Source organism: Pseudomonas putida (genome assembly GCA_029953615.1).
Taxonomy (GTDB): domain Bacteria; phylum Pseudomonadota; class Gammaproteobacteria; order Pseudomonadales; family Pseudomonadaceae; genus Aquipseudomonas.
This window is the reverse complement of sequence record CP124529.1, coordinates 3542188-3599858: the sequence shown is the minus strand read 5'-3', so window position 1 is coordinate 3599858 and position 57671 is coordinate 3542188. Positions and strand designations below refer to the sequence as shown.

The window sequence follows — 57671 nt, the reverse complement described above, 5'->3', positions numbered from 1 at the left end:
AGATCACTGCGCCCGACCGCCCAGGCCTGCTGGCCCGGCTGGGGCGGATCTTCCTGGAATTCGACCTGTCGCTGCAGAACGCCAAGATCGCCACCCTTGGCGAGCGGGTGGAAGACGTTTTCTTCATCACCGATGCCGACAACCAGCCGCTGTCCGACCCACAGCTGTGCAGCCGCCTGCAGGAGGCCATCGTCCAGCAGCTGCAGGCCGGCCAGGCCAGCGATGCCAGCCCTACCCGCGTAACCTTTTGACGACTAGACGATTGACGAGACCTTGCGCCGATGAACCATGCCTTGACCCAGCTTCAGCCCTATCCGTTCGAGAAGCTCCGCGCCCTGCTGGGCAGCGTGAAGCCTGCGGCAGACAAACGCGCCATCGCCCTTTCGATCGGTGAGCCGAAGCACGAATCGCCGGCGTTCGTCGCCCAGGCCATGGCCGACAACCTCGACAAGCTGGCGGTGTACCCGAGCACCATCGGCCTGCCGGCCCTGCGCCAGGCCATCGGCCAGTGGTGCGAGCGGCGCTTTGGCGTACCGGCCGGCTGGCTGGACGCCGACCGCCACATCCTGCCGGTCAACGGCACCCGTGAGGCGCTGTTCGCCTTCACCCAGGCCGTGGTCAACCGCGCCGATGACGGCCTGGTGGTCAGCCCCAACCCGTTCTACCAGATCTACGAAGGGGCAGCGCTGCTGGCCGGTGCCACCCCGCACTACCTGCCGTGCCTGGAAAGCAACGGCTTCAACCCCGACTTCGACGCCGTGCCGGCTGAAGTGTGGAAGCGTTGCCAGATCCTGTTCCTGTGCTCACCGGGCAACCCCACCGGCGCACTGGTGCCGATGGACACGCTGAAGAAGCTGATTGCCCTGGCCGACGAGCACGACTTCGTGATTGCCGCCGACGAATGCTACAGCGAACTGTACTTCGACGAGGATGCCCCGCCGCCGGGCCTGCTGACGGCCTGTGCGGAACTGGGTCGCAGCGACTTCAAGCGCTGCGTGGTTTTCCATAGCCTGTCCAAGCGCTCCAACCTGCCAGGCCTGCGCTCGGGCTTCGTCGCCGGTGATGCCGAGATCATCAAGCCGTTCCTGCTGTACCGTACCTACCACGGCTGCGCCATGCCGGTGCAAACCCAGCTGGCCAGCATTGCTGCCTGGCAGGACGAGGCACATGTGCGCGAGAACCGCGACCAGTACCGCGCCAAGTACGATGCCGTACTGGATATCCTGCAGCCGGTACTGGACGTGCAGCGCCCGGATGGCAGCTTCTACCTGTGGGCCAAGGTACCCGGCAGCGATGCCGAGTTCACCCGCGACCTGTTCGAGGCCCAGCATGTGACGGTGGTGCCGGGGTCGTACCTGTCGCGTGAAGTGGATGGCCTGAACCCGGGCGCCGGCCGCGTGCGCATGGCGCTGGTTGCACCGCTGGCCGAGTGCATCGAGGCGGCGGAGCGGATTCGCGCATTCCTGCAAACCCGCTGATCGCCCGATTCGCGGGCTTGCCCGCTCCCACAGATACAGCGCAAGCCGAGAAAGCGGCGCAGTACCTGTGGGAGCGGGCAAGCCCGCGAAGGGCTGCAGAGCAGCCCCTGGGACCTACTTGACTGAACCCAGGTTCGCCTCACTCATATCCAGCTCCCCCAGCACCTGCCGCACCACTTCATCACCCACCAGATGCTGGCGATGCAGGTTATACAGTTCCAGCCGCTGCGCCCGCAGCGCCCGCAAGCGCAAACGCCGCTCCAGCAAGTCCATCTGCTCGGCCAGGGCCTTGGCCTCGGCACTGTCGTTATAGCTATCCAGTTCATCCCGATACTCAGCCATCAGCCGCGCCTTCAGCTCGGTCGCCAAGGTTGCCTGCGCGGCGTCCTGCGGCGCATTGCTGTCGATCACTTCCTCCGCCTCCAGCGCATGGATCGCCGCCTCGGCGGTGCGTCGCCACGCTTCCTGCACCTCCTGATGCAACCGCTCGTCCGGGCTTTTGGTAATACCGCGCAGCAAGATCGGCAGCGCGATACAGGCGCTGATCAACGACAGCAGGATCACCCCGGCCGCAATGAAGATCAGCAAGTCACGCTCCGGAAAAGCCTTGCCTGCTCCGATCAGCAACGGGATCGACATCACGCCGGCCAGGGTGACCGCACCGCGCACGCCCCCCAGGGTCAGCAACCAGCAGGAACGCGCCGTCGGCATCAGCACCAGCGCGGGCTTGCCGCGCCAGCGGCGTACCACACCGATCGAGCGCCAGATGCTCTGCACCCATATGAACCGCAACAAGATCAGCGCGGCAAAGATCGCCACTACATCCAGGCAGCGGTAGGCCAGGGTCGGCCACACAGTCGCTTCGTGGCTGACCACCGCCTTGATGATGTCTGGCAGCTGCAGGCCCAGCAGCAGGAAGATCAGGCCGTTGAAAGCGAACTCCAGCAGCGACCACACGCTGCGGTTGAGCAGGCGCGTGCTGGTCTGCCGTGGCAGCAGGTCGAGCCAGCTCTGCATCATGCCGGCCGCCACCGCCGAAAGGATGCCCGACACGCCCAGGCGCTCGGCCAGCACGTAGGCGGCAAACGGTAGCAGCAACATGAATACCACGTGGGTAGCCGGGTCGTCCCAGCCGCGGGCGATCATCCAGGCCCGCAGGCGGCCGATCAGCCAGCTCAGGGCCACGCCCACGGCCAGGCCGCCCAGGGCGACCAGCACGAAGCTGAAGCTGGCGTCGGTCAGCGAGAATACCCCGGTGATCGCCGCTGCCAGGGCGAACTTGAAGGTCACCAGGCCCGAGGCATCGTTCATCAGGGCCTCGCCCTGGAGCATGTGCATCAGCGGGGTGGGCAGGCGGTCCTGGGTAATGGCCGAAACCGCCACGGCGTCGGTCGGCGACAACACGGCAGCCAGGGCGAAGGCCACCGGCAGCGGGATGCTCGGCAGCAGCCAGTGAATGAAGTAACCGGCTCCGACCACGGTAAACAGCACCAGACCCACGGCCAGCGCTACCACCGGCCCACGAATGCGCCACAACTCGCGCTTGGGAATGCGCCAGCCGTCGGCGAACAGCAACGGCGGCAGGAACAGGAACAGGAACAGCTCGGGGTCCAGGGCCACATGCAGGCCCAGTGTCGGCCATGCGAGCAAGGCGCCGGCGGCGATCTGCACCAGCGGCAAGGGCAGCGGAATCATGCGGCCGACCAGCTTCGACACGCTGACCAGGGTCAGCAGGATGAGGACGGTGTAGGCGGACTGCATCCGGTAAGGCTTCCTTTGTGAACCAGAAACGACAACAGGGCGAAACATCGCCATTGAAACAATATGTTAGCGGTGATGGGCGATTCGGGGCCGCTGCACGATAGTCGCAGGTGGCGGATGAATATGTAACATGTTGATACCCAGCACGTGACTGACGTTGGCTTGCGGAACGCAAACTGGCCATGCTCGATGCCGCAACAGAGCTGCGAGACCTTCGGTCGCCACCTGGCAACCGTCTCGAGGCATTGAGCGGCAACCGAGCAGGCGGTGTTTCCGCCGACATGGCGCTGCGCCTGTCCATCTGCCTGGACACCACCCCCGAGTTCTGGCTCAACCTGCAGACCGCCTTCGATCTGCGCACCGCTGAACAGCAACACGGTGACGAGATCATCGGTTCGGTACAGCGCCTGGTCGCTTGAGACATACCTTGATCAGTAAACATGGGCACCAGGGGCGTGGCGCCGCGAGGATCGTTCCCGCATAATCCCGCGACTGAAATCGGAAAACGGAGAGGTTGGGGCCGCCTGTGATCCCCAATGCACACAATGACCTACACGCTCTACGGCATCAAAGCCTGTGACACCATGAAAAAGGCACGTACCTGGCTCGAAGACCAGGCCATTGCCTACGAATTCCACGACTACAAGACCCAAGGCATCGACCGTGACAGCCTGAACCGCTGGTGCGACGAACACGGCTGGGAAGTCATCCTCAACCGTGCCGGCACCACCTTCCGCAAGCTGGACGACGCCAGCAAGGCCGACCTCGACCAGGCCAAGGCCGTCGAGCTGATGCTGGCCCAGCCGTCGATGATCAAGCGCCCGGTGCTCGACCTTGGCGCGCGCACCCTGGTCGGCTTCAAGCCTGACCTGTACGCCGCCGCCCTGGCCTGAGCCCCTCCCCTATTTCGCACGAGGTAATCACATGTCCAATACCCTGTTCAGCCTGGCCTTCGGTGTCGGCTCCCAGAACCGCCAGGGCGCCTGGCTGGAAGTGTTCTACGCACAACCGCTGCTCAACCCGAGCGCCGAACTGGTCGCTGCAGTAGCCCCTGTTCTCGGTTATCAAGGTGGCAACCAGGCCATCGCCTTCAGCAACGCCCAAGCCGCGCAACTGGCCGAAGCCGTGAAAGGTGTGGATGCCGCCCAGGCCGCCCTGCTGACCCGCCTGGCTGAAAGCCACAAGCCGCTGGTCGCTACCCTGCTGGCCGAAGACGCCGCGCTGACCTCGACCCCAGAGGCCTACCTCAAGCTGCACCTGCTGTCGCACCGCCTGGTCAAGCCACACGGCGTGAGCCTGGCCGGCATCTTCCCGCTGCTGCCGAACGTGGCCTGGACCAACCAGGGCGCGGTCGACCTGGCCGAACTCGCTGAGCTGCAACTGGAAGCGCGCCTGAAGGGCGAGCTGCTGGAAGTATTCTCGGTGGACAAGTTCCCGAAAATGACCGACTACGTGGTCCCGGCCGGCGTGCGTATCGCCGACACCGCCCGTGTGCGCCTGGGCGCCTACATTGGCGAAGGCACCACCATCATGCACGAAGGCTTCGTCAACTTTAACGCGGGCACCGAAGGCCCGGGCATGATCGAAGGCCGCGTTTCCGCTGGCGTATTCGTCGGCAAGGGCTCGGACCTGGGCGGCGGCTGCTCGACCATGGGCACCCTGTCCGGTGGCGGCAACATCGTCATCAAGGTTGGTGAAGGCTGCCTGATCGGCGCCAACGCCGGTATCGGCATTCCGCTGGGCGACCGCAACACCGTCGAAGCCGGCCTGTACATCACCGCCGGTACCAAGGTGAACCTGCTGGACGAGAACAACCAGCTGGTCAAAGTGGTCAAGGCTCGCGATCTGGCTGGCCAGACCGACCTGCTGTTCCGCCGCAACTCGCTGAACGGCGCGGTGGAGTGCAAGACCCACAAGTCAGCCATCGAGCTGAACGAGGCGCTGCACGCGCACAACTGAGAACCCCGCAGACGCGAGCTTGCTCGCGAACAGCGGATTCTCAGCGTTTGAAATGTTAAGATCGGGTCTGGCAACACGCCAGACCCGATTTTCATTCCAGGCCCCGCGACCATGTTCCAGCCCTCCCCCTGGCGTGCCGATTTTCCCGCCATCGCCGCCCTGCAACGGCAGCACCAGACCTACCTGGACAGCGCCGCCACCACCCAGAAGCCACAAGCCCTGCTTGATGCCCTGAGCCATTACTATGGCCATGGCGCGGCCAACGTGCACCGCGCCCAGCACTTGCCCGGCGCACTGGCGACCCAGGCCTTCGAAACCAGCCGCGACAAGGTTGCCGCCTGGCTCAATGCGGCAGACGCGCGGCAGATCATCTTCACCCACGGCGCCACTTCGGCGCTGAACCTGCTGGCCTATGGCCTGGAACACCGCTTCGAGGCCGGTGACGAAATTGCCGTCAGCGCCCTGGAGCACCATGCCAACCTGCTGCCCTGGCAGCAGCTGGCACGCCGGCGCAACCTGCGCCTGGTGGTGCTGCCGCTGGATGCCCATGGCCGCATCGACCAGGACCAGGCATTGCAACTGATCGGCCCGCGCACCCGAGTGCTGGCCCTGAGCCAGTTGTCCAACGTACTGGGCACCTGGCAGCCGCTACCGGCGCTGCTGGCCCATGCCCGCGCCCAAGGCGCGCTGACCGTGGTCGACGGTGCCCAGGGCGTGGTGCATGGCCGCCATGATGTGCAGCAGCTTGGCTGCGACTTCTATGTATTCTCCAGCCACAAGCTGTACGGCCCGGAAGGCGTTGGTGTGCTGTACGGCCGCAGCCAGGCGCTGGACCTGCTGCAGCACTGGCAGTTCGGCGGCGAGATGGTGCAACTGGCCGAGTACCACAGCGCCAGCTTCCGCCCGGCGCCGCTGGGCTTCGAGGCAGGTACGCCGCCGATTGCCGGGGTGATCGGCCTGGGTGCGACCCTGGACTATCTGGCCAGCCTCGATGCCCAGGCACTCGAAGCCCATGAAACCAGCCTGCACCAGCAACTGCTGCGTGGCCTGGCGGACCGCGAGGGTGTGCGCATTGTTGGCACACCACAGGCAGCCCTTGCCAGTTTCGTCATCGAAGGCGTGCACAACGCCGACATCGCCCACTTGCTGACCGAACAAGGCATCGCCGTGCGTGCCGGGCACCACTGTGCCATGCCGCTGCTGAAGGGGTTGGGGCTGGAGGGCGCTATTCGCGTGTCGCTGGGGCTGTACAACGACAGCGATGACTTGCAGCGTTTCTTCGCGGCGCTGGATCAGGGCCTGGAGCTGCTGCGATGAACCTGCCGGCACAGGCATGTCAGGCGCTGGAGGCGTTTGAGCAAAGCAAGGGCTGGGAGCAGCGAGCACGGCTACTGATGCAGTGGGGCGACCGCCTGGACCCGCTGACTGACAGCGAAAAGACCGAGGCCAACCGGGTGCATGGCTGCGAAAGCCTGGTCTGGCTTGTGGCCGAGCAGGTCGAGGGCTTGTGGCGGTTCAAGGCCAGCAGCGATGCACGCCTGTTGCGCGGGCTACTGGCGTTGTTGCTGGTGCGGGTACAGGGGTTGGCCAGTGAAGAGCTGGCCGGGCTTGATCTGCGTGAGTGGTTCACTCAGCTGGGGCTGGAGCGCCAGCTGTCGCCGTCGCGCAGCAATGGCCTGCATGCGGTGTTGCAGCGGATGGCGGAGCTGGCGTCCAACCGTTGAATCGGTGCTGGCCTTTTCGCGGGCTTGCCCGCTCCCACAGGGTCCTCATCGTTCTTGAGAGAGATGCAGTACCTGTGGGAGCGGGCAAGCCCGCGAAGAAGCCCATGCGGTCTATTCAGGCTTGACCCGCTCCGAAGGCCGCCGCGCCCCCGCCACCAGTTTTTCCACCGCCTTGCTCGCCGCCACCATGCCAAAGGTCGCAGTCACCATCATCACCGCGCCAAAGCCACCCGAGCAGTCCAGGCGCACGCCCTCGCCGACGAAGCTCTTCTGCAGGCAAACGCTGCCATCGCCCTTGGGATAGCGCAGCTGTTCGCTGGAGAACACGCATGGCACGCCATAGTTGCGGCTGACATTGCGCGAAAAGTTGTAGTCGCGGCGCAGGGTGGAACGCACCCGCGAGGCCAGCGGGTCGTTGAAGGTCTTGTTCAGGTCGGCGATCTGGATCTGGGTCGGGTCGATCTGCCCACCGGCACCACCCGTGGTGACGATGGCGATCTTGCGGCGCCGGCACCAGGCGATCAGGGCGGCCTTGGCCATGACGCTGTCGATGCAGTCGATCACGCAATCGAGGTGCTCGGTGATGTACTCGACCATGGTGTCGCGGGTAACGAAGTCGGCCACCGCATGCACCGTGCACGCCGGGTTGATCGCCCGCAGGCGCTCGGCCATGACCTCGACCTTGGGTCGCCCCACCTGCCCTTCCAGGGCATGGGCCTGGCGGTTGGTGTTGCTGACACAGACGTCGTCAAGGTCGAACAAGGTGATCTCGCCCACGCCACTGCGGGCCAGCGCTTCCGCAGCCCACGAGCCTACCCCGCCAATACCGACCACGGCCACATGGGCCTGGCCCAGGCGGTGCAGCCCCTGGTCGCCATACAGCCGGGCAACGCCGGCGAAGCGTGGATCTTCTGTGCTCATGCTCATACCCCAAAAAACCGGCGCGCATTATATGCCAGCGGGCCCATGGCCTGCATCGTTAGGAAAGACACTACCAACCCTGCTTTAATGTCCTATCACTTCGACACATATGGACGACAATGTCTTCACGTAAATTCGGCCTGAACCTGGTCGTGGTCCTGGCCATCGCCGCGTTGTTCACCGGATTCTGGGCGCTAATCAACCGCCCGGTTTCCGCCCCCGCCTGGCCAGAGCAGATCTCTGGCTTCTCGTACTCACCGTTCCGTCTGGGTGAGAGCCCGCAGAAGGGCCAGTACCCCAGTGACGACGAGATGCGTCAGGACCTGGAGCAGTTGAGCAAACTGACCGACAGTATCCGGATCTACACCGTGGAGGGCACCCAGGCGGATATCCCGCGCCTGGCCGAGGAGTTCGGCCTGCGGGTAACGCTGGGCATCTGGATCAGCCCGGACCTGGAGCGCAACGAGCGCGAAATCGCCACCGCCATCCAGCTGGCCAACACCTCGCGCAGCGTGGTGCGGGTTGTGGTCGGCAACGAAGCGCTGTTCCGTGAAGAAGTCACGCCGGAAAACCTGATCAAATACCTCGACCGGGTACGTGCAGCGGTCAAGGTGCCGGTAACCACCAGCGAGCAATGGCACATCTGGAAGGAAAACCCGCAACTGGCCAAGCACGTCGACCTGATTGCCGCGCACATCCTGCCGTACTGGGAGTTCGTGCCGATGAAGGATTCGGTCGAGTTCGTGCTCGACCGCGCCCGCGAGCTGAAACACCAGTTCCCACGCAAACCCCTGCTGCTATCGGAAGTCGGCTGGCCGAGCAACGGCCGCATGCGCGGTGGTGCCGACGCCACCCAGGCCGACCAGGCCATCTACCTGCGCACCCTGGTCAACACCCTCAACCGCCGCGGCTACAACTACTTCGTCATCGAAGCCTACGACCAACCGTGGAAGGCCAGCGACGAAGGCTCGGTAGGCGCCTACTGGGGCGTGTACAACGCCGAACGCCAGCAAAAATTCAACTTCGACGGCCCGGTGGTGGCTATCCCGCAGTGGCGTGCCCTGGCGGTCGCCTCGGTGGTGCTGGCGATGATTGCCCTGATGGTACTGTTCATCGACGGTTCGGCCTTGCGCCAGCGTGGCCGCACCTTCCTGACCTTCATTACCTTCCTGTGCGGGTCGGTGCTGGTATGGATCGCCTACGACTACAGCCAGCAATACAGCACCTGGTTCAGCCTGACCGTGGGTGTGCTGCTGGCCCTTGGCGCGCTGGGCGTGTTCATCGTGCTGCTGACCGAGGCCCACGAACTGGCCGAGGCGGTATGGATACACAAGCGCCGGCGCGAGTTCCTGCCGGTGCAGGCCGACAGCGCCTACCGGCCCAAGGTGTCGGTGCATGTGCCGTGCTACAACGAGCCGCCAGAGATGGTGAAGCAGACCCTCGACGCCCTGGCTGCACTGGACTACCCCGACTACGAAGTGCTGGTGATCGACAACAACACCAAGGACCCGGCCGTGTGGGAGCCACTGAAGGCCCATTGCGAGAAGCTCGGCGAGCGCTTCAGGTTCTTCCACGTCGCGCCCCTGGCCGGTTTCAAGGGTGGCGCGCTGAACTACCTGATCCCGCACACCGCCAAGGACGCCGAAGTGATCGCGGTGATCGACTCGGACTACTGCGTCGACCGCAACTGGCTCAAGCACATGGTGCCGCACTTCGCCGACCCGAAAATTGCCGTGGTGCAGTCGCCGCAGGACTACCGCGACCAGCACGAAAGCGCCTTCAAGAAGCTGTGCTACAGCGAGTACAAGGGCTTCTTCCACATCGGCATGGTCACCCGCAACGACCGTGACGCGATCATTCAGCACGGCACCATGACCATGACCCGGCGCAGCGTGCTGGAAGAGCTGGGTTGGGCCGAGTGGTGCATCTGCGAGGACGCCGAACTGGGCTTGCGGGTATTCGAGAAGGGCCTGTCGGCCGCCTATGCTCACAACAGCTATGGCAAGGGCCTGCATGCCAGACACCTTCATCGACTTCAAGAAGCAACGCTTCCGCTGGGCCTACGGCGCCATCCAGATCATCAAGCACCACGCCAGCGCCCTGCTACGCGGCAAGGGCAGCGAGCTGACCCGCGGCCAGCGCTACCACTTCCTGGCCGGTTGGCTGCCATGGATCGCCGATGGCATGAACATCTTCTTCACCGTCGGCGCGCTGCTGTGGTCGGCGGCGATGATCATCGTGCCGCACCGGGTCGACCCGCCGCTGATGATCTTTGCCATTCCGCCACTGGCGCTGTTCTTCTTCAAGGTCGGCAAGATCATCTTCCTCTACCGCCGCGCGGTGGGGGTGAACCTGAAGGATGCCTTTGCTGCGGCGCTGGCGGGGCTGGCACTGTCGCATACCATTGCCAAGGCGGTGCTGTACGGGTTCTTCACCAGCAGCATGCCGTTCTTCCGCACGCCGAAGAATGCCGACAGCCATGGGTTGCTGGTGGCGATATCCGAAGCGCGTGAAGAGCTGTTCATCATGTTGCTGCTGTGGGGCGCGGCGCTGGGCATCTACCTGGTACAGGGGCTGCCGAGCTCGGACATGCGCTTCTGGGTGGCGATGTTGCTGGTGCAGTCGTTGCCTTATGTGGCGGCGTTGGTGATGGCCTTCCTGTCTTCGCTGCCCAAGCCTGGGGAGAAGGCCGCTGAGCCGCAGCAGGCCTGAGATTGCCGGGGCTTCTTTGCAGCCTATTCGCGGGCACGCCCGCTCCCACAGGTCTGTCACCGACATTCAGAGCTGTGCAGTACCTGTGGGAGCGGGCGTGCCCGCGAATGGGCCGTGCCGCCTGAAACCATTTGATATAAGATAACGCCCTCAGTTTTCCCCGCCTTGCCTTGCCCCGGAGTCCCCCATGACGGCCCCAGCCGAGCTCTCGCCTACCCTTCAACTGGCCTGCGACCTGATCCGTCGCCCCTCGGTCACCCCCGTCGACGCCGATTGCCAGGCGCAGATGATGAACCGCCTGGGCGCCGTCGGCTTCCAGCTGGAACCCATGCGCATCGAGGACGTCGACAACTTCTGGGCCACCCACGGCAGCCAGGACGGCCCGGTGCTGTGCTTCGCCGGCCATACCGACGTGGTGCCCACCGGCCCGGTGCAGCAATGGCAGCATGAGCCGTTCGAAGCGCTGATCGACGCCGACGGCATGCTGTGCGGCCGTGGTGCCGCCGACATGAAGGGCAGCCTGGCCTCCATGGTGATTGCCAGCGAGCGCTTCGTGCAGGACTACCCGGACCACCGTGGCAAGGTTGCGTTCCTGATCACCAGCGACGAGGAAGGCCCGGCCCACCATGGCACCAAGGCCGTGGTCGAGCGCCTGAAAGCACGCAACGAGCGCCTGGACTGGTGCATCGTCGGCGAACCCTCCAGCACCACCCTGCTGGGTGACGTGGTCAAGAATGGCCGCCGCGGCTCGCTGGGCGCCAAGCTCACCGTGCGCGGCAAGCAGGGGCATGTGGCCTACCCGCACCTGGCGCGCAACCCGATCCACCTGGCCGCGCCGGCCCTGGCGGAACTGGCAGCCGAGCACTGGGACGAAGGCAATGCGTTCTTCCCGCCGACCAGCTTCCAGATTTCCAACCTCAACTCCGGCACCGGCGCCACCAACGTGGTCCCAGGCGAGCTGACTGCACTGTTCAACTTCCGCTTCTCCACCGAGTCCACCGTCGAAGGCCTGCAGGCGCGGGTGTCGTCGATCCTCGACAAGCATGAGCTGGACTGGTCGATCGACTGGGCGCTGTCGGGCCTGCCGTTCCTCACCGAACCGGGCGAGTTGCTGGACGCCGTCTCGGCCAGCATCAAGGGCGTCACCGGCCGCGACACCCAGCCGTCGACCAGCGGCGGCACCTCCGATGGCCGCTTCATCGCCACCATGGGCACCCAGGTGGTCGAGCTCGGCCCGGTCAACGCCACCATCCACCAGGTCGACGAGCGGATCCTGGCCAGCGACCTCGACCTGCTGACCGAAATCTACTACCAGACCCTGGTCCGGTTGCTCGCCTGATGCTCGCCTGCCCTCTTTGCCAGGCGCCGCTGAGCCGGCTCGACAACGGTGTGGTGTGCCCGGCCGGCCACCGCTTCGACCGCGCCCGCCAGGGTTACCTGAACCTGCTGCCGGTGCAGCACAAGAACAGCCGCGACCCGGGTGACAACCAGGCCATGGTCGAGGCCCGCCGCGACTTCCTCGACGCTGGCCACTATGCGCCGGTGGCCCGCCGCTTGGCCGACCTGGCCGCCGAGCGCCAGCCTGACGCCTGGCTGGACATCGGCTGCGGCGAGGGTTACTACACCGCGCAGATCGCCCAGGCCCTGCCAACTGCCGACGGTTATGCCCTGGACATCTCCCGTGAGGCGGTCAAGCGCGCCTGCCGCCGTGCGCCGGAAGTCACCTGGATGGTCGCAAGCATGGCCCGTGTGCCGCTGGCGGACGCCAGCTGCCAGTTCATCGCCAGCGTGTTCAGCCCGCTGGACTGGGCTGAGGCCAAGCGCCTGCTCAGCCCCGGCGGCGGCCTGATGCGGGTCGGCCCCACCAGCGGCCACCTGATGGAACTGCGCGAAGTGCTCTACGATGAAGTACGCCCTTACGCCGACGACAAACACCTGGCCCTGGTCCCCGAAGGCATGGTCCATGCCCACAGCGAAACCCTGGAGTTCCGCCTGAGCCTGGCCGCGCCCAAGGCCCGTGCCGACCTGCTGGCCATGACCCCGCACGGCTGGCGCGCCAGTGCCGAAAAGCGTGCCCGGGTGATCGACCAGCCCGAGCCGTTCGAGGTCACGGTTTCCATGCGTTATGACTATTTCGTGCGCCAAGACTGAGCACACCCGGAGCCCTTATGCGCCAACCTGATATCGAGATCTACCTGAAGGACACCGACGTCGACCACAAGCAGATTGCCGAGTGGCTCGCCCAGGCGATCGGCCCGTGCAGCGAATGGAAGCAGAAAGGCCATACCTTCAAGTGCCAGGCCGGTAACATTCCGGTCACTTGGCTACCCAAGGCTGTAGGGAAATGGAACAGCCTGTACCTGGAAAGCGACCAGACGCCATGGGCCGATGACGTTGCCTGCGCCCGCGCCGCATTTGCCGCACTGGGTGTGGAAGTGCGCTGCGCGCCAGGTGGCTGGGTGGAGGAAGACGGGGAAGAAGATGCCGACCGCTGGGTGCGCATCAGCGCCGACGGTGAAGAGGAAATCACCTGGCGCACCTGAATGCAGTGCATTCATTCTTTGTGGGAGCCCGGCTTGCCGGCGATTCAGGCAACACGGTGCCTGGCACCGGCTTCGCCGGTGATCGCCGGCAAGCCAGCCCCCACAACAAGCCTTACAGCATGAGGCTCAGAGGCCCACTACGTCTTCGGCTTGCAGGCCTTTCTGGCCCTGCACGCAGGCGTATTCCACCCGCTGTCCTTCGACCAGGGTACGATGCCCCTCACCGCGGATCGCCCGATAGTGGACGAATACATCCGCACCACCTTCGCGCTGAATGAAGCCATAACCCTTGGCATCGTTGAACCACTTTACATTCCCAGTCTCACGAGACGACATCTGAACTACTCCGGATTTTTATTGTGAAGATCGCCTTGTAGACACAGGGGTCTGCTCCCTGTGTCGACGCCGCTTGCGCAAATATCTTGCAAGTGGCAGGCCGAGTATATGACACAGAACAAAAAAATTTGATGACCGTCGCGCCGTTCGGCGATTTTTGCTGAACTTGCGCGGATACGGCAGACTAATTGGCTGGATACCCCTCTGAACATCACACCCAGGGCACACACCCCATGACCCGTTCCCCCCTGCGCCGCCTGATCTTCGGCGCCCTGCGTCGCCTGTTGTACCTGTGGGTGCGCTCCGAGACCATCAACCAGTCCTCCCTCACCCTCAAGCTCGACCGCAGCCGCCCGGTGTTCTATGCCCTGCCCACGCCCGCACTTACCGACCTGGCCGTGCTCGACCATGAATGCACCAAGGCGGGCCTGCCGCGCCCGGTGCTGCCGGTGGCGGTTGGCCCGCTGCAGGAACCGGCCGCCTTCTTCTATCTGACCCCGGACCCGGACTGGCTCGGCCGCCATGACAAGCGCGGCGCCCCGCCCACCCTGGAGCGACTGGTCGCCGCCGTCAGCCAACATGCCGAAGAAGATGCGCAGATCATTCCGGTCAGCGTGTTCTGGGGCCAGACCCCGGCCAGTGAGTCCAGCCCGTGGAAGCTGCTGTTTGCCGACAGCTGGGCGGTTACCGGGCGCCTGCGCCGGCTGCTGACCGTGTTGATCCTGGGGCGCAAGACCCGGGTACAGTTCTCCGCGCCCATTCACCTGCGCGAACTGGTCCAGCACAACAAGGGCCACGAGCGCACAGTGCGCATGGCCCAGCGCCTGATGCGCGTGCACTTTCGCAACCTCAAGACCGCCGTCATCGGCCCCGACATCTCGCACCGGCGCAACCTGGTCAAGGGGCTTATCCACGCGCCCCAGGTGCGCCAGGCCATCGTCGAGGAAGCGCAGCGTGGAAACCTGCCGCTGGCCAAGGCCGAAGCCCAGGCTCTGCGCTACGGCAACGAGATTGCCTCGGACTACACCTACACTGCCATCCGCTTCCTCGAAGTGGTGCTGAGCTGGTTCTGGAACAAGATCTACGACGGCATCAAGGTCAACCATATCGAGCAGGTGCAGGGCATCGCCCCCGGCCACGAAGTGATCTACGTACCGTGCCATCGCAGCCACATCGACTACCTGCTGCTGTCGTACCTGCTGTTCCGCAACGGCCTGACCCCGCCGCACGTGGCCGCAGGCATCAACCTCAACATGCCGCTGGTGGGTAACCTGCTGCGCCGTGGCGGTGCGTTCTTCATGCGCCGCACGTTCAAGGGCAACCCGCTGTACACCGCGGTATTCAACGAATACCTGCAAACCCTGTACACCAAGGGCTTCCCGGTCGAGTACTTCGTCGAAGGCGGCCGCTCGCGCACCGGGCGCATGCTGCAGCCGCGCACCGGGATGCTGGCCATTACCCTGCGCAGCTTCCTGCGCTCGTCACGCACGCCGATCGTGTTCGTACCGGTGTACATCGGCTACGAGCGCGTACTCGAAGGCCGCACCTACCTGGGCGAACTGCGCGGTGCCAGCAAAAAGAAAGAGTCGATCTTCGATATCTTCAAGGTGTTCGGCGCGCTCAAGCAGCGCTTTGGCCAGGTGTACGTCAACTTCGGCGAACCGATCCGCCTGGCCGGCTTCCTCGACCAGCAACAGCCCGGCTGGCGTGAACAGGACCACGGCCCGCAGTACCGCCCGGCCTGGCTCAACGCCGCCACCAGCCGCCTGGGCGAAACCGTTGCCCGCCACCTCAACGAGGCAGCCGCGATCAACCCGGTCAACCTGGTAGCCCTGGCGTTGCTGTCCACCAGCCGCCTGGCCCTGGACGAGCGCGCCCTGACCCGCGTGCTCGACCTGTACCTGGCCTTGCTGCGCCAGGTGCCTTACTCGCCGCACACCACCCTGCCCGAAGGCGACGGCCAGTCGCTGATCGAACACGTGCGCGGCATGAACCTGGTGGCCGAGCAGAAGGACGCCCTGGGCCGCATCCTGTACCTGGATGAAGGCAACGCGGTACTGATGACCTATTACCGCAACAACGTGCTGCACATCTTCGCCCTGCCGGCACTGCTGGCCAGCTTCTTCCTCAGCAGCTCGCGCATGAGCCGAGAACTGCTGGGCCAGTATGTGCATGCCATGTACCCTTACCTGCAGGCCGAACTGTTCCTGCGCTGGTCGCCGGAGCAACTGGATGCAGTGATCGACCAGTGGCTGGCCGCGCTGGTCGGGCAAGGGCTGCTGCGCCAGGACAACGACACTTACATTCGTCCGGCGCCCAGCTCGCGGCAGTTCGTGTTGCTGACCCTGCTCGCCCGCACTATCACCCAGACCCTGCAGCGTTTCTACATGGCTACCTCGCTGCTGCTCAACAGCGGGCAGAACAGCCTGAGCGCCGAAGAGCTGGAAGACCTTTGCGTGATGATGGCCCAGCGCCTGTCGATCCTGCACGGCCTGAATGCCCCGGAGTTCTTCGACAAGACCCTGTTCCGCCACTTCATCCAGACCTTGGTCGAGCAGGGTGTGCTGCACGCCGACGCGCAAGGCAAGCTGGGTTATCACGACAAGCTCGGCGAGCTGGCCGAGGGCGTGGCCAAGCGTGTGCTGTCAGCGGAGCTGCGGCTGTCGATCCGTCAGGTGGCGTTGCACCGGGAGGACGGGCTGGAGACCTCTTGCCTCTGATGGGTGTACGTCACAGGCTCTGCAAGGCTGACGACAAGCACTGCCGCTAATGATTGACAAGCCTTCATCAGCCGCGAAAATCCGCAAGACTATCCATCTACAAGGAAAGCTCCATGATCCGCACTTCCCTGCGCTTCACCACCCTGTGCGCCGGCCTGATGCTGTCGGCCAGCGCCCTGGCCCTGTCGCTGGGTGACCTGAGCCAGAAGGACGCCACCGGCGGCCTGAAAGATGCCCTGACCCAAGGCGCACAACTGGCGGTCAAGCAGCTGAGCACCCCGGGCGGTTTCAGCAACAACCCGGACGTGCGCATCGAACTGCCGGGCAATCTTGGCAAGGCGGCCAAAGCGATGAAGATGTTCGGCAAGGGTGAACAGGTCGAAGCACTGGAAACCAGCATGAACAAGGCCGCCGAAGCTGCCGTGCCGCAGGCCCAGGCGATTCTGGTGGATGCCGTGAAGAACATGAGCGTGACCGACGCCAAGGGCATCCTCAGCGGCGGCGACGACTCGGCCACCCAGTACCTGAACAAGAGCAGCCGCGAGCAGATCCGCGCCAGGTTCCTGCCGATCGTCAAGCAGGCTACCGACAAGGTTGGCGTGGCCCAGCAGTACAATGCCTTCGCTGCACAGGCCAAAGGCCTGGGGCTGGTCAAGGATGACGCCAATATCGAGAACTACGTGACCGAGAAGGCACTGGATGGCCTGTTCGAGATGATTGCCAAACAGGAACAGAGCATTCGCCAGAACCCGGCTGAAGCGGCTACCAGCCTGGCCAAGAAGGTCTTCGGCGCCCTCTGATTCCGGTTGTCGCAATTCCCTGTAGGAGCAGCCTTGTGCTGCGAAGAGGCCGGGGCAGCAAATGAAAATTCATGTTGCTGTACCGGCCTCTTCGCAGCACAAGGCTGCTCCTACAGGGCGGTGAAAGCCGCTAGGCTTTCTTCACCCTGAACCACGCCGCATACAACGCCGGCAGGAACAACAGGGTCAGCACCGTGGCGACGATCAAACCACCCATGATCGCCACCGCCATCGGCCCGTAGAATACGCTCCGCGACAACGGAATCATCGCCAGCACCGCCGCCAGCGCAGTCAGCACGATTGGCCGGAAGCGCCGCACCGTAGCTTCGATGATCGCCTGCCAGCGCTCCATCCCCGCCGCGATATCCTGCTCGATCTGGTCCACCAGGATCACCGAGTTGCGCATGATCATTCCCGCCAGGGCAATGGTGCCGAGCATGGCGACAAAGCCGAACGGCTGACGGAACACCAACAGGAACAGGGTCACGCCAATCAATCCCAACGGCGCGGTGAGGAACACCATCACCGTGCGCGAGAAGCTGCGCAGCTGAATCATCAGCAAGCTCAGCACCACCACCACGAACAATGGCATACCGGCATTCACCGACTTCTGCCCACGTTCGGAGTCCTCCACGGTACCACCCACCTCCAGCAGGTAGCCGTCGGGCAGCTTGGCGCGGATCTCCTGCAGGGTCGGCAGAATCTGCTTCACCAACGTCGCCGGTTGCTCCTTGTCGTAGATATCGGCACGCACGGTCACGGTCGGCAAGCGGTTGCGGTGCCAGATGATGCCCTCTTCAAAACCGTACTCCAGGGTCGCCACCTGCGACAGCGCCACGCTCTGGCCGTTGTCGGTCGGCAGTGCCAGGCTGCCGAGGTTGCCCAGCTCGCTGCGCTCCTTCTGCGTGCCACGCAGCAGGATCTCGATCAGCTCGTTGTCCTCACGGTACTGGCTGACCGTGGTACCGGTCAGCGAGCTTTGCAGGAAGCTGGACAGGTGTGCGGTGCTTACGCCCAGGGCGCGGGCACGGTCCTGGTCGATCTCCAGGAACACCGCCTTGCTCGGTTCTTCCCAATCCAGGTGCACGTTTACCACATGCGGGTTCTCACGCACCTTGTCGGCCACTTCACGGGCCAATGCACGGGCCTTCTCGATATGCTCGCCAGTCACCCGGAACTGCACCGGGTAGCCCACGGGCGGGCCGTTTTCCAAACGGGTAACCCGCGCGCGCAGGTCAGGGAACTGCTGGTCCACGGTGCTGATCAGCCAGCTGCGCAGGCGCTCACGGTCTTCCATCGACTTGGCCAGCACCACGAACTGGGCAAAGCTGGCCGCCGGCAGTTGCTGGTCCAGCGGCAGGTAGAAACGCGGCGAACCGGTGCCCACGTAGGCCACGTAGTTGTCGATGCCGTCCTGCTGCTTGAGCAACACCTCCAGTTGCTTGACCCGCTCGGCGGTGTTGGCCAGCGAGGCACCTTCGGCCAGTTTCAGGTCGACCATCAGCTCCGGGCGCCCGGAGGCCGGGAAGAACTGCTGGGGCACAAAACGGAACAGCAGGATGCTGCCGACAAAGGCGGCAATGGTCAGCAGGATCACTGTCTTGCGCCGCCGCACGCACCATTCCACAACGCGTCGTACCCGCTGATAGAACGCTGACGCATAGGGGTCTGGCGCGTAGCCATCCTCGCCGTGGCGCGCCTCACGTATCCTGGCCAGGTCCGGCAACAGGCGCTCGCCCAGGTAAGGCACGAACACCACGGCTGCCACCCAAGAGGTCAGCAAGGCGATAGTGACCACCTGAAAGATCGAGCGGGTGTATTCACCGGTGCTGGAGGCCGCCGTGGCAATCGGCAGAAAGCCCGCCGCGGTGATCAGGGTGCCGGTGAGCATCGGGAAGGCAGTGCTGCTCCAGGCGTAGCTGGCCGCCTTGAGGCGGTCGTAGCCCTGCTCCATCTTGATCGCCATCATCTCCACGGCAATGATCGCATCATCCACCAACAAACCCAGGGCCAGCACCAGTGCGCCAAGGGAGATCTTGTGCAGGCCGATGCCGAAGTAGTGCATGGCGGCGAAGGTCATGGCCAGCACCAGCGGGATGGCCAGCGCCACCACCAGGCCAGTACGCAGGCCCAGGGAGAAGAAGCTCACCAGCAACACGATGACCAACGCTTCGACCAGCACCTGGACGAATTCGCCCACACCAGCCTTGACCGCCGCCGGCTGGTCCGAGACCTTGCGCAACTCCATACCGGCCGGCAGGCTGCGTGCCAGGCGTTCGAACTCGCTTTCCAGGGCCTTGCCCAACACTAGGATGTCACCGCCGTCCTTCATCGACACCGCCAGGCCGATGGCATCCTCGCCCATGAAGCGCATGCGCGGTGCGGGTGGGTCGTTGAAGCCGCGGTGCACCTCCGCCACATCGCTTATGCGGAAAGTGCGGTCACCGACGCGAATGGGGAACTGGCGAATCTGCTCGACGCTGTCGAAGCGCCCGCTAACCCGCAATTGCAGGCGCTCGCTGGGCGTCTCGTAGAAGCCGGCGGTGCTCACCGCATTCTGCTCGCGCAGGGCCTGCTGCACAGCCTCCAGCGGCACGCCGAGGGTGGCCAGCTTGAGGTTGGACAGCTCGATCCAGACTTTTTCGTCCTGCAGGCCGATCAGCTCGACCTTGCCCACGTCCTTGACCCGCTGCAGCTGGATCTGGATACGGTCGGCGTAGTCCTTGAGCACCGCGTAGTCGAAGCCCTCGCCGGTCAGCGCGTAGATGTTGCCAAAGGTGGTGCCGAACTCGTCGTTGAAGAACGGGCCCTGGATTTCCGGCGGCAAGGTGTGGCGGATGTCCGCGACCTTTTTGCGGATCTGGTACCACAGCTCGGGAATGTCCTTGGAATGCAGCGAGTCGCGGGCCATGAAGGTAACCTGCGATTCGCCAGGGCGAGAGAACGAGACGATCCGCTCGTACTCGCCGGTTTCCATCAGCTTCTTCTCGATGCGCTCGGTGACCTGGCGCGACACTTCCTCGGCGGTAGCACCGGGCCATAGGGTACGGATGACCATGGCCTTGAAGGTGAACGGTGGGTCTTCGCTCTGGCCGAGCTTGGTGTAGGACATGGCGCCAATGGCTGCCAGCAGGATCATCAGGAACAGGACGATCTGGCGGTTGCGCAGCGCCCAGGCAGAAAGGTTGAAACCCATCGGGACTTACTCCTTGGCCGTCAGGTTCACTACGCGGTTGGTACGGTCCACGGGGCGTACTTCCTGGCCCTCGCGCAATACATGGCCTCCCGCGGCGACGACCCAGTCGCCGGGGGCGAGGCCTTCGAGCACGGGTACGCTGTCGGCGCCGTAGGCCCCCAGGCGTACCACTGCCCGCTCCAGGCGGCTGTCTTTGTTGACCCGCCAGACGTAGGCCTGGCCGTTTTCCGCAGTGACTGCCGACAGGGGAACCGCCAGCGGGATCACCCCTTCGTGGGCGATGAACACCCGGGCGCTCTGGCCCAACTCCGCCGGTGTAGCGGCCGAGGTAAAGGCAATGCGGGCAGCGAAAGTGCGCGAACGCGGGTCGGCGGCCGGTGACAGCTCGCGGATCCGCCCCTGGAAGCGCTCTTGCGGGTGCGACCATAGCTCAACGCTCACCGGCTGCCCCACGGCAAAGCGGGCGAACTGCTGCTCCGGCAGACCGATGACTACTTCCCGCTCGCCATCGGCGGCCAGGGTGAACACGGTCTGCCCTGCGGCAACCACCTGGCCCACTTCGACCTGGCGCTTGGCTATTACCCCGGCTTGTGGTGCGCGCAGCACAGCATATTCGGCCTGGTTGCCAGCCACGTCGAACTCGGCCTTGGCCTGTTTCAGCCTGGCCAGGCCGGCGCGGTAGAGGTTTTCGGCATTGTCGTACTGGGAATGGCTGACCATCTGCCGGTCAAGCAGCTTCTGGTAGCGGTCGCGCTCGGCGCGCACCAGCGAAAGGTTGGCTTCGGCGGCCGTCAACTGAGCACGGTTGGCTTCCAGTTGCAGGCGCACGTCCTGCGGGTCCAGTTCGGCCAGCGGTTGGTTGGCCTTGACCCGCTGCCCCTCCTCGACCAGGCGTTTGCTGACCTTACCGCCAATGCGGAAAGCCAGTTCCGGCTCGAAGCGCGCACGCACTTCGCCGGGGTAACTGTCGGCAGCGGCTTCGGCCGGCTGCGGCTGCACCACCAGCGCCGGGCGCGGCGCAGCCGGTGGGGCGGTTTCCTGGCCGCACGCTGCCAGCAACAGCGCGGCAGCGGCAGGCAGAGCAATGAACAAGGCATGGCGCAGCATGTTGAATCCTTTCGCGGTGGGCACATTCAATATTTGTACTGGAAAGTATATTAAATCAGGCGACGGATGCCGGGAAGAGGTTGCAGCCGAATACGGCAAGCGCGTGTTGAACGGCATGTGACTATGTGTCTTCGGGCTCTCTGCGCCAGGGCCATATAGTCCGATACTCCCAGTCAGCCTAGGAGTATCAGCCGATGCGCAGCTCATGGCGCTTCGCCATAGTGGAGGTCTATTACAGAGGCCTGTGGTCAGGCCTCGACAACCGGCAGTGCTTGGGAGAGAGCCATGACTATTCGCAAGAAGAATGCCTCGCCAACAGACAAACACGGCAGCCCAACCGGAGATGACCTACCCCCGATCTCCTCACCAACCGTTACCACCGACCAGAGCGACTACAGCCCTGGCAGCACCGCCATCGTCACGACCAGCGGCTTCGCGGCTGGCAGCACGGTCGCATTCGAGGTGGACCATGTCACGGACGCCGGTGCGGACAAGCTGTGGGGCACCCCCGACGATGTCCTCGCTACCAGCTCCGGCGAGGGTCATACCCCTTGGTACGTGACCGACGGCGGCGCTGGCGATCTCGACGGCCAAGTCAACGGCAGCATCACCACCTCGTGGTACGTCAACCCCGACGACTCGGCTGGCGCCACCTTCCTGCTCAGCGCGACAGCTGCGGGCGCCGACCAGGTATTCGGCACCGCCGATGACGTGATGGCCACGGCCTCATTCACAGACAGCGCGCCGATCATCACCGCGACCGGTGTGAGCGTGACGCTGGACGAAACGGCCTCGTTGCAGAACGGCACAGCTACACCAACCCCGACTTCGGATGCCGACGACAACGACATCCTGGTGGCGTCCCTGCCCTCCGCATTCTCGACCCGCTTGACCACACTGGGGGCCGGTACCCCGGCAGGTGCCGCCTTGAGCGGCTATACCGGCGCCGTCGGCAACACCGGGAGCAATGCGTTCAGCATCACCCCGGTACCGGGAGGCAGCATCACCGACATCAGCTTCACCGACAGCGTTGGCGCGCCCCTCAATGGCTTGGACAGCGGGCTGGATACCCTCGATGGCGTCGACATCCTGCTCTACACCGATACCAACAACAACATCGTGCTGGGCCGGGCTGGCGGGCCAACAGGCGCGATCATCTTCGCGGGCTATATCGAAGAAACCGGATCGCCCGTCAGCGGCGGCAAGATCTGGACGGTGGAATACCAACCGCTGAAGCATCCGGACACGAGCAACCCCGACGACGCGCTCAATCTGCTGAACAAGGTGTTCATCGGCACCAGTCAGGACCTGGTATTCAGCCTGGCCAACGCCCCCTCCGGCCAGAACCTGTTCCTGATGTTCACCACCGCAAACCCGACCGTCGTCAATGATAGCGGCATCCTGCGCATCACCGACCCGACGATCATAGCCACCGGGAAGGACCCGGCCGACCAGTCGAGCGGTGCCAACATCACCACGGGCGATACGATCAATACCAGCCAGGCGGGCGGGCCGACCACCTTCGGCACCAACAACCAGATGATCGTGGAACAGGAAGGTATCCGTTTTACCTTCGTCACCGGCGCCCGGCAGGATGTGACCATTCCCAACCTGGACCAGAACGAAGCGGATATCGAAGCTAACGTCGATTTCACCGCCGTGTTCAATGCAAAGTCGGCCACGTTCGATGTGGTGCAGTTGCAAAGCGGCAAGAGCGCCGTGGTCAGGATCAGCGCCTTCAGCACCGCTGCTGAACCTGGCGTGAATTTCGTCAATGGCTACGCCAACGATGCGTCGGTGGCGATCACCAATGTTCGCGTCATCAATATCGCCACGGGGCAAGTGATCGAGAACTCGGACGGGTCGGTGAATGACCCGAGCATCGTCATCAGCTTTGCTTCCGGCGTCGCCACCCTCACCGGCATCAAAGCCGGCCAGAAGATCGAGTACACCACCACACAGGATCACAACCGCGTACTCGTCGAGAATGGGGCCGCCGTCGACGCTAAAGGCAATGAACATGCCGACTTCGATATCGGCGGTTTCATGCTACGCCAGGTCACTACCGCAACCGCCGAAATCGGCTCAAAAATGAGCTTCGAAGACGATGGCCCGAGTATCAGCACCACGGGTACGGAACCGGTCCTGACCGTCGATGAAACGGACCTGACGACCAATGCCACACAAAGCTTCGCCGCCAACTTCACCTCAGCCTTCGGCGCCGACGGCGCCGGTACGCTCACCTACGCCCTAGGCGTGGTAGCCGGCGCCTCCGGCCTGATCGACACGGCCACCGGCTCGGCAGTCAACCTGTCGCTCAACGGCACCGTGGTGGAGGGCCGCACGGCCGTCGGCAACCTACTGGTGTTCACCGTCAGCGTTGCCAGCAACGGTTCCGTTACCCTCGACCAGCTCCGCGCCGTCGTGCATCCCGACACCAGCAACCCCGATGACTCGAAGACCCTGACCTCCGACAACCTGGTGACCTTGACCGCGACCAAGACCGACAAGGACGGCGACAGCGCCCAGGCCACACTCAACATCGGGCAGAATCTGGTATTCAAGGATGACGGCCCGAGCATCAGCACCACCGGCACGGCAACCGGTCCTGACCGTCGATGAAACGGACCTGACGACCAACGCCACGCAAAGCTTCGCCGCCAACTTCACCTCAGCCTTCGGCGCCGACGGCGCCGGTACGCTCACCTACGCCCTAGGCGTGGTAGCCGGCGCCTCCGGCCTGATCGACACGGCCACCGGCTCGGCAGTCAACCTGTCGCTCAACGGCACCGTGGTGGAGGGCCGCACGGCCGTCGGCAACCTACTGGTGTTCACCGTCAGCGTTGCCAGCAACGGTTCCGTTACCCTCGACCAGCTCCTCCGCGCCGTCGTGCATCCCGACACCAGCAACCCCGATGACTCGAAGACCCTGACCTCCGACAACCTGGTGACCTTGACCGCGACCAAGACCGACAAGGACGGCGACAGCGCCCAGGCCACACTCAACATCGGGCAGAATCTGGTATTCAAGGATGACGGCCCGAGCATCAGCACCACCGGCACGGAACCGGTCCTGACCGTCGATGAAACGGACCTGACGACCAACGCCACGCAAAGCTTCGCCGCCAACTTCACCTCGGCCTTCGGCGCCGATGACGCCGGTACGCTCACCTACGCCCTGGGCGTGGTAGCCGGCGCCTCCGGCCTGATCGACACGGCCACCGGTTCGGCAGTCAACCTGTCGCTCAACGGCACCGTGGTGGAGGGCCGCACGGCCGTCGGCAACCTACTGGTGTTCACCCTCAGCGTTGCCAGCAACGGTTCCGTTACCCTCGACCAGCTCCGCGCCGTTGTGCATCCCGACACCAGCAACCCCGATGACTCGAAGACCCTGACCTCCGACAACCTGGTGACCTTGACCGCGACCAAGACCGACAAGGACGGCGACAGCGCCCAGGCCACACTCAACATCGGGCAGAATCTGGTATTCAAGGATGACGGCCCGAGCATCAGCACCACCGGCACGGAACCGGTCCTGACCGTCGATGAAACGGACCTGACGACCAATGCCACGCAAAGCTTCGCCGCCAACTTCACCTCCTCTGGCCTTCGGCGCCGATGACGCCGGTACGCTCACCTACGCCCTGGGCGTGGTAGCCGGCGCCTCCGGCCTGATCGACACGGCCACCGGTTCGGCAGTCAACCTGTCGCTCAACGGCACCGTGGTGGAGGGCCGCACGGCCGTCGGCAACCTACTGGTGTTCACCGTCAGCGTTGCCAGCAACGGTTCCGTTACCCTCGACCAGCTCCGCGCCGTTGTGCATCCCGACACCAGCAACCCCGATGACTCGAAAACCCTGACCTCCGACAACCTGGTTACCCTGACCGCGACCAAGACCGACAAGGACGGCGACAGCGCCCAGGCCACACTCAACATCGGGCAGAATCTGGTATTCAAGGATGACGGCCCGAGCATCAGCACCACCGGCACGGAACCGGTCCTGACCGTCGATGAAACGGACCTGACAACCAACGCCACGCAAAGCTTCGCCGCCAACTTCACCTCGGCCTTCGGCGCCGATGACGCCGGTACGCTCACCTATGCTCTGGGCGTAGTAGCCGGCGCCTCCGGCCTGATCGACACGGCCACCGGTTCGGCAGTCAACCTGTCGCTCAACGGCACCGTGGTGGAGGGCCGCACGGCCGTCGGCAACCTACTGGTGTTCACCGTCAGCGTTGCCAGCAACGGTTCCGTTACCCTCGACCAGCTCCGCGCCGTCGTGCATCCCGACACCAGCAACCCCGATGACTCGAAGACCCTGACCTCCGACAACCTGGTGACCCTGACCGCGACCAAGACCGACAAGGACGGCGACAGCGCCCAGGCCACACTCAACATCGGGCAGAATCTGGTATTCAAGGATGACGGCCCGAGCATCAGCACCACCGGCACGGAACCGGTCCTGACCGTCGATGAAACGGACCTGACGACCAATGCCACACAAAGCTTCGCCGCCAACTTCACCTCGGCCTTCGGCGCCGATGACGCCGGTACGCTCACCTACGCTCTGGGCGTGGTAGCCGGCGCCTCCGGCCTGATCGACACGGCCACCGGTTCGGCAGTCAACCTGTCGCTCAACGGCACCGTGGTGGAGGGCCGCACGGCCGTCGGCAACCTACTGGTGTTCACCGTCAGCGTTGCCAGCAACGGTTCCGTTACCCTCGACCAGCTCCGCGCCGTCGTGCATCCCGACACCAGCAACCCCGATGACTCGAAGACCCTGACCTCCGACAACCTGGTTACCCTGACCGCGACCAAGACCGACAAGGACGGCGACAGCGCCCAGGCCACACTCAACATCGGGCAGAATCTGGTATTCAAGGATGACGGCCCGAGCATCAGCACCACCGGCACGGAACCGGTCCTGACCGTCGATGAAACGGACCTGACAACCAACGCCACGCAAAGCTTCGCCGCCAACTTCACCTCGGCCTTCGGCGCCGATGACGCCGGTACGCTCACCTATGCTCTGGGCGTAGTAGCCGGCGCCTCCGGCCTGATCGACACGGCCACCGGTTCGGCAGTCAACCTGTCGCTCAACGGGCACCGTGGTGGAGGGTCGCACGGCCGTCGGCAACCTACTGGTGTTCACCGTCAGCGTTGCCAGCAACGGTTCCGTTACCCTCGACCAGCTCCGCGCCGTCGTGCATCCCGACACCAGCAACCCCGATGACTCGAAAACCCTGACCTCCGACAACCTGGTGACCTTGACCGCGACCAAGACCGACAAGGACGGCGACAGCGCCCAGGCCACACTCAACATCGGGCAGAATCTGGTGTTCCACGATGATGGACCAACACTTGCCTTCGGCAACCTGATCGGAACCGGAAGTATCCTGCCGCAATATGGGTTCTGGGATAGTACGATCGGCGCCGACGGCCTGGGAGCTACCGGGCTGGACATTTCGCTGGTGGGCGGCCAATTCACGTTGGTCAGGCCAGACAACACCACCACGACCGGCACCGGCACACTCACCGAGACGTCGCCTTCGCCCGACGCCAATGGTGCGTTCCACTTCACTGGTACCTTGACCGGGGACTTCGACAATAACGCAACAACAGCCAACACCACGATCGACTACACGCTGACGGCCTTTGCCAATGGCAGCTATACACTGGATCTGGTACAAGGCTTCAGTTCGGTCACCACGCTCAGCAGTGCCGACGGCTCGCTCGATGCCGGCGGCCCGGACCCTGTGCGTACCTTGCTGATCCCTAAAACGAATGACCCGACCATTCCTTCGGCATCCGAAGAGATCGTGTTCTTCTCCGCTAAAGCACTCGCCTCGACGGCAGACATCTTCACCGGCATAGGCCTCGGGGCACCCGACCCGACCGAAGCCTCGCTACAGACCAATCCGCTGCCGTCGTACATCGACCCTGCGGCCATGAACGTCAGCACGTCCGGTATCGGCGTCGCCAACAACCTGCTCCAGGGCGATAACCTGGCAGCGATCAGCGCCGCCGATGAGAGCTTCGTGATCAACCCGGAGACCCTGTTGACGGGCATGAAGATCTTCATCGACAACTCCGTAGGGGGCTACAACACCACGACCGAGGACCTGTATTACCGTATCTACTACGCGGATGGGACGACGTCTAACCTGACCGAGGTAAATACCCTGACCCCAGAGGCTGGCGGCCAAGTGTCCTTCCTGGTCCAGAAGGAAGGCTCGGCGCTGATTGACGCCGTTCAACTGACTATGGCTCGAGGTGACATCAAGATCCCGGTGATCGAGTTCATCAAGGAAACCGAGAACCTCGCCAGCGACGTCAAATTGCAGTTCAGTGCGACACTGACGGACAAAGATGGCGACTCCGCAAGTAGCACGTTCGACGCCAACCTGTTCGCCAACGAATCGGACAACGCACCGTTCGACTTCGCCCTGGTTGGCACGACTGGCCAGCGCGATGCATTCAACGTCGACCTGTCGACCGATCAGCTCCTCTACCAGGTCAACGGGTTCGATGCCGGCGCGGGGCAACGAGACACGCTGGTGCTCAATGGCGATCCAAATGCCGTCGTCCAGTCGATCGACAACACTGGCGCAGACAGCATCGTGACCATTGCCGAATCCGGCGGGCAGACGACGACCATCACCTTGGTCGGGGTCGATATCTTCAACAGCGACATCTTCAATGGCAGCGCCTGAAACACTGCGTACGTGAAAACCTGCGAGGGTGGCTTGGAAACCACCCTCGCAGCTGCTCTTTTGCAGGATATTTACAAGCTTCGCCCCCAATGGCCCTGGCCGCTGGGCATTCAGTCCATCTCCCCCCATTGGGATGCAGGCGGCTCTTCGCCACTGGTGAGTCCGTGCCGCACTGCATACATCAGCAAGTCAATACGGTTGGTGAGGTTGAGCTTCTGATAGATGCTGCTGAGGTGATTGTGCACGGTATGTTCGCTTATGCCCAAGCGCCCGGCGATGCACAGGTATTTGGCGGACGGATCGCCAACGATGGCGCGAACGAGTTCCCGCTCACGCAACGTCAGCCGTGCATGTTTCGCCTGCGCCGGATTACACCTGAACGGTATATGCCTGGCCGAGGCATAACCGGAAAGCCCACTGACCCAGGCCCTGTCCAGCCCGATATCACAATGGTGGACTTTGATGATGGCCTGGATAATCGACTCCGTTGAATCCTCGGCCAGCACGATGCCAAGCGCGCCCGCTTCAATGGCCTGTGCAACGGGGGCGGCCTCATACACCCCTTTGAGTACCAGCACTTTCATGTCGTCAGAGCGCGCGAGCTCGGCAACTACCTCGAGCGGGTCCAGCGCATCTGGAAAAAAGCTGAAGATAATGACATCGGGCCGCGACTGGGCGGCAAGATCCAGCGCATGGGTATAGGTGGTGGCCTGACCACTCACTTCCATACGGGGCTTTCTGGCATTTATCAGATCGTGAAGCCCCAGGAGCACCAGAGGCCGACAATCGATCAGCATGACGCGTATCATCTTTATATGGTCCGGCATCATATTCTTGCCTCCCATGAAAAACGTTCCATGTCCTCCCCTTGTAAGCCTTTTCCTACAGACCCTTCAGTGGAGTCTAGGCGAGCCTTGCCTGCTGCCAATCCCTCCCGCCGTCAGGGAGCACCTCAAGCCCCAGGTTGATTGGAGCCATGCTCACCCCGTCTAGTCCCTGAAAATCAATGTCTTGGGCTAATCAGGCGCCCCCCAGAGGGCATCTCTGCATTGGATGAAAAGTCAACCAATCGACGAATGGCGCGAAGTTACACACGTTAAAAATGTCTCGCCAATTTACCGTCACACAGGTTTTGCTCGCAGGCTTTAGCCGGACGGCGCCTGACCCGTTAAGATGGTGTCTCTTCAACCAGATGCAGACCACAATGTCCAACGACGCACCCATCGGCCCGGGCCGGCCCAAGGACCTGGCCAAGCGCGAGGCAATTCTCGAAGCAGCCAAAGCCCTTTTCCTCAGCCTCGGCTACGCCAACACCAGCATGGATGCGGTCGCTGCGGCGGCAGGTGTTTCGAAGCTCACCGTGTACAGCCACTTCACCGACAAGCAGACGCTGTTCTGCTCGGCGGTCATGGCTACTTGTCAGTTGCAGTTGCCCGACCTGCTGTTCGAGTATCCCGAAGGGGCGCCAGTGGAAGAGGTGCTGCTGACCATTGCCCGTGGCTTCCAGGCGCTGATCAGCAGTGACGAAGCGGTCAAGCTCAGCCGCCTGATCATGGCCCAGGGCAGCCTCGACCCGAGCTTTGGCGAGTACTTCTACGAGGCCGGTCCCAAACGTGTGCTGGCGGGGATGGAAGCGCTGCTGCGCGGGGCGGATGAGCGTGGGTTGCTGCGTATCGACAACCCGCTGCGGGCGGCGGAGCACTTCTTCTGCCTGGTCAAGGGGGCGCCGGATTACCGCTTGCTGCTGGGGTGTGCGGGGCCGCTGGACGGTGATGAAGCCGAAGCGCATGTGCGCGAAGTGGTGGGGGTGTTCTTGCGGGCGTTCCGGCCCTGAGACATCAGGCTGCCAGGACTGGCCCCATCGCCGGCAAGCCAGCTCTCACAGGTACAGCGTGAACCTCGGGACTGCGCCCTCCCTTGTGGGAGCGGGCAAGCCCGCGAAGCAGGCGACGCGGTGGCTGGCACCGGCTGCGCCGGTGTTCGCGGCGGTTCGACGCCTCGACATGCCCGCTCCAACAGGGTCGCGCCGCTTCTAGAAATTGAGCAAGACAGTTGCTCCCACCTCGACAGCATTGTCCTCAAGCCATGCGCTATGTCCGAGGCTCAGGTCAGGCCTTGAGGGCCTTCTTCGGATAAATGTCATACCGGCTCGACTTGCCCTCCAGGCTATGGCTAGGCTTCGGCCCTTCGATAATCGGCGCCTTGCGCGGCCGCTTCACCACCACCCGGTGGCTGGCCAGCGCCAAGGCGGCTTCGAGCAGGGCCGGAGCGTCCAGGTCATCACCGACCAAGGGCCGGAACACGCGCATTTCCTTTTTCACCAGCGCGCTCTTGTCGCGGTGCGGGAACATCGGGTCAAGGTAGATCACCTGCGGCGCCTCGCCTTCCCAGGCGCGCATGCGTTCGATGGCGTTGCCGGTCAGCAGGCGCATGCGCCCGACAATCGGCCCCACCTCTTCATCCGTACGGGCGCGCGCCAGGCCATCCTCCAGCAACGCAGCAATCAGCGGCTGGCGCTCGATCAGGGTCATCTGGCAACCCAGGCTGGCCAGCACGAACGCATCCTTGCCCAGCCCCGCCGTGGCATCCAGCACCTGCGGCCGCACGCCCTGGGCGATACCCACCGCCTTGGCGATCATCTGCCCGTTGCCACCACCAAACTGGCGCCGGTGCGCGGCCTGGCCTTCGACGAAGTCCACTCGCACCGGCCCCGGTGCCTGCGGGCCCAGTTGCTGGATCTGCAAGCCATCAACACCCACCTGCACGGCAAACCCGGCAGCCTCGTCCTGCAGCGGCAGCGCCAGGCGCTCGGCCCATGCGGCGGCCTGCGCCTCGAATTCAGCCGACAGCGCCTCGACCCGGATACCTGTGCCCTGCTCTTCCATCATTCACACCTAGAAATTGAACCCAGCCCCTCATGTATCGACCGCCACGGCCGATACAGGCAATATCCCGCTATTCTGCCAGAGCACAACGCGCGCGACTGCCATGTCAGATACTCTTCCCATCGGCTTGACCTATTTGTCGCCTGTCGGCAACTACAGCCAGCACAACACCCAGGCACTCGGCGGCGTCAGTCACCTGTGGCAGGATTTCTTTGCCCGGGCCATGGCCGAGCAGCAGGAAGAGCCGGTAGACAGCGTCAGCCAGTCGTTCGTGCAATACGACCAGAGCAGCGGCGAGCCGATCGGCGGCGCCCGTGCACTGGCCCTCATCGACGCTCAGCGTGCCTGCCCGGTGCATGACACCATCGTGGCACCGCCCGAGCCCCTGTTCCTGCCCAAGGCAGAACTCGAAGCCAACCTGCTGCCGCCTGCCCCCGAGCCGTTCAGCGCAGTCGAACTGATCGAGCAGCAGCGCCAGCTCGATATCAGCAACAGCTGGCTGCGCCCGGTGGTGATGAGCCAAGGTCACCCGATTGCCGAGCCCGGCCCAGGCCCGACCCCACGCTCGCTGTTCCTGCCGATCGCCGAGCTGGAAAGCAACCTGCTGGACCCGGCCCCGGAACCATTCGACGCCACCACCCTGGCCAAACAGCAGAACGACCTGGCGTTCGACATCCACTGGGCACGCCCGGTGGTGCTGAACAACGTCCGCGCGTACGCCTGAGGCTAACGACAGACCTGCCAACGTCCCATGTCCAGATGGAAGTGGTTGTGGTGCGCGGCGTTGTAGTCCGGCCCCAGTACCGTGCTGAAGCGCTTGCAAGCCGCCTGCTGCACTTCGCGCAGGAATTGCGCCTTCTTCCCGCCCGTCTGCCAGTCACGCGCCAATACGATGCGTTGGCCGTCCTGCAGGCGAAAACCGCTGATGTCCAGGGCATTGGCCGTGGCGTGCTGGCTCAAGCGACCTTCTTTACGGTGGTAGACGTTGCGGCAGGCAAAGCTGCCTTGATGGTCGACCTGTGTCACCGGCTGGCCCAGCACCCTGTGTGCGACAGGTTGCAAGCCATGCCTTTCGAACAGCGCATAGGCCACCGCCAGCGGGCAACTGGCCAGGAAGCTGCTGCTGAGGCGCGCCTGGCCACCTTCTATACGCCATACATTTTGCAGCGGACAATTGGCCGAGGCCGGGCTGTCGGCCTGTGCCCGGTAGCGCAGCTGGCTGCTTTCCAGTGACTGACGGCACAGGGCCGGGTCATCACGCAACCGTGCAAGCTTGTAAGTGGTCAGCAGATTGGGCGGTTGGCGCACGTCCAACGGCGCCCAAGGGTTCCAGACTGCGGGCAGGCGCCAGCCAAAGTGCCAGGCCAGGCCGGCCAGTAACAGCAGACCTGCCAGCAGCACCAGCACGGCCCGCATCAGCGGCGGAACAGGTCGTTGAGCTGGGCAAACGGCAGTGCTTGCTCGCCGTAACCGAAGGTGCCCTCATCTCGAACTTCCAGCGCGGCACGGTGCAACGCCCCGAGGGCCGCACGCGCCAGTGACGAGCCGACGCTGATACGACGCACGCCCAGGTCCTGCAACTGGTTGACGCTCAGCGATACGCCAGCCATGCCCATCAGTACATTGACTGGCCGCGGCGCGACGGCCTGCACCACTGCGCGGATTTCCTCGACCGTACGCAGCCCGGGTGCGTAGAGGACGTCAGCGCCGGCTTCGGCGTAGGCCTGCAGGCGCAGAATGGTGTCATCCAGGTCCATGCGCCCGTGCAGCAGGTTTTCTGCCCGGGCGCACAGGGTGAACGGGAACGGCAGGCTACGGGCGGCCTGCACGGCGGCGCGCACGCGCTCAACGGCCAGGCCGAAGTCATGGATGGGCGCATCGCTACGGCCACTCGCATCCTCGATAGAGCCACCGACCAGGCCGACTTCGGCTGCCCGCAAAATGGTCTGGGCGCAATCCTCGGGCAGGTCGCCAAAGCCGTTCTCCAGGTCGGCGGCCACCGGCACAAGGGGTCGCATCGACAATCTCGCCAGCATTATCGAGGGTATCGTCCAGGCTCAAGGCGCCTTCGGCGTCCGGACGACCCAGGCGGAAAGCCAGGCCTGCACTGGTAGTGGCCAGCGCCTCGAAGCCCAGGCTGGCCAGTAACTTGGCCGAACCGGCATCCCATGGGTTAGGGATGACGAAGGCGCTGTCGCGCTCGTGGAGGGCCTTGAAGGCTTCGGCTCGCAGGGTTTGCACATCCATGGTTCAACCTCCGGCAGTCAGGGAATGGTCAGAGTAGCCCCAGTTGTTCGACCTCGGGGGTGCGCGGCAATTCCGGCAGTGCCGCAAGGCCGGGCAAGCGCTGCATCAGGCGTTGGTGAAAGCGCTGGGCCAGCGCCGCGGCCAGGCGGTTGTCCGAGGTGTGCAGGAAGATGTAGGGGTTGCGGCCTTCGTCGATCCAGGCGGCGACCTTGTCTACCCAGGGGGTAAGGAAGGCCTCGTTGGCCTCCAGCTGCGGATGGCCGATGAAGCGCACCTGCGGATGCTGGCTGAAGGCCGCCGGGCGTGGCGGCACCTTGGGCTTCTTCGCCTGCGCATGCAGCACGGCGGGGTCGCGTGAGGTGCAACTGAACAAGGCGCGCGGGTCGAGGCAGATACGCTCCACGCCACGATCATGCAGCAGCCGGTTGAGCAGCCGCTCTTCTTCACCCTTGGCGAAGAATGCCTGGTTACGCACCTCCACTGCCACCGGCACTCCGACTTCGTCAAGGAAGTGGCAAAGCTCGCCCAGCCGTGCGGGGTTGAACTGAGCCGGCAACTGCAGCCAGTACGGTGCTACGCGCTGGCCCAGCGGGGCCATCAGGCGGGTGAAGTCAAACGCCGGTTCCAGCTGATCGCGCAGGTCACCTTCATGGCTGATGTCTCGGGGGAACTTGGCAGTGAAGCGAAAGTGTTCGGGCATGATCTGCGCCCAACGCGCAATGGTGCCGGGTGCGGGGCGTGCGTAGAAAGTGGTATTACCTTCGACAGCGTTGAATACCTGGCTGTAGTAGCCGAGCATTTCACTGCTGTTGGCGTCGGCGGGGTACAGGTAGTCGCGCCAGGCGTTTTCGCTCCATGACGGGCAACCGAGAAAATAAGGCAGTGGGGATGGGCTCATCCCCTAAATGTACAGGTCGAGCCCCAGTACTTCCATGTCCCAGTCGGTAAAACCGGCGGTGCTCAGGTAGCTGGCCAATGCAGTAGCCGTGCGGCGGTCACGGGCGCGGGGGAAGATCATGTCCTGCTGGCGGGCTGGCAGGCCACCACTGCGACGGCGGGCGGTGGCGTCCTGAGGGGCTGTTTCGGCCTCCTCGATCACCTCGGCATCTTCGAGAGCCTCGTCACGCACCGCCGCCTTGCGCGGCGAGCGCTTGATCGGGTAGGACTGCGGTGAAAAACCGTCGATACGCATGGCATGAGCACTCAGGACCGATGATGGCAATTTAGCAGCATCAGGGTTTCATCGCTAATGCTCGTGTGATAACTGGACCACAGATCACGCAAAAGGTTTTAGTGTCAGCGGCGATAAACGACCAACAGCACTCAGCGCTTCTTGGGTGTCGCTACATTATCGCGCAGGTAGACCGGTTGCGCCTGTTCGGCAACGATCGCCTCGCCGCGTGCCCAGGCAAAGCCGGCCAGGTTGAGGATGTCCAAGGCGTTGGGCAAGGCACTGGCATTGCTGGCCGCCACCTGCACCGCCAGGCGCTCGGCATAGCCCCAACCGGTACCGGCACCGAACCACGCGCCAGCGCTGTCCGCCGGCAGCGCCACCTGCTCGGGCGGCAGCACCGCCTCCTGGCCGACCAGGCGCATTTCACCTTCGCTGGCCTGGTAACAGCCCCAATAGACTTCATCCATGCGCGCATCAATGGCGGCCGCCACTTGCTGCACACCCTGTTCGCGCAGCGCGCCCTGGGCCAGTGCGGCCAGGTTGGACACCGGCAACACCGGGCGCTCCAGAGCGAAGGCCAGGCCCTGAACCACACCGATGGCAATGCGCACACCGGTGAACGCGCCCGGGCCACGACCAAAGGCGATGGCATCCAGCGCGCTCAGCGGCACGCCGGACTCGGCCAACAGCTGCTTGATCATCGGCAGCAGCTTCTGGGCATGCATGCGCGGGATCACCTCGTAATGGCTGGTTACCTTGCCGTCATGCAGCAGTGCGACGGAACAGGCTTCGGTGGCGGTATCCAGGGCCAGGAGGGTGGTCATCGAACGGGTATCCAGGTACTAGGGGGAAAAGAGCGGCAGTATAGAGCAGTGGCGGCGTTGTGTCCCGAAGGGGCCGCTGCGCGGCCATTATGCGCTACATGGCGAACTGGCCCGCTCCCACAAAGGCCGCATCAGGGCCGCAATGCCGCGCCCCACAAACGACAACGGCCCGCAAGCGGGCCGTTGTCGAGGTGCTCCAGGCGCTGGATCAGCTCAGGGCTGCCAGGACCTTGGCGGTGATGGCTTCGACCGAGCCGACGCCTTCGATGTGGCTGTACTTCGGCTTGCCGCCATTGGCAGCCGACAGCTTCTGGTAGAAGTCCACCAGCGGCTTGGTCTGGCTGTGGTAGACCGACAGGCGATGGCGAACGGTTTCTTCCTTGTCGTCATCACGCTGGATCAGGTCTTCGCCAGTCTCGTCGTCCTTGCCTTCCACTTTCGGCGGGTTGTACTGAATGTGGTAGGTACGGCCCGATGCCAGATGCACGCGGCGGCCAGCCATGCGGCCGACGATTTCTTCGTCGTCCACGGCAATTTCCACGACGGCGTCGATGTCGACACCGGCAGCGACCATGGCTTCGGCTTGCGGGATGGTGCGTGGGAAGCCATCGAACAGGCAGCCCTTGGCGCAATCAGGCTGGGCGATGCGCTCCTTGACCAGGCTGATGATCAACTCGTCGGAGACCAGCTGGCCGGCATCCATGACTTTTTTCAGTTCCAGGCCCAGCGGGGTACCGGCCTTGACGGCGGCACGCAGCATGTCACCGGTGGAAATCTGGGGGATACCGAACTTTTCGGTGATGAACTTTGCCTGAGTACCTTTACCGGCCCCGGGAGCTCCCAGCAGAATTACGCGCATCTTGTGCTCCTCAAATTTTTTTATGAAATTCAATGGATTCGGCGACCAGGGCCAAGTCCGGAAAATCGGGTATGACCACAAATCGGTCAGAAGGCTGCTCAAGATACACAGCGCCCGGCAGCCAGACAAGCGTCCCAAAGTTGCAGGAATGCGCCACCTACGGCCCGCCTGACAGCTGGTTGCGCCAGGCGCAACCACCCTCCTCGTCCACCTGCATGCCCGGCACAACGCTCACCCGGGACGCTTCGGGCCTACCCTCAGCCGGTGTTGCGCAGGCCGGCTGCAATACCCGCCACGGTGACCAGCAAGGCCTGCTCCAACGGGCTGTCCAGAGCGGCTTCGCGGCTGCGCGAGCGGGCCAGCAGTTCGGCCTGCAGACGGTGCAACGGGTCCAGGTAGGTGTTGCGCAGGCTGATGAATTCCAGCGTTTCGGGACTGTGCGCAAGTAGCACCGGCTGCCCGGTAAGGCCCAGTACCACCTGGCACGACTGCGACAATAGGTCGCGCAGGTGCGCACCCAAAGGCAGCAGGTGCGGTTGCACCAGACGTTCGTCGTAGGCCTCGGCGATTTGCGCATCGGCCTTGGCCAGCACCATCTCGAGCATGTCGATGCGGGTGCGGAAGAACGGCCATTGCTCGCGCATCTGCGCCAGCAGCTCGCCCTGGCCACGGGCCAGGGCATTGTTCAATGCCGTCTCCCAGCCAAGCCAGGCTGGCAGCATCAGGCGGGTCTGGGTCCAGCCGAAGATCCACGGGATGGCCCGCAAACTTTCGATGCCACCGGCGCGGCGCTTGGCCGGGCGGCTACCCAGCGGCAGGCGCCCCAGCTCCTGCTCCGGGGTCGACTGGCGGAAGTACTCGACAAAATCGGGGTTCTCCCGTACCACGCCGCGGTAGGCCTTGCACCCCATCGGCGGCCAGCTGGTCCATCACCTCGCGCCAGGCCGGCTGCGGTGGTGGCGGAGGCAACAAGGTGGCTTCGAGCACGGCCGCCAGGTACAGGTTCAGGTTCTGCTCGGCGATACCCGGCAAGCCGAACTTGAAGCGGATCATCTCGCCCTGTTCGGTGGTGCGAAAACGCCCCGCAACCGAACCCGGTGGCTGCGACAGGATCGCTGCGTGGGCCGGGCCACCGCCGCGGCCTACCGTGCCGCCACGGCCGTGGAACAGCAGCAACTCGACCTGGTGCTCGGCGCAGATACGCACCAGGTTTTCCTGGGCCCGGTACTGCGCCCAGGCCGCAGCCGTGGTACCGGCATCCTTGGCCGAATCGGAGTAGCCGATCATCACTTCCTGCGGGCCGCGCAGGTTGGCGCGATAGCCTGGCAGGCCGAGCAGGCGCTGCATCACCGGGCCGGCATTGTCGAGGTCGGCGAGCGTCTCGAACAGCGGCACCACACGCATGGGCCGAGTCAGGCCGGCTTCCTTCAGCAGCAACTGCACCGCCAGCACATCCGAGGCAGCACCGGCCATGGAGATCACGTAAGACCCCAGCGATGCGGCTGGCGCTGCGGCAATTTCACGGCAGGTGGCCAGCACCTCGGCAGTATCGGCCTGCGGCTTGAAGTGTGCGGGCAGCAGTGGCCGACGGTTTTTCAGCTCGGCCTGGAGGAACTCGATGCGCTGCTCTTCATCCCAGTCGGCATAACGCCCCAGGCCCAGGTAGTCGGTAATCTCGCTCAACGCATCACGGTGGCGGGCGGCGTCCTGGCGCACGTCCAGGCGGCCCAGGAACAGGCCGAAGGTCACGGCGCGGCGCAGGCAGTCGAGCAACGGCCCCTCGGCGATCACCCCCATGCCGCAGGCGTGCAGGGACTGGTAGCACAGCTCCAGCGGCGCGATCAGGTCGCGGTTGTCCACCAGTACCTCGGCACTGGCTGGCTGGCTGCCGGTCAATGCCGAATGCGCCCAGGCGCGCGTTGCGCGCAGGCGATCGCGCAATTGCTTGAGCAGGGAACGGTAGGGTTCGGCACTGTCGCCGACCCGTTCGCGCAAGGCATCGTCGGCCTGCTGCATGGACAACTCGGACGCCAGCGCATCGATGTCGCGCAGGAACAGGTCGGCAGCCATCCAGCGCGCCAGCAGCAGTACTTCGCGGGTAACCGCTGCGGTCACGTTCGGGTTGCCATCACGGTCACCGCCCATCCACGAGGCGAAGCGGATCGGCGCCGCCTCCAATGGCAGGCGCAGGCCGGTAGCCTCCGCCAGGGCCTTGTCGACCTTGCGCAAATGGCTGGGAATGGCATGCCACAGCGAGTGCTCGATCACCGCGAAGCCCCACTTGGCTTCGTCCACCGGCGTCGGCCGGGTACGGCGGATTTCTTCGGTATGCCAGGCCTCGGCGATCAACCGGCGCAGGCGCTCGCGCACCTGCTGGCGTTCGCCCGGGGTCAGGTCGCGGTGGTCCTGGGCAGCCAGTTGGCCGGCGATGGCATCGTACTTCTGGATCAGGGTGCGGCGGGCCACCTCGGTGGGGTGCGCGGTGAGCACCAGCTGGATGTCGAGCTTGGCCAATTGCCGGGCCAGGGCATCATTGCTGTGCCCGGCCTGCTTCAGGCGCGCCAGCAGCTCGGGCAGCACCCGGGCCTCGAACGGCTCGGGCTGATCGGCGTCGCGGCGGCGGATCAACTGGTACTGCTCGGCCATGTTGGCCAGGTTGAGGAACTGGTTGAAGGCCCTGGCCACGGGCAACAAGTCTTCATCGGCCAGGTCCGCCAGGGTCGAGCTCAGTTGCTCGCCGGCGCTGCGGCGGTCGGCCTTGGCACTGTGGCGGATGCCCTCGATCTTCTGCAGGAAAGCCTCGCCATGCTGCTGACGAATGGTATCGCCGAGCAACTCACCCAACACATGTACATCTTCACGCAAACGCACATCGATATCGGTCATTGGCCCTCTCTCCGGCGCGGCTCTGGCGCACTACATCCCTTTAAGCCTCTATACGATCCCTTGTGGGAGCGGGCGTGCCCGCGAAGCATCCAGCGCGGTGCCTGGCACCGGCGTTGCCGGTGTTCGCGGGCACGCCCGCTCCCACAGAGGTTTCGGCATACCTGGCAAGAGTGCCCACAGGCGGGCGTCGATGGCAAGCCGTGATCGGCCAAAGCCAACTAAAGTGAAAGCACGACACGTCCATGCAATGCAGCCATTTCAGGCATCAACAGAGGTCATCATGAAAATCCGTGAACTCGCCCAGCATTGGGAACAGAATGCCGCCGGTACCCTCAGCCCCACCAGCCATGTCCTGCACCTGGACCTGGAGTCAGAAGCGCGCCTGGCCGCGCTGATCGACATGTACCCCAAGCGCACCGCCGAGGAACTGCTCGGTGAACTGGTCGCGGCAGCCCTCGAGGAACTGGAAGCCAGCTTCCCCTATGTGCAGGGCCGCCAGGTCATCGCCACCGACGAGGAAGGCGACCCGCTGTACGAGGACATCGGCCCTACTCCGCGCTTCCTGTCACTGTCGCGACAGCATCTGCACGCCCTCAGCAATCCCGCAGCCGACAGCGAGAAGTAACCCACCGCCCCACCTTTCCGGGCCTGGGAACGGCCCGGAGTACCTCTGCACCCCACAAAAGTTCCAGGCAAGTCGCACTGACCGATCAGTCAGAAATAGTTGTCTGCTCGGGGCATTTTTTTCTGAACTATCCGGAAAATGCGTCAGTCACAGCCAATAGCCATCACGCTAAAACCCTGCACACCTGTCGTTGTGCACCGTTGAGCTGAAGCGCGCGCACGTGTCAGGGAACGAGCGATGGACTGCTACGGACAACGTCGTAAACAGGAGTGATCCAATGGAACTGACCACCAAGAACACCCGCTTCTCCAAACCCTTATCCACTCATGTGCGCGGGGTCAAGCTGGCAGCGCTGGCTCTGGGCAGCAGCATGGTCCTGGCCGGCTGTGCCGGCAACCCGCCCACCGAGCAGTATGCAGTCACCCAGTCCGCCGTTAACTCTGCCGTCAGCGCTGGCGGCACCGAGTTCGCCGCCGTGGAAATGAAAGCGGCCCAGGACAAGTTCAAGCAGGCCGAAATTGCCATGCATGACAAGAAGTATGACGAAGCCAAGCGCCTGGCCGAGCAGGCCGAGTGGGACGCGCGCCTGGCCGAACGCAAGGCACAGGCGGCCAAGGCCCAGAAGGCCGTGCAGGATGCCCGCCAGGGTGTTCAGGACGTACGTGAGGAAGGCCTGCGCAGCGCTCAGTGAGCCCCGCCCCGCCAACCTCTGCCTTCGCACACGATCAAAGGATGAACACTATGCGCAACCACGTCATGATTCCCGCCCTGCTGGCCCTGAGCGTCGGCCTTGTCGCCTGCTCGCACGACCCGAATGCCAACCTGGAAGCGGCCCGCAGCAACTTCTCCGCGCTGCAGAGCGACCCACAGTCAAGCAAGGTCGCGGCGCTGGAAACCAAGGACGCACAAGACTGGCTGAACAAGGCCGACAAGGCCTACATGGAGCGTGAAGACGAGCAGAAGGTCGACCAGCTGGCCTACCTGACCAACCAGCGCGTCGAGGTGGCCAAGCAGACCATCGCCCTGCGCACCGCCGAAGGCGAACTGAAAAACGCCTCGGCCCAGCGCGCCCAGGCCAAGCTGGACGCCCGCGACGCGCAGATCGCCAAGCTGCAGGAAAGCCTCAACGCCAAGCAGACCGAGCGCGGCACGCTGGTCACCTTCGGCGACGTACTGTTCGACTTCAACAAGGCCGAGCTCAAGAGCAACGCCTACCCGAACATCACCAAGCTGGCGCAGTTCCTCCAGGAAAATCCGGAGCGCAAGGTGATCGTCGAGGGTTACACCGACAGCGTCGGCTCGGCCAACTACAACCAGACCCTCTCCGAACGCCGCGCCAACAGCGTGCGCATGGCCTTGGTGCGTGCCGGTGTAGACCCGGCGCGTATCGTTTCCCAGGGTTATGGCAAGGAGTACCCGGTAGCGGACAACTCGAGCAACTCGGGGCGTGCGCAGAACCGTCGGGTGGAGGTGACCATCTCCAACGACAACCAGCCGGTAGCGCCGCGTTCGGTGAGCCAGGTACAGCAGTAAGGCTGGCTAGCTGAACGACAAGCCCCGCGATCGAAGCGGGGCTTTCTTTTGCCTGTTCCGGCCTCTTCGCGGGCACGCCCGCTCCCACAGGTGCCATGCAGTACCTGTGGGAGCGGGCGTGCCCGCGAAAGGGCCAGCACAGGCAATAAGATCGAGGATCACTGCACCTGCTGCGGGGTTTCCTCACCCATGCAGCGCACCGCGCGCTTGCGGTTGTCCACCAGCACACCGGTAAGGCCTTTTTGCTGGGTGTCGAACAGCACCAGCACGCCATCGACGCACTGGGCCACTTGCGGCGCCGGGTCCAGCGAGACCTTGTAGTCCTCGCCGGGGACAGTCTTGAGCATGGTGAAATCCTGCAGCAACAGGGCATCCTCGGGCTTGGCGAAATGCAGGTACCCGTAGTACCACAAGGCCCCCACCGTCACGATGATGCTGCCGACGCCGGTCAGGATCAGCGGGATGGCGTTGCGTTCTTCACTCATTGCTTGTTCTTCTCGTCAGGGTAATCGGGCACTTCGGCCAGCCGCCGCAGGCCGTTGAAATGGCTGGGGTCATCAAGGAAATGCAGCATCACCTGGCGCCAGGTCGGGTCGGCGAAGGTCTGCACGTGGCCACCACGGGTCAGTTGCAGCACCCGCGGCGGTGGTGCGTGCTGGTACAGGCGGATGCCGTTGTCCATCGGCACCAAGGTATCGTCGATGCTGTGGAAGAACAGCTTGGGCGGGCTGCTCAGTTGCTCGATCGAGCGGATCGCGCTATCGCCGTCCGGCACCAGCCACGACAGCGGCACCTGCAGCGGCCAGGTCATCCACGAGGTGCTGAGGGCAAAGCGCCCGACCGCACGGTAACTGGCCGGCACACCGTCGAACACCAGGGCACTGAAACGCTGGCGCTGCTCCGGATGGGCCGCCAGGTAGTGAATGGCCATGGCTCCACCAAGGCTCTGTCCCAGCAGCACCAGCGGCTTGCCCTTGACCTCGGGCGCCTGCTCCAGCCAGACCATGGCCGCGGCGATGTCCTGGTACACCTCCGGCAGGCTCGGCTCGCCCTGCGACAGGCCATAGCCGCGGTAATCGATCATCAACACCTGGTAGCCCTGCTCCGGCAGCCAGTAGCTTCCGCCCAGGTGCCCAGGCAGGTTGCCGCCATTGCCGTGCAGGTGCAGCACCGTGCCCTTGACCTCGACCCCGGCCTTGGCCGGCAACCACCAGCCATGCAGGCGGATGCCATCAGCCGCGGTCAGGGTGACATCGCGGTACTCGAGCCTGGCCCGCTCGGGCGTGAACGCCTGGCCACGCTCGGGGTAGAACAGCAGGCTGCTGCAACCGCCCAGGCCCAGCAGGATCAAACCCAGGGCCAGCAGGCGGCAGCAGTCAGAGAATGTTCGCGTAGTCGGCTTCAATGCGATCCAGGCTCAGGTGGTTGAGGAAGTTGGAGAAGCACATCCAGGCCGACAGCGCGTTGAGGTCGCGGAACTGTTCGGGCAGGTACTTGGGCGGCTCGACCAGGCCTTCCTCGACCAGCTGGCGCAAGGTACGCATGTCTTCCAGGGTGGTCTTGCCACAGAACAACAACGGGATCTGTTCGAGCTTGCCTTTCTTCACGGCCAACTGAATGTAGTTGTAAACCATGATGAAGCCTTTGAGGTAGGACAAGTCCTTGGTAAATGGCAGGCCATTGGGCACCGACCCGCGGAACACCCGGCTGGCGTTGCTGTAGCTTTGCGCCATCTCGAAGCCCTGCTCGCGGAAGAAGTTGTAGACCTGCATGAAATCGGCGCCCTCCTCGACCATGTGGATGGCGCGGGTGCGGTTGGTGAGCTTGCGCAGCCGGCTGGGGTAGGAGGCAAAGGCGATCACCTCCATGAGAATGGCCAGGCCTTCCTGGGTCACCGTCGACGAGGGCGGGCCCTTGGCCAGGAAGGTACAGATAGGCTGATTCAGGCCGTTGAGCGTAGTGCCGACATGCACCAGCCCTTCGTGCACCTCCAGGGCGCGTACGTCGCGGGCATTGAACATGGCGTCGGCACGCACCTTGATGTAGTCGGCCCCGGCCGCGGCATCGGCGACGATACCGTCGGACTCGAACACCCGGATGGTCTCCTCGGCCTCGCCGAACACCTTGTTCAACCGGTGCTGGAGGATTTCCACGGCCTCCTTGGCGGTGAGGTTCTTCGGTTCGTCCTTGAGGTCACCACGACCATCGATGTTGTTCAGGTAGTCCGACAGCATCAGGCCGAGGTCGGCCAGGGTCGGGTCACCGGCGTGGAAGGCATCCGAGGCAGCGCCGTACAGCTCCTGGGAAATCAGGCCGAAGTCCTCGGTACCGCGTGCTTCGAGCATGCGTACCACCATGCGGTATTCGCGGCACATGCGCTTCATGATCTGCCCGACCGGGTTGAACTGGCCGAGCTGGCGAATGATGTCGCGCTCAATGGCCTGGAACTCGGCCTTGACCGCACCAGAGTCGAACGCCAGCGGGCGCGACTGGTAGTAGCCACGGTCGACGGCCGGCGGCTCCTTGCCCTTGGCCTTGAGGAAGCCCTGGCGGATGTTGTCGTCCCACTTCACCGCGTCCAGGACCCGGATCGGGGTCTGTGCCGCGACAATGCGGTCGGACAGGGCACGGATGGTTTGCTGGTATTCGTCCACCGGGGACTCCTTACTAGTACAAGAAACCTGCACCGGCCTCTTCGCGGGCTTGCCCGCTCCCACAGGAGCGGCGCCACAGTCGAGAGCAGCGCTGTACCTGTGGGAGCGGGCAAGCCCGCGAAGAAGCCGGCATAGGTAACTACTTGCCGGAACGCTGGAACCGCGCCACTTCAACGAACAGGTCGGAATTGGCCGGGTCGTCCAGGTACGCCAGCACCCGCGCCGACGGGCTGTCGATCAGCACGCCGTCGCCGTTGTCTTCAGGCACCTCGGTGCTGCGCCCGGTCAGCTCCTTCTTGTCCACCGCCTGCTGCACCTGCTCGACATCCAGGTTGTAGACCACCAGTTCCTTGCCATCGACAATATCGAAACCGCCGATAAGGAAGTTGCCACCCAGGCGCTTGGGCACGCCGGCCGACAGGTACCAGCGGTTGCCGTGGCGCGAGACGGTGAACACGTATTCCTCAGGGGCCTTGCCCTTGGCCGTGGCCACCGCCTTGTAGGCATCGGCGCCGCTACGGCTGATCACCAGCTTCAGCGGCTCGCCCCAGGCGTCCTTGCTGTTCCACTTGCCGAGCAGGGCCTTGGGCGCCGCCTGGTTGCTCGGCAAGGGCTCGTGGAAGGTCACCAGACAACCGCCCAGCAGCAGGAATGACAGAGTCAACAACACCACACGCCAGGCTTTCATCAGGTTCTCCTTGAAATAATCGGTCTCGGCTCAGGCCGACGCCAGCACCAGCTGCAGGTATCGGCTAAGCATAGCGAGCATCTGCCCATCGGCTTGCGCGTTCGCATCCTTGAGCAGGCCCTGATATTCCATCTGCTCGATAATCGCCGTCAACATCTGGGCGTCCTGCTCCGGTTGCCGCGAGCCCACCACCTGCAGCAATTGCCGGGTGCCATGCAGCAGGATCTGCTCATGGGCGCACACCAGTTCGGCCAGGCGCGGGCACAGCAGCGCTTCCTGGCGGAAGGCCTGCTCGGCCATCAGGAAGTCGCGACGGGTCAGCAGTTGCCGCTGTACGTAGTCGGCAGTCATGCGCGCTACCTCGTCAGCCAGCCGTGCCCGTGCCTGCGGGCCGCCGTCGCCCTGGGCCAGCAACTGGCGCAATACTACCTCGGTGTTGGCCCACAGCTTGGCCATGTAGGCAGCACTGCGCTCGACGTACTGGGCGAAGGTGTCGGTGAGCAGGTCCTCGATGTCCTTGAAATAGTAGGTGGTGGCCGACAATGGCACACCGGCCTCGGCGGCCACGGCGCGATGGCGCACACCGCGTACGCCGTCGCGCACGACAATGCGCATGGCGGCGTCGAGGATCAGTTGGCGACGCTGCTCGCTGCCCTGGCGGGCAGTTTTGCGGCCTTGGTATTGCACGCTTTCGGCGACGGCGGTGGCGATGCCGGCGGCGCCCTGGTGAGGCATTGCGGGTGTCACGGGGGGTACCTCATGGACAGTGTTTCGTCAGTGCCGGCCTCTTCGCGGGCGCGCCCGCTCCCACAGGGTTCCCACAACAGTCAGGACCTGTGGGGTCCCTGTGGGAGCGGGCGCGCCCGCGAAGAGGCCGGCACTGACAACATAAAGCTTCAGGCAAGAAAAAGCCGCCTCGAAAGGCGGCTCATTCAATTCACTCAGGCCTGCGGACGCATGTGCGGGAACAGGATTACGTCACGGATCGACGGCGAGTTGGTCAGCAGCATCACCAGGCGGTCGATACCGATGCCTTCACCTGCCGTCGGCGGCATGCCGTATTCCAGGGCACGAACGAAGTCGGCGTCGTAGTGCATGGCTTCGTCGTCACCGGCGTCCTTCTCGGCCACCTGGGCCAGGAAGCGCTCGGCCTGGTCTTCGGCATCGTTGAGCTCGGAGTAGGCGTTGGCGATCTCGCGGCCACCGATGAACAGCTCGAAACGGTCGGTAACAGCCGGGTTTTCGTCGTTGCGACGGGCCAGCGGCGACACTTCGAACGGGTACTCGGTGATGAAGTGCGGCTGCTCCAGCTTGTGCTCGACCAACTCTTCGAAAATCATCACCTGCAGCTTGCCCAGGCCTTCGTGGCCCAGCACCTTGGCGCCGGCCTTTTTGGCGATCTCGCGGGCGCGGTCGACGTCCTGCAGGTCGGCAGCGGTCAGCTCCGGGTTGTACTTGAGGATCGAGTCGAATACCGACAGGCGGGCGAACGGTTCACCGAAGTGGAACACCTTGTCGCCGTACGGCACGTCGGTAGTGCCCAGTACCAGCTGCGCCAGTTCGCGGAACAGTTCCTCGGTGAGGTCCATGTTGTCGCGGTAGTCGGCGTAGGCCTGGTAGAACTCGAGCATGGTGAATTCAGGGTTGTGACGAGTCGAAACGCCTTCGTTACGGAAGTTGCGGTTGATTTCGAACACCTTCTCGAAGCCACCAACCACCAGGCGCTTGAGGTACAGCTCCGGCGCAATACGCAGGAACATGGCCATGTCCAGGGCATTGTGGTGGGTTTCGAACGGCTTGGCCGCAGCACCGCCCGGAATGGTCTGCAGCATCGGCGTCTCGACTTCGAGGAAGTCGCGCTCGATGAGGAACTTGCGGATGTGCGAGATCACCTGCGAACGCACACGGAAAGTGTGGCGGGTCTCTTCGTTGACCATCAGGTCGACGTAACGCTGGCGGTAGCGCTGCTCGGTGTCGGTCAGGCCGTGGTGCTTGTCGGGCAGCGGGCGCAGCGACTTGGTCAGCAGGCGCACGTTGGTCATTTCGACGTACAGGTCGCCCTTGCCGGAACGGGCCAAGGTACCTTCTGCGCTGATGATGTCGCCCAGGTCCCAGGTCTTGACCGCGGCCAGGGTTTCTTCCGACAAGGTCTTGCGGTTGACGTAGACCTGGATACGGCCGGTCATGTCCTGAATCACCATGAACGAGCCGCGGTTGAGCATGATGCGGCCGGCAACCTTGACCGGAATCGCTGCTGCTTCCAGTTCTTCCTTGGTCTTGTCCGCGTACTGCTTCTGCAGGTCATTGCAGTAGCTGTCGCGACGGAAGTCATTGGGGAAGGCATTGCCCTTGGCGCGCTCGGCGGCAAGCTTTTCCTTGCGCAGGGCGATCAGGGCGTTTTCTTCCTGTTGCAGGTCTTGCGCTTCGGTCTTGAGGTCGCTCATTTCGTCATTCTTTCCATCAGGTGTTCGGTGCCCCTTTCGGGCAGGGCTCGCGATACCGGCCCCAGGCCAGGTACCGCGGCGGTTGTGTGTGGCTTACAGCCCCTGCTTGAGGCTCGCTTCCAGGTACTGGTCGAGATCACCGTCCAATACCTTCTGGCAGTCGCTGCGCTCTACACCGGTACGCAGGTCCTTGATACGCGAGTCATCCAGTACGTAGGAGCGGATCTGGTGGCCCCAGCCGATGTCCGACTTGCTGTCTTCCAGCGCCTGCGAGGCGGCGTTGCGCTTCTGCATTTCCAGCTCGTACAACTTGGCCCGCAGCATCTTCATGGCGGTGTCCTTGTTGGCGTGCTGGGAGCGTTCGTTCTGGCAGGCCACCACGGTATTGGTCGGTACGTGGGTAATACGCACCGCCGAGTCGGTGGTGTTCACGTGCTGACCACCGGCACCGGAGGAACGGTAGGTGTCGATGCGCAGGTCGGCCGGGTTGATCTCGATCTCGACCTTGTCGTCGATTTCGGGCGACACGAACACCGCCGAGAACGAGGTATGGCGACGGGCACCGGAGTCGAACGGGCTCTTGCGCACCAGGCGATGCACACCGATCTCGGTGCGCAGCCAGCCGAAGGCGTACTCGCCCTTGATATGCACGGTGGCGCCCTTGATACCGGCGACTTCACCTTCGGAAAGCTCGATGATGGTGGCATCGAAACCACGCTTGTCGGCCCAGCGCAGGTACATGCGCAGCAGGATGTTGGCCCAGTCCTGCGCCTCGGTACCACCGGAGCCGGCCTGGATGTCCAGGTAGGCGTTGTTCATGTCCATCTCGCCGCTGAACATGCGACGGAACTCGAGCTGGGCCAGTTTTTCTTCCAGGCCTTCCAGTTCGGTCACGACGTCGCCGACAGCGCCCTCGTCATTTTCCTCGACGGCCATGTCGAGCAGGTCCTGGCAGTCCGCCAGGCCGCCGGACAGCTTGTCCAGGGTCTCGACGACCTGTGCCAGCATGGCACGCTCGCGGCCCAGGGCCTGGGCGTACTCGGGCTTGTTCCAGACGTTGGGGTCTTCAAGCTCGCGGTTGACTTCGATCAGGCGGTCATGCTTGTGATCGTAGTCAAAGATACCCCCGAATGGACTGGGAACGCTCGGTGAGGTCCTTGATGGTGTTCAGGATCGGTTGGATTTCCATGGGCTGGCTACTCGCACGAATTCGGTGAAAAGCCTGCGAGTATAACCGAGTCCGTAGCAGGGCGGCAGACCCGCCGGGCGCCCGAATGGCCGCAATTTCCCTTGTAGGAGCGGTGCAGGCCCTGTCAGGCGATGCCGACCTGGTTGCGCCCACCATTCTTGGCCTGGTACAGGCCTTTGTCGGCGGCCGAAATCAGCTGCCGGCTATGGCTGCCGATGGATGGAGTCTGGGTGGCCAGACCGATGCTCACGGTCAGATACGAGTCAGGCACCGGCGCAGTATGCGGAATACCCAGGCCGAGCACGGTCTGGCGCAGCTTCTCAGCCACCAGGCGTGCCCCACCCGGCGAAGTGTTGGGCAATACCAACGCGAACTCCTCGCCACCATAGCGCGCCGGCAGGTCGGTCGGCCGCGAGCACGAGCCGCGCAGCGCCTCGGCCACCTGGCGCAAGGCCTCGTCGCCGGCCAGGTGACCGAAGCTGTCGTTGTAGGCCTTGAAGAAGTCCACGTCGATCATCAGCAGCGACAACTGCTGCTGTTCACGCATCGCCCGGCGCCATTCCAGCTCCAGATACTCGTCAAAATGGCGGCGGTTGGACAGCCCGGTCAGGCCATCGGAGTTCATCAGCCGCTGCAGCATCAGGTTGGTGTCGAGCAATTGCTGCTGGCTGACGCGCAGGGCGCGGTATGCCTCGTCGCGCTGCAGCAAGGTCAGGTAGGAGCGTGAGTGATAGCGAATGCGCGCCACCAGCTCGATGGTGTCCGGCAGCTTGACCAGGTAATCGTTGGCCCCGGCGGCAAACGCCGCGCTCTTGACCAGCGGGTCTTCCTTGGTCGACAGGACGATGATCGGGATGTCCTGGGTCGCCGGGTTGTTGCGGTATTCACGCACCAGGGTCAGCCCGTCCAGGCCAGGCATGATCAGGTCCTGCAGGATTACCGTCGGCTTGATGCGCACCGCCTGGGCCACTGCCTGGTGCGGGTCGGCGCAGAAGTGGAAATCGATGTTTTCCTCATTGGCCAGGCCGCGCCGTACCGCCTCGCCGATCATGGCCTGGTCATCGACCAACAGCACCATTGCCGAGTTCTCGTTGGCGGTCGCGAAACCTTCGATCGGTAAGTCATTCATACCTGTTCACCCGATCACTGCCGGCCTGGCGGCGTGATTCAATACACTTCGTCATTTTGCGAAAAATTCCATCAAGCGCCCGGCTATGCGTTCCAGCGGGCGGATTTCCACTGCGGCATCGATAGCCGCAGCGGCCTTGGGCATCCCGTACACCGCACTGCTGGCCTGGTCCTGGGCAATGGTCAGGAAGCCCTGCTGGCGCATCAGCTTCAGGCCCTGGGCACCGTCGCGGCCCATGCCGGTAAGCAGCACGCCCACCGCATCGCCGGTCCAGTAGCGCGCCACACTCTCGAAGAACACATCGATCGAAGGCCGGTAGATCTCATTGACTGGTTCGGCAGTGTAGGCCAGTTGGCCGTTCTGTAGCAGGCGGATGTGGTGATTGGTGCCGGCCAGCAACACCTGCCCCGGCTGCGGCGGCTCGCCTTCACGGGCCAGGCGCACCGGCAAGCCGGCAGCGCTGCTGAGCCATTCGGCCATGCCGGCAGCAAAAACCTGGTCCACATGCTGGACCAGCACGATCGCCGCCGGGAATGCCGCCGGCAGGCTCTTGAGCAGTACTTCAAGGGCTGCCGGGCCGCCAGCCGACGAGCCGATCGCCACCAGCCCGCGGTGCTGGGACGTGACCCGTACCGGGGCAGCGACCGAGCGTGCGGCCGGGGCTCGCTGCTGGCCGATCAGCCAGCTTATGTTGAGGATCTTGCGCAGCAGTGGCGCTGCCGCTTCGCGCGGATCGCCCGCCCCCAACGCCGGCGTGTCGACCACGTCGAGGGCGCCGTGGCCCATGGCCTCGAACACCCGGTGCATGTTCTGCTTGCGGTCGACCGTTACGATCACGATGGCGCAGGGGGTTTCGGCCATGATCCTGCGAGTGGCCTCGACACCGTCCATCACTGGCATTATCAGGTCCATGAGGATCAGGTCCGGTAGTTGCTCCGTGCAACGCTGCACCGCCTCGGCACCATTACCGGCCACCCAGATCACCTGGTGCTCGGGCTCGAAGGCAACTACCCGGCGCAGCGCCTCGACGGCCATGGGCATGTCGTTGACGATGGCGATCTTCATCCCTGAGCACCTCCGATCAGCTCAACCACAGCATCCAGCAACGCATCGTCGTGGAAACTGGCCTTGGCCAAATAATAGTCGGCGCCGGCATCCAGGCCACGCCGTCGGTCTTCCTCACGGTCCTTGTACGACACCACCATCACCGGCAGCGATTGCAGGCGCTGGTCGCGGCGCACCAGGGTGACCAGTTCGATGCCGTCCATGCGCGGCATGTCAATGTCGGTGATCAGCAGGTCGAAGTCTTCGCCACGCAGGGCGTTCCAGCCGTCCATGCCATCCACCGCCACCGCAACGTCGTAGCCACGGTTGCCAAGCAGCTTGCGCTGCAGTTCACGCACGGTCAGCGAGTCGTCGACCACCAGGATGCGCTTGCGCGCTACGCCACGGGCGCCGCTGCCGCCGCGCTCGATGCGTTCAAGGCTGCCGGTGCTGAGCAGTTTCTCCAGCGAGCGCAGCAGGTCCTCGACATCAATGATCAGTACCACCGAACCATCGTCGAGCAAGGCGCCCGAGGAAATGTCCTGCACCTTGCCCAGCCGTGGGTCGAGCGGCATAACCACCAGCACCCGCTCGCCCACCAGCCGCTCCACGGCCACGCCGTAGAGTTGCTCACGTTCACGGATCACTACCACCCGCAGGCTGCTCTCCTGCGCTTGCCCGGCCGGGCGGTTGAGCAGCTGGCTGGCCGCGACCAGACCGATGTGCCGGCCTTCGTGCCAGAAGTGCTGGCGCCCTTCGATCTGCACGATCTCGTCGGCGCCCACTTCCAGCGTGCGTTCGATATGGGCAAGCGGGAAGGCATACGCCTCGCCGCCTACCTCGACCACCAGGCTGCGCACCACCGACAGGGTCAGCGGCACCTGCAAGTGGAAACGGCAGCCCTGCCCGGCCGACTGGGTCAGCTCGATCGAACCGCGCAGCTCACGGATCATGTGCTGCACCGCATCCAGGCCGACGCCGCGCCCGGACACCTCGGTGACCTTGTCGCGCAGGCTGAAGCCGGGCAGGAACAGGAACGTCAGCAACTCTGCCTCGCTCATCCGCGCCACCGTGTCGGCGGGCGACAGGGCACGCTCGACGATGCTGCTGCGCAGGCGCTCAAGGTCGATGCCAGCTCCGTCATCGATCAGTTCAAGGCTGAGCATGCCGGCCTGGTGCAAGGCTCGCAGGCGAATCACGCCCTCCTCCGCCTTGCCCGCCAGCAGACGCCGCTCGGGCAGCTCGATGCCGTGGTCGACCGCGTTACGCAGCAGGTGGGTCAGCGGCGCTTCGAGCTTTTCCAGGACATCGCGGTCAACCTGGGTCTTTTCCCCTTCCACCAGCAACCGCACCGGCTTGCCCAGCGAGCGGCCAAGGTCCCGCACCATGCGGCTCTGGCCGGTCAGCACATCGGCAAACGGCCGCATCCGGCAGGCCAGCGCAGTGTCGTAAAGCAGTTGCGCGCGCTGGCTGGCCTGCCAGCCGAACTCGTCCAGGTCGCTAGCCTGCTGCTGCAGGATCTGCTGGGTTTCTGCCAGCAAGCGCTGGGTCTGTGCCAGGGCTTCGAGCACCTCGCTGCTCTGACCACTGCCCTCCAGCTGCGTGCGCAGGCCGTCGAGCGCCTGCATGCCCTGGCCGTGCATGCGCTTGAGGCGCTGCAGGGTGGCCAGGTAAGGCTTGAGCCGCTGGGTTTCCACCAGCGACTTGCTGGACAGGTCGAGCAGGCTGTTGAGGCGGTCGGCGGTTACCCGCAGCACCCGTTCCGAACCTTCGCCCGCGCGCTTGCCGGCCTTGCGATGTGAGGCCGGCTCGGGTTCGGGCGCCAAGGGCTCGACAGGCAACGGAAACGCTTCGGCTTGCATGGCTTGCACTGGCGTTTCCGGCGCCGCTGGCAAGGCAGGTGGCACGGGGGGCATGACTGCCCCACCAGGATCAAGCAGGTTGGCCATTTGCGCGAGGAACACCGGCAGGCTCGCCTGCGCCACGGTGTCACCAGGCGTAGCAATGCGCATCAGCAGGTCAGTGCCCTGCAAAAGGGCGTCGATATGCTCGGCGCTCAAACGCAGGCGGCCCTCCTGGGCAGCTACCAGGCAATCTTCCATGACGTGGGCAACGCTGACACCCGCATCCACCCCGACGATCCGCGCCGCCCCCTTCAGCGAGTGGGCGGCACGCATGCAAGCCTCGAGCTGGTCGGCCTGCGTAGGGTTACGTTCCAGCGCCATCAGGCCGACGCTGAGCACCTGGGTCTGCGCCTCGGCCTCCAGGCTGAACAGTTCGAGCAACGATGCGTCGCGCATTTGCTCTGGGGTCATGACAGGCTCCGCTGCACGGCAGACAGTAAGTGTTGATCGTCCAGCACTCGCACGCTACGGCCACGCCATTGCAGCACCGCAGCGGTGAAGTGGGTGGCGTCCTGACCACTGCCCGGCAGCAGCGGGTCGAGCCGGTGAATGCCGTCGATTTCCTCGACCGCCATCACTACCGGCCCCCCCTTGGCGGCCAGGATCAGCATGCGCGGCATCGATCGGCCGCTGCGTTGTTCGCCAGCGCTGGCCTGTACCCCCAGCAGGTCGGCCAGTGACAGGCAGGGCACCAGCGCACCGCGCACGTTGGCCACCCCAAGCAACACCCGCGAGCGCTGGTGGGGCAGTGAATGCACCGCTTGCAACGGGGCAATTTCGGCCAGGCAGGCAGTGGCCAGCGCCAGCCACTCTTCCCCCAGGCGGAACAGCAGCATGGAGCGGCCACTGCTTTCCTCGACCGGCGGCGCCATGGCAGCCTGATGGTCCTGCATCAGCGCGTAGCGATCGAGCAGGCGAGTGGCAGCAGCGGCGTAGACTTCGCAGTTGCGGCAGTGAACGTGACGCTCCAGCAGCGGGCACTGCTTGTCGCCGTGCACGCCGATGCGGTTCCAACAGTCGTCGATGTGCGCGTCATCCTCGGCGAGCAATTGCATCGCGGATTCCTTCATCGTTCAGACTCCCGGCCAACCCGCGCAGCGCGCTCCTGCAGGCGCCGGGCACCGGCCAGGTCGCCCTGGGCCGCCAGCAAGGCCGCCAGGTGCACCAGCGCCTCAGGGTGCTGCGGCTCCAGGTACAGGGCTTTGCGGTAGTGGCTCAGCGCCTGCTGCGCATCGCCTTCGGTATCGCTCAGCAGCCCAAGCCAGTAGTAAACCTGCGCCGCAGGCGCGAACTGGCCCAGGTAGCGCTGGCATTCGGCACGGGCCTGCTCGCTGGCGCCGGCGTTGGCCAGCCGGGCAATGCTGGCCAGCAACTCGCTGGCCTCCTCGCGTTTCTGCGCGCGGGCCGGTGCGGGCCTGGCTGGCGTCGGCAGCACGCGTAGCGGCCGGGGCAAGGGCGCGTTCGCGGCGGAAAAGCCTGGCGTCGCCAAGGGTGGCAAGGTGCGCCGCACGGGCTGCACCGGGGCCGGGGCCCGCGCGGCGGCGCCGTCCTCCTGGCGCACGTAGGCAAACGACTGGGCAACCCCCAGCGGGCGCATGCCCAGGCGTGCCAACAAGCTGCCTTCGGCCGGGCCGATGAACAGCACGCCCTGTGGGTGCAGCAGGCGCTTGAGCACTTCGAACACCCGTTGCTGGGTCGGTACATCGAAGTAGATCAGCAAGTTGCGACAGAACACGAAATCGTACAGGCCATCGCGGCTGGCCAGCGTCGGGTCGAGCACATTGCCCACCTGCAGGTTGACCTGCTCGCGCACCCGCTGATGAAGGTGGTGGCCTTCTTCGACGACATCGAAGTAGCGCTCGCGAAAGCTCAGGTCGCTGCCACGGAAAGCATTGCGGCCGTACACGGCCTGCACGGCCTTGGCCACCGAACCGGGGCTGATGTCCATGCCGTCGATCAGAAACGCCCCCGGCGCGATGCCGGCATCGAACAGGGCCATGGCCAGTGAATAGGGTTCCTCGCCGGTCGAACAGGGCAGGCTGAGCAAGCGCAGCGGGCGCGCCCCGGCCAGCTCGGCCAGGCGCTTGTGTGCCAGGCTGGCCAGCGCAGTGAAGGATTCGGGATAACGGAAAAACCAGGTTTCCGGGACAATCACCGCCTCGATCAGTGCCTGTTGCTCATCCAGCGATCGCTGCAGGTACAGCCAGTAATCATCCAGATCCGCGGCGTTGGCCTCCAGACAACGCTGGCGTAGCGCACGCTCGACCATGGGCGCGCCCACCGACTCCACATCCAGGCCGATGCGGTCGCGCAGGAAGCGGAAGAAACGCTGTTCGCTCATGTCGGCCTCCCTGTCGGATCATCGGCGTACAGCAGCTCGTGCACGGCATCGGGCAGCAGATCGTTGACTTCGATGCACTGCAACAAGCCCTGTTCATCCTGGCGCACCGGGCCCAGATACGGGGCTTCGCCGCTGTCTACGCCATACGGCTGGAACTCGTCGGGGTGGCAACGCAGGGTTTCGGTGGCCTGTTCCAGGATCAGGCCAAGCTGCAGGCCATCGCGGTAATGCACCAGCACCAGCCGGGTACTGGTGCGTTGCGCCGCTGGCTGGCCAAAGCTCAACGCTGCCAGGTCGATCACCGGCACCAGCAGGCCTCGGTGGGCAAGAATGCCCGCGACCCAATCAGGCGCCTGAGCGATCGGCTTGAGCGGCTGGCGCGGTAGCACCTCGATCACCTCGTGCACGCTCAGGGCAAAGCGCTGCTCCTTGATGCGAAACTGCAGGTACAACGCCCCCTGGGCGTTGCCCGCTCGCGCAGCACGCGGTTGCAATTCATTCATCGCGGTCAGACTTTGAAACGCGACACGCCGCCACGCAGGCCGGCGGCCACCTGGCTCAGCTCGTCGATGGCGAAACTGGCCTGGCGCAACGACTCGACCGTCTGGGTGCTGGCATCGCTGAGCTGCGCCAGCGCCTGGTTGATCTGTTCGGCACCGGTGGCCTGGGCCTGCATGCCTTCATTGACCATCAACACGCGCGGTGCCAGGGCCTGCACCTGGTGGATGATCTGGCTAAGTTGCTCGCCCACCTGCTGCACCTCGAACATGCCGCGGCGCACCTCTTCGGAAAACTTGTCCATGCCCATGACCCCGGCCGACACGGCGGACTGGATCTCGCGCACCATCTGCTCGATGTCGTAGGTGGCCACGGCAGTCTGGTCGGCCAGGCGGCGCACTTCGGTTGCCACCACGGCAAAGCCGCGGCCGTACTCGCCGGCCTTCTCCGCCTCGATGGCAGCATTCAGCGACAACAGGTTGGTCTGGTCGGCGACCTTGACGATGGTCACCACCATCTGGGTGATGTTGCTGGCCTTCTCGTTGAGGATGCCCAGCTTGGCGTTGACCAGGTCGGCAGCGCCCATCACCTGGTGCATGGTTTCCTCCATGCGCGCCAGGCCCTGCTGGCCGGAGCCGGCCAGGCTGGAGGCCTGATCGGCGGCCGAGGTGACTTCGGTCATGGTACGCACCAAGTCGCGCGAGGTGGCGGCGATTTCCCGCGAGGTGGCGCCGATTTCCGTAGTGGTGGCGGCGGTTTCGGTGGCGGTAGCCTGCTGCTGCTTGGAAGTGGCGGCGATCTCGGTTACCGAGGTGGTCACCTGCACCGACGAGCGCTGGGCCTGGGCCACCAGGTTGGCCAGGGCTTCGGCCATTTCGTTGAAGCCGCTCTCGATGGCACCGAATTCGTCCTTGCGGTCCAGGCTCAGGCGCATGCTCAGGTCGCCCGAGCGCAGTTTGTCGAGGGCGTGGACAATGCGCTGCATGGGCGCGGTGATGGCGCGCATCAGCAACAGGCCACACACGCCTGCGGCTATGATTGCCAGCAGGAGCGAAATGATCATGCTGCCCTTGGCCGTGCTCACTGCACCGACAATCTCGTTGGTGTCGGTGTCGGCCGCCAGACGGTTGTGTTCAATCACCTCGTTCAGCAGCTTGCGACCGTCCAGCCAGGCCGGGGTGAGGACATCGGTGATCAACCGCTGGGCCTCGGCATAGTCGCGCTGGCGATAGGCGTCGAGGACCTGCCCGACAATCTTGAGGTAGGTAGCCTCCATCTGCACGAAGGTGTCGAAGCGCGTCTGGTCGTCATCGTCCTGAATGGTGTTCTGGTAACTGGCCATATGCGCCTTGAGCCGGTCCTCGAAGCTCTTGAACAGCTCTGCATCGGCAGAGGTGAATTCGCGGTGGTTGGACAGGCCCACCAGCTGCTGGCTGGTGACGTAGCTGTCGACCCAGGCGCTGCGGATCATCGAGCTGTAGTAGAGGCCGGGAATGCTGTCGGTCCCCACTGCCTGCTCGGCGGAGGCGATGGTCACCAACCGCGAGTAGGCGGCCACGATCATCAGCAGCATGATGGCGATGATCACGGCGAAACTTGCCAGGATCCGTTGGCGCAAGGTCCAGTTCTTCACATTCAGCCCTCAGGAATTCACAACGAGCGGGGAAATCGCCGAAGTATAGCCCAGGCGCCCGGCGCTCATGCGGCTGAAATGTGCGGCTCCCACCTCGACCGCATGACCTCAGGCCATGTGCGATCCCTGTGGGAGCCCGGCTTGCCGGCGATGGGCTGCAACGCAGCCCCCATCACTGGCCGCCAGCAAGCCTTGCCTGGCTTTCCAGTTCCTGGCGCAGGCCAGGGTCCAGGCGTAACTGGCGGGCCAGTTCGTCCAGGTAGGCACGCTCCATGAAGTTCTCCTGGTCGATCATCATCACGCTGGCCAGGTACATCTCGGCAGCCATCTCCGGCGTTTGCGCGGCACGGGCCACTTCGGCCGGGTCCAGTGGCCTGTTCAGCTCGGCATGCAGCCAGTGCTGCAATTCGCGGTCTGTGCCCAGGCGCGTGAACTCGCCCTCGATCAGCGCCCGCTCGCGTTCGTCGATATGGCCATCGGACTTGGCCGCCGCCACCAGCGCCTGCAGCACCGCCTGGCTGTGCTGCTCGGCCTGGGCCGGCGGCAGGCGGTCGACCGTCTGTGGCTCGGTGGCGGCCATCTGCTGGCGCGCCTGCCAGTTGCCGTAAGCCTTGTAGGCCAGCACACCGAGCGCTGCCAGGCCGCCATAGGTGAGGGCCTTGCCGCCATATTTGCGGGCTTTCCTGTTGCCCAGCAGCAAACCCATTGCACCTGCCGCCAGGGCGCCGCCACCGGCACCGGAAAGCAGGCTGCCAAGGCCGCCGGCACTGGCAGCTGGCTTGCCAGCGCTGCCCTTGCCGGCCTGGCTGGCGAGCAAGTCCTGGCCGGACTTGAGCAACTGGTCGAGCAATCCCCGGGTATTCATCAAACGGTCTCCACATTGGCCAAGGGAGCCGTCAGGTTAAGCCCTGCCCGCGCGATCGCCATGGGGGATTTGCTTCCGGATGTTGCATTGGCTGGCAAAAAGCCAACTAGACTCGATATCGCCAATACCGCGCGCAACCGCACTACGCTTATAACGATTGCTTCACGGCTTGCTTGACGACTGCCTCCGACCAAAATCTCCAAGAAGAGGGAACACCATGTCAGTGCACAAGACCGCATTGCTCGGCGCCACTGCCTGCGCCGTGCTGGCCAGCGCCG

Annotated in this window: 45 protein-coding genes and 4 pseudogenes (2 of these 49 only partly in view); 20 read left to right on the top strand and 29 right to left on the bottom strand. The window is 64.3% G+C overall.

Features of this window, described 5'->3' with window-relative positions; genetic code table 11:
* Both QIY50_16515 and dapC read left to right on the top strand, forming a co-directional pair.
* Positions 1-251, top strand: partial view of a [protein-PII] uridylyltransferase gene (locus QIY50_16515; protein WGV19022.1) — the 3' portion only. It extends 2452 nt beyond the left edge of the window; 251 of the gene's 2703 nt are visible here — the last part of the coding sequence; its start codon lies beyond the left edge, outside the window; it ends in the stop codon at positions 249-251.
* A 30-nt stretch (positions 252-281) separates the two neighbouring features.
* A complete protein-coding gene (gene dapC / locus QIY50_16510) occupies positions 282-1478 on the top strand; it encodes a succinyldiaminopimelate transaminase (GenBank protein ID WGV19021.1) in 1197 nt (398 codons plus the stop codon).
* 114 nt (positions 1479-1592) lie between these two features.
* Here dapC and QIY50_16505 read toward each other — a convergent pair whose 3' ends face one another.
* On the bottom strand, positions 1593-3239 hold the full coding sequence (locus tag QIY50_16505) for a Na+/H+ antiporter (GenBank protein ID WGV19020.1): 1647 nt from the start codon (positions 3237-3239) through the stop codon (positions 1593-1595).
* 182 nt (positions 3240-3421) lie between these two features.
* Between QIY50_16505 and QIY50_16500 the strand changes: the two genes are divergently transcribed.
* The 5 genes from QIY50_16500 (at position 3422) to QIY50_16480 (ending at position 6922) form a co-directional block, all read left to right on the top strand.
* Entirely contained in the window at positions 3422-3658 is a 237-nt protein-coding gene (locus tag QIY50_16500; protein WGV19019.1) for a HigA family addiction module antitoxin, read from the top strand.
* 126 nt (positions 3659-3784) lie between these two features.
* Positions 3785-4132 (top strand): ArsC family reductase, encoded by a 348-nt coding sequence (locus tag QIY50_16495; GenBank protein WGV23074.1) that lies wholly within the window; start codon positions 3785-3787, stop codon positions 4130-4132.
* 31 nt (positions 4133-4163) lie between these two features.
* A complete protein-coding gene (dapD, locus tag QIY50_16490) occupies positions 4164-5198 on the top strand; it encodes a 2,3,4,5-tetrahydropyridine-2,6-dicarboxylate N-succinyltransferase (GenBank protein ID WGV19018.1) in 1035 nt (344 codons plus the stop codon).
* Positions 5199-5309: 111 nt separating this feature from the next.
* Complete coding sequence (locus tag QIY50_16485) at positions 5310-6515, top strand: cysteine desulfurase (protein WGV19017.1); 1206 nt, start codon at positions 5310-5312, stop codon at positions 6513-6515.
* A complete protein-coding gene (locus QIY50_16480) occupies positions 6512-6922 on the top strand; it encodes a SufE family protein (GenBank protein WGV19016.1) in 411 nt (136 codons plus the stop codon). Before QIY50_16485 ends, QIY50_16480 begins: the two co-directional genes overlap by 4 nt.
* A 111-nt stretch (positions 6923-7033) precedes the next feature.
* Here the strand turns inward: QIY50_16480 and tcdA are convergent, their stop codons facing one another.
* Positions 7034-7843 carry a tRNA cyclic N6-threonylcarbamoyladenosine(37) synthase TcdA gene (tcdA, locus tag QIY50_16475; protein WGV19015.1) on the bottom strand — a complete coding sequence of 270 codons (810 nt, stop codon included), beginning with the start codon at positions 7841-7843 and terminating at the stop codon, positions 7034-7036.
* A gap of 119 nt (positions 7844-7962) precedes the next feature.
* Between tcdA and QIY50_16470 the strand changes: the two are divergent.
* The 4 genes and pseudogenes from QIY50_16470 to QIY50_16455 all read left to right on the top strand — a co-directional run bounded on the left by QIY50_16470 (position 7963) and on the right by QIY50_16455 (position 13098).
* Positions 7963-10555, top strand: a pseudogene (locus tag QIY50_16470) (glycosyltransferase).
* A gap of 187 nt (positions 10556-10742) precedes the next feature.
* Complete coding sequence (dapE, locus tag QIY50_16465; GenBank protein ID WGV19014.1) at positions 10743-11894, top strand: succinyl-diaminopimelate desuccinylase; 1152 nt, start codon at positions 10743-10745, stop codon at positions 11892-11894.
* Complete coding sequence (locus QIY50_16460) at positions 11894-12706, top strand: methyltransferase domain-containing protein (protein WGV19013.1); 813 nt, start codon at positions 11894-11896, stop codon at positions 12704-12706. The genes dapE and QIY50_16460 overlap by 1 nt, the downstream gene beginning before the upstream one ends.
* Positions 12707-12723: 17 nt before the next feature.
* Positions 12724-13098, top strand: a complete 375-nt coding sequence (locus QIY50_16455) for a hypothetical protein (GenBank protein ID WGV19012.1) — start codon at positions 12724-12726, stop codon at positions 13096-13098.
* Positions 13099-13224: 126 nt separating this feature from the next.
* On the opposite strand, the gene QIY50_16450 is transcribed toward QIY50_16455, so the two are convergent.
* Entirely contained in the window at positions 13225-13434 is a 210-nt protein-coding gene (locus QIY50_16450; GenBank protein ID WGV19011.1) for a cold-shock protein, read from the bottom strand.
* 233 nt (positions 13435-13667) lie between these two features.
* Between QIY50_16450 and plsB the strand changes: the two genes are divergently transcribed.
* Together plsB and QIY50_16440 are read left to right on the top strand one after the other, a co-directional pair.
* Positions 13668-16154, top strand: a complete 2487-nt coding sequence (plsB, locus tag QIY50_16445; GenBank protein ID WGV19010.1) for a glycerol-3-phosphate 1-O-acyltransferase PlsB — start codon at positions 13668-13670, stop codon at positions 16152-16154.
* Positions 16155-16267: 113 nt separating this feature from the next.
* Positions 16268-16954, top strand: a complete 687-nt coding sequence (locus QIY50_16440; protein WGV19009.1) for a DUF4197 domain-containing protein — start codon at positions 16268-16270, stop codon at positions 16952-16954.
* A 130-nt stretch (positions 16955-17084) separates the two neighbouring features.
* Here QIY50_16440 and QIY50_16435 read toward each other — a convergent pair whose 3' ends face one another.
* The gene (locus QIY50_16435; GenBank protein ID WGV19008.1) at positions 17085-20150 is read right to left on the bottom strand and encodes an efflux RND transporter permease subunit; all 3066 of its coding nucleotides are present in this window, start codon (positions 20148-20150) and stop codon (positions 17085-17087) included.
* 6 nt (positions 20151-20156) lie between these two features.
* Entirely contained in the window at positions 20157-21257 is a 1101-nt protein-coding gene (locus QIY50_16430; protein ID WGV19007.1) for an efflux RND transporter periplasmic adaptor subunit, read from the bottom strand.
* Positions 21258-21971: 714 nt separating this feature from the next.
* Between QIY50_16430 and QIY50_16425 the strand changes: the two are divergent.
* Positions 21972-27971, top strand: a pseudogene (locus tag QIY50_16425) (DUF5801 repeats-in-toxin domain-containing protein).
* A 110-nt stretch (positions 27972-28081) separates the two neighbouring features.
* On the opposite strand, the gene QIY50_16420 reads toward QIY50_16425, so the two are convergent.
* Positions 28082-28801 (bottom strand): response regulator transcription factor, encoded by a 720-nt coding sequence (locus tag QIY50_16420; GenBank protein ID WGV23073.1) that lies wholly within the window; start codon positions 28799-28801, stop codon positions 28082-28084.
* Between the two features lie 362 nt (positions 28802-29163).
* Here QIY50_16420 and QIY50_16415 point away from each other — a divergent pair, with 362 nt between their 5' ends.
* Positions 29164-29805 carry a TetR/AcrR family transcriptional regulator gene (locus QIY50_16415; GenBank protein WGV19006.1) on the top strand — a complete coding sequence of 214 codons (642 nt, stop codon included), beginning with the start codon at positions 29164-29166 and terminating at the stop codon, positions 29803-29805.
* A 274-nt stretch (positions 29806-30079) separates the two neighbouring features.
* Here the strand turns inward: QIY50_16415 and QIY50_16410 are convergent, their stop codons facing one another.
* Positions 30080-30856 (bottom strand): class I SAM-dependent methyltransferase, encoded by a 777-nt coding sequence (locus QIY50_16410; GenBank protein WGV19005.1) that lies wholly within the window; start codon positions 30854-30856, stop codon positions 30080-30082.
* Between the two features lie 103 nt (positions 30857-30959).
* Here QIY50_16410 and QIY50_16405 point away from each other — a divergent pair, with 103 nt between their 5' ends.
* On the top strand, positions 30960-31580 hold the full coding sequence (locus QIY50_16405) for an energy transducer TonB (GenBank protein ID WGV19004.1): 621 nt from the start codon (positions 30960-30962) through the stop codon (positions 31578-31580).
* A gap of 2 nt (positions 31581-31582) precedes the next feature.
* Here the strand turns inward: QIY50_16405 and QIY50_16400 are convergent, their stop codons facing one another.
* The 7 genes and pseudogenes from QIY50_16400 to ppc form a co-directional block, all read right to left on the bottom strand.
* A complete protein-coding gene (locus QIY50_16400; protein ID WGV19003.1) occupies positions 31583-32272 on the bottom strand; it encodes an extensin family protein in 690 nt (229 codons plus the stop codon).
* Positions 32272-33103 (bottom strand): annotated as a pseudogene (locus QIY50_16395) (isocitrate lyase/phosphoenolpyruvate mutase family protein). The gene QIY50_16400 and the pseudogene QIY50_16395 overlap by 1 nt, the downstream one beginning before the upstream one ends.
* 28 nt (positions 33104-33131) lie before the next feature.
* Positions 33132-34001, bottom strand: coding sequence for a DUF72 domain-containing protein (locus QIY50_16390; GenBank protein WGV19002.1), 870 nt, complete (start codon positions 33999-34001; stop codon positions 33132-33134).
* 3 nt (positions 34002-34004) lie between these two features.
* Entirely contained in the window at positions 34005-34295 is a 291-nt protein-coding gene (locus QIY50_16385; GenBank protein WGV19001.1) for a hypothetical protein, read from the bottom strand.
* A 131-nt stretch (positions 34296-34426) separates the two neighbouring features.
* On the bottom strand, positions 34427-35101 hold the full coding sequence (tsaB, locus tag QIY50_16380; GenBank protein ID WGV19000.1) for a tRNA (adenosine(37)-N6)-threonylcarbamoyltransferase complex dimerization subunit type 1 TsaB: 675 nt from the start codon (positions 35099-35101) through the stop codon (positions 34427-34429).
* A gap of 208 nt (positions 35102-35309) precedes the next feature.
* Positions 35310-35960, bottom strand: a complete 651-nt coding sequence (gene adk / locus QIY50_16375) for an adenylate kinase (protein ID WGV18999.1) — start codon at positions 35958-35960, stop codon at positions 35310-35312.
* Between the two features lie 257 nt (positions 35961-36217).
* Positions 36218-38846, bottom strand: a pseudogene (ppc, locus tag QIY50_16370) (phosphoenolpyruvate carboxylase).
* A gap of 280 nt (positions 38847-39126) precedes the next feature.
* Between ppc and QIY50_16365 the strand changes: the two are divergent.
* The 3 genes from QIY50_16365 (at position 39127) to QIY50_16355 (ending at position 41004) form a co-directional block, all read left to right on the top strand.
* Positions 39127-39471 carry a pilin assembly protein gene (locus QIY50_16365; protein WGV18998.1) on the top strand — a complete coding sequence of 115 codons (345 nt, stop codon included), beginning with the start codon at positions 39127-39129 and terminating at the stop codon, positions 39469-39471.
* Between the two features lie 277 nt (positions 39472-39748).
* Positions 39749-40162 carry a DUF4398 domain-containing protein gene (locus QIY50_16360; GenBank protein WGV18997.1) on the top strand — a complete coding sequence of 138 codons (414 nt, stop codon included), beginning with the start codon at positions 39749-39751 and terminating at the stop codon, positions 40160-40162.
* A gap of 50 nt (positions 40163-40212) precedes the next feature.
* A complete protein-coding gene (locus tag QIY50_16355) occupies positions 40213-41004 on the top strand; it encodes an OmpA family protein (protein WGV18996.1) in 792 nt (263 codons plus the stop codon).
* A gap of 158 nt (positions 41005-41162) precedes the next feature.
* On the opposite strand, the gene QIY50_16350 is transcribed toward QIY50_16355, so the two are convergent.
* From QIY50_16350 to QIY50_16280, 15 genes are all read right to left on the bottom strand, one after another.
* Positions 41163-41489: a hypothetical protein gene (locus tag QIY50_16350; protein ID WGV18995.1), complete on the bottom strand. Its 327-nt coding sequence runs from the start codon at positions 41487-41489 to the stop codon at positions 41163-41165.
* Entirely contained in the window at positions 41486-42409 is a 924-nt protein-coding gene (locus QIY50_16345) for an alpha/beta hydrolase (GenBank protein WGV18994.1), read from the bottom strand. Before QIY50_16345 ends, QIY50_16350 begins: the two co-directional genes overlap by 4 nt.
* Complete coding sequence (locus QIY50_16340; protein WGV18993.1) at positions 42381-43658, bottom strand: flavohemoglobin expression-modulating QEGLA motif protein; 1278 nt, start codon at positions 43656-43658, stop codon at positions 42381-42383. The genes QIY50_16345 and QIY50_16340 overlap by 29 nt, the downstream gene beginning before the upstream one ends.
* A gap of 139 nt (positions 43659-43797) precedes the next feature.
* Positions 43798-44346, bottom strand: coding sequence for a hypothetical protein (locus tag QIY50_16335; GenBank protein WGV18992.1), 549 nt, complete (start codon positions 44344-44346; stop codon positions 43798-43800).
* A 30-nt stretch (positions 44347-44376) separates the two neighbouring features.
* Positions 44377-45081 carry a TetR family transcriptional regulator gene (locus tag QIY50_16330; GenBank protein ID WGV23072.1) on the bottom strand — a complete coding sequence of 235 codons (705 nt, stop codon included), beginning with the start codon at positions 45079-45081 and terminating at the stop codon, positions 44377-44379.
* 206 nt (positions 45082-45287) lie between these two features.
* On the bottom strand, positions 45288-46790 hold the full coding sequence (gene lysS, locus QIY50_16325) for a lysine--tRNA ligase (GenBank protein ID WGV18991.1): 1503 nt from the start codon (positions 46788-46790) through the stop codon (positions 45288-45290).
* Positions 46791-46883: 93 nt separating this feature from the next.
* A protein-coding gene (prfB, locus tag QIY50_16320) for a peptide chain release factor 2 (protein ID WGV18990.1) occupies positions 46884-47979 on the bottom strand; the annotation gives its coding sequence in 2 pieces (ribosomal slippage) (positions 46884-47906 and positions 47908-47979; 1095 coding nt in all).
* Between the two features lie 124 nt (positions 47980-48103).
* Positions 48104-49108: a Wsp signal transduction system regulator diguanylate cyclase WspR gene (gene wspR / locus QIY50_16315; GenBank protein WGV18989.1), complete on the bottom strand. Its 1005-nt coding sequence runs from the start codon at positions 49106-49108 to the stop codon at positions 48104-48106.
* Positions 49109-49159: 51 nt separating this feature from the next.
* Positions 49160-50173 (bottom strand): Wsp signal transduction system protein-glutamate methylesterase WspF, encoded by a 1014-nt coding sequence (gene wspF / locus QIY50_16310; protein WGV18988.1) that lies wholly within the window; start codon positions 50171-50173, stop codon positions 49160-49162.
* Positions 50170-52467 (bottom strand): hybrid sensor histidine kinase/response regulator, encoded by a 2298-nt coding sequence (locus QIY50_16305; GenBank protein WGV18987.1) that lies wholly within the window; start codon positions 52465-52467, stop codon positions 50170-50172. Before QIY50_16305 ends, wspF begins: the two co-directional genes overlap by 4 nt.
* A complete protein-coding gene (locus tag QIY50_16300; GenBank protein ID WGV18986.1) occupies positions 52464-53126 on the bottom strand; it encodes a chemotaxis protein CheW in 663 nt (220 codons plus the stop codon). Before QIY50_16300 ends, QIY50_16305 begins: the two co-directional genes overlap by 4 nt.
* A complete protein-coding gene (locus tag QIY50_16295; protein ID WGV18985.1) occupies positions 53123-54397 on the bottom strand; it encodes a CheR family methyltransferase in 1275 nt (424 codons plus the stop codon). Before QIY50_16295 ends, QIY50_16300 begins: the two co-directional genes overlap by 4 nt.
* Positions 54394-54900: a chemotaxis protein CheW gene (locus tag QIY50_16290; protein ID WGV18984.1), complete on the bottom strand. Its 507-nt coding sequence runs from the start codon at positions 54898-54900 to the stop codon at positions 54394-54396. The genes QIY50_16295 and QIY50_16290 overlap by 4 nt, the downstream gene beginning before the upstream one ends.
* Positions 54901-54905: 5 nt before the next feature.
* Entirely contained in the window at positions 54906-56528 is a 1623-nt protein-coding gene (locus QIY50_16285; GenBank protein WGV18983.1) for a methyl-accepting chemotaxis protein, read from the bottom strand.
* 172 nt (positions 56529-56700) lie between these two features.
* Entirely contained in the window at positions 56701-57393 is a 693-nt protein-coding gene (locus QIY50_16280) for a tellurite resistance TerB family protein (protein ID WGV18982.1), read from the bottom strand.
* Positions 57394-57610: 217 nt separating this feature from the next.
* Here QIY50_16280 and QIY50_16275 point away from each other — a divergent pair, with 217 nt between their 5' ends.
* A protein-coding gene (locus tag QIY50_16275) for an ABC transporter substrate-binding protein (GenBank protein ID WGV18981.1) crosses the window boundary here: on the top strand, positions 57611-57671 show its beginning. 1091 nt of this gene lie beyond the right edge of the window; the window shows 61 of its 1152 coding nt (coding positions 1-61); the start codon lies at positions 57611-57613; its stop codon lies off the right edge, out of view.

What these genes read in the sequence shown, in the direction of transcription:
- dapC (WGV19021.1), top strand. Translation starts at nt 282, where the DNA reads ATGAACCATGCCTTGACCCAGCTTCAGCCCTATCCGTTCGAGAAGCTC.
- QIY50_16505 (WGV19020.1), bottom strand. Translation starts at nt 3,239, where the DNA reads ATGCAGTCCGCCTACACCGTCCTCATCCTGCTGACCCTGGTCAGCGTG.
- QIY50_16500 (WGV19019.1), top strand. Translation starts at nt 3,422, where the DNA reads ATGCTCGATGCCGCAACAGAGCTGCGAGACCTTCGGTCGCCACCTGGC.
- QIY50_16495 (WGV23074.1), top strand. Translation starts at nt 3,785, where the DNA reads ATGACCTACACGCTCTACGGCATCAAAGCCTGTGACACCATGAAAAAG.
- dapD (WGV19018.1), top strand. Translation starts at nt 4,164, where the DNA reads ATGTCCAATACCCTGTTCAGCCTGGCCTTCGGTGTCGGCTCCCAGAAC.
- QIY50_16485 (WGV19017.1), top strand. Translation starts at nt 5,310, where the DNA reads ATGTTCCAGCCCTCCCCCTGGCGTGCCGATTTTCCCGCCATCGCCGCC.
- QIY50_16480 (WGV19016.1), top strand. Translation starts at nt 6,512, where the DNA reads ATGAACCTGCCGGCACAGGCATGTCAGGCGCTGGAGGCGTTTGAGCAA.
- tcdA (WGV19015.1), bottom strand. Translation starts at nt 7,843, where the DNA reads ATGAGCACAGAAGATCCACGCTTCGCCGGCGTTGCCCGGCTGTATGGC.
- dapE (WGV19014.1), top strand. Translation starts at nt 10,743, where the DNA reads ATGACGGCCCCAGCCGAGCTCTCGCCTACCCTTCAACTGGCCTGCGAC.
- QIY50_16460 (WGV19013.1), top strand. Translation starts at nt 11,894, where the DNA reads ATGCTCGCCTGCCCTCTTTGCCAGGCGCCGCTGAGCCGGCTCGACAAC.
- QIY50_16455 (WGV19012.1), top strand. Translation starts at nt 12,724, where the DNA reads ATGCGCCAACCTGATATCGAGATCTACCTGAAGGACACCGACGTCGAC.
- QIY50_16450 (WGV19011.1), bottom strand. Translation starts at nt 13,434, where the DNA reads ATGTCGTCTCGTGAGACTGGGAATGTAAAGTGGTTCAACGATGCCAAG.
- plsB (WGV19010.1), top strand. Translation starts at nt 13,668, where the DNA reads ATGACCCGTTCCCCCCTGCGCCGCCTGATCTTCGGCGCCCTGCGTCGC.
- QIY50_16440 (WGV19009.1), top strand. Translation starts at nt 16,268, where the DNA reads ATGATCCGCACTTCCCTGCGCTTCACCACCCTGTGCGCCGGCCTGATG.
- QIY50_16435 (WGV19008.1), bottom strand. Translation starts at nt 20,150, where the DNA reads ATGGGTTTCAACCTTTCTGCCTGGGCGCTGCGCAACCGCCAGATCGTC.
- QIY50_16430 (WGV19007.1), bottom strand. Translation starts at nt 21,257, where the DNA reads ATGCTGCGCCATGCCTTGTTCATTGCTCTGCCTGCCGCTGCCGCGCTG.
- QIY50_16420 (WGV23073.1), bottom strand. Translation starts at nt 28,801, where the DNA reads ATGATGCCGGACCATATAAAGATGATACGCGTCATGCTGATCGATTGT.
- QIY50_16415 (WGV19006.1), top strand. Translation starts at nt 29,164, where the DNA reads ATGCAGACCACAATGTCCAACGACGCACCCATCGGCCCGGGCCGGCCC.
- QIY50_16410 (WGV19005.1), bottom strand. Translation starts at nt 30,856, where the DNA reads ATGGAAGAGCAGGGCACAGGTATCCGGGTCGAGGCGCTGTCGGCTGAA.
- QIY50_16405 (WGV19004.1), top strand. Translation starts at nt 30,960, where the DNA reads ATGTCAGATACTCTTCCCATCGGCTTGACCTATTTGTCGCCTGTCGGC.
- QIY50_16400 (WGV19003.1), bottom strand. Translation starts at nt 32,272, where the DNA reads ATGCGGGCCGTGCTGGTGCTGCTGGCAGGTCTGCTGTTACTGGCCGGC.
- QIY50_16390 (WGV19002.1), bottom strand. Translation starts at nt 34,001, where the DNA reads ATGAGCCCATCCCCACTGCCTTATTTTCTCGGTTGCCCGTCATGGAGC.
- QIY50_16385 (WGV19001.1), bottom strand. Translation starts at nt 34,295, where the DNA reads ATGCGTATCGACGGTTTTTCACCGCAGTCCTACCCGATCAAGCGCTCG.
- tsaB (WGV19000.1), bottom strand. Translation starts at nt 35,101, where the DNA reads ATGACCACCCTCCTGGCCCTGGATACCGCCACCGAAGCCTGTTCCGTC.
- adk (WGV18999.1), bottom strand. Translation starts at nt 35,960, where the DNA reads ATGCGCGTAATTCTGCTGGGAGCTCCCGGGGCCGGTAAAGGTACTCAG.
- QIY50_16365 (WGV18998.1), top strand. Translation starts at nt 39,127, where the DNA reads ATGAAAATCCGTGAACTCGCCCAGCATTGGGAACAGAATGCCGCCGGT.
- QIY50_16360 (WGV18997.1), top strand. Translation starts at nt 39,749, where the DNA reads ATGGAACTGACCACCAAGAACACCCGCTTCTCCAAACCCTTATCCACT.
- QIY50_16355 (WGV18996.1), top strand. Translation starts at nt 40,213, where the DNA reads ATGCGCAACCACGTCATGATTCCCGCCCTGCTGGCCCTGAGCGTCGGC.
- QIY50_16350 (WGV18995.1), bottom strand. Translation starts at nt 41,489, where the DNA reads ATGAGTGAAGAACGCAACGCCATCCCGCTGATCCTGACCGGCGTCGGC.
- QIY50_16335 (WGV18992.1), bottom strand. Translation starts at nt 44,346, where the DNA reads ATGAAAGCCTGGCGTGTGGTGTTGTTGACTCTGTCATTCCTGCTGCTG.
- QIY50_16330 (WGV23072.1), bottom strand. Translation starts at nt 45,081, where the DNA reads ATGCCTCACCAGGGCGCCGCCGGCATCGCCACCGCCGTCGCCGAAAGC.
- lysS (WGV18991.1), bottom strand. Translation starts at nt 46,790, where the DNA reads ATGAGCGACCTCAAGACCGAAGCGCAAGACCTGCAACAGGAAGAAAAC.
- wspR (WGV18989.1), bottom strand. Translation starts at nt 49,108, where the DNA reads ATGAATGACTTACCGATCGAAGGTTTCGCGACCGCCAACGAGAACTCG.
- wspF (WGV18988.1), bottom strand. Translation starts at nt 50,173, where the DNA reads ATGAAGATCGCCATCGTCAACGACATGCCCATGGCCGTCGAGGCGCTG.
- QIY50_16305 (WGV18987.1), bottom strand. Translation starts at nt 52,467, where the DNA reads ATGACCCCAGAGCAAATGCGCGACGCATCGTTGCTCGAACTGTTCAGC.
- QIY50_16300 (WGV18986.1), bottom strand. Translation starts at nt 53,126, where the DNA reads ATGAAGGAATCCGCGATGCAATTGCTCGCCGAGGATGACGCGCACATC.
- QIY50_16295 (WGV18985.1), bottom strand. Translation starts at nt 54,397, where the DNA reads ATGAGCGAACAGCGTTTCTTCCGCTTCCTGCGCGACCGCATCGGCCTG.
- QIY50_16290 (WGV18984.1), bottom strand. Translation starts at nt 54,900, where the DNA reads ATGAATGAATTGCAACCGCGTGCTGCGCGAGCGGGCAACGCCCAGGGG.
- QIY50_16280 (WGV18982.1), bottom strand. Translation starts at nt 57,393, where the DNA reads ATGAATACCCGGGGATTGCTCGACCAGTTGCTCAAGTCCGGCCAGGAC.